Raw genomic sequence first — 57,671 nt, 5'->3', positions numbered from 1 at the left:
CTGTACCACCTAATAGTACTTTTGCACCTTTATCTATAGCATCTTGAATGTGCGAAATGATATTAGTACGTTGTTTGTCATTTATTATAGGAAATACATTAGTGTTTGGATCATCCCAGGTACCAATTTGGTATTGAGAAGCAATATTTGTAACTTGATTTTCAAATTCTTCTTTAATACTCTCGTGTACATATATACGTTCTGCAGCTGTACACATTTGCCCTGAGTTTTCCAAACTTGCACCAACTGCATACTGTGCTGCGTGACTTCATTAGCGTCTGGAAGTACTATCATTGGGTCATTACCACCTAATTCCATTACTAAGCGTTTTACTCCTGATGCAGCACGCTTCATAATATCTTTACCTGCTGCTTGTGAGCCTGTAAAGGCAATCATTTGTACGTCTGATTCAACCAAAGCTTGACCAACCTCTTTTCGTCCGTGGATGATTTGTAAAACGTTTTCTGGTAATACTTCATTTAATAATTCTATATAACGCTGCGCCACTAAAGGTGTTTCTTCAGATGGTTTTAGCAAAACAGTGTTACCAGCAATTAATGCAGGAATCATTAAGTTGTTGAACATCGCTAATGGATAGTTCCAAGGTGAGATGACGCCTACTACGCCTAATGGCATATAATGCAAGGTACTACTACCAGTTTTTTGTGGTTGAATGGCTTGTTTCACCTCTGATGCTATATAAGATGTACAATTGATAACACCATTAACTTCACCTGAAGAACGACGGTAATCTTTACCCATTTCTCTACTCAATAATTCTGCTAATTCTTGAGCGTGTGGTGAAGCTTTACGTGTTGCTTTTTCAAGATAATCTATACGTTTGTCTACAGATAATTTTTTCCATTGTTTTTGAGCATTATGTGCATTGTTTACAATCTCTTCAATTTGATTTATTGGTGTTATTGTTACTTCTCCTTCTAATGCACCATTGGCTGGATTGAATGATTTTATAGTTTCCATATTATCCAAATAATATATCTGTTCTTATTATATATTTTGTACCTCTTGTGATTTCTTCACTAGAGTGTAAGCAATGTAATGGATGTGCCCCATGTGGAAAGCATAATACCGCACCTCTTGGTGTTCTTACATTCACCACATTGATATCATCTTCTGTTCTAGCTGGTTTACTAGGGTCTGCTTTACTTACCATAAATTGTGTTGCTCCACCATCGAAATCATCACTTAATAAAATTAGAAATGTGTATTGACTGTAAAGACCAGGATAGGCATTTGTGATTAATTTTTCATCAATAACTCTACTCCCAGGCCATGCACCATCTGTATGAGGTTTGAAAAAGTCTCCTTTTTTGTATTTATAAAAACGAAAACGTGCATTAATACCTTTGGCAGTCTGTCCTTGCCATTCTTCGGTAACTAAATGTTGAGAACGTTCCCAGATGGTTTTATCAACAGCTTCACTAACTACCCAATTGAAGTTTTCGTTATGACGTACTTCGTGAGGTAATGATACAGGTGAATCTTCATCATAACCTAAATTCTCAGAAATGTCAATTAGTTTTTGAGTTTCTTCCTCTGTTAATACGTTAAGTAATTGAAACGCACCAGGAACTTCAGGTACTTCTACACGTTCTACTTTAGAGTAGTCAAAATCTGTATCGAATACATCTTCTGTTTCTATATTATCTGTCCATGTTGGTAGTGTTGGTGCATGAAACCCAGGTTCATAAGCTACTACACTGAATATATCTTTTCCCATAATATTTTATGTTTTAATTTGTTTGTACTTGATTACTATGCAAAGTTATGACTTGAAAACAAATCTTTTAAACAGATTTATTAGATTTAATAAATCGATAAAAACGATTTAAAAGTTGGATTGAAGAAAATATTATTTATAAGTAAAACAAAGCAGCGCAAAATTGATTTACACTGCTTTTCCATTTTAATCAAACTAAGTCTAAAACTCAGAGTTTTTTTAGTTCATTAACGATATCACTTGGCTCAGCTCTATTACGGTAATCTGCATCTAAAAATGCCCATTTTATAATACCATTAGTACCAATTATATATGTGGATGCCATAGGTAACTCATCACTATCATCACCATTATATGCGTGTAAATTAAATCCATTTTGATAGGCTTGAGCTACATTTTCTTCTAGTTTAAACACAACACCATATGATTTACCAACTTTATTGTGTACATCACTTAGCACCTCGAACTCTAATTCATTCTTTTCGGCAGTAGAAAGAGATTCGTCTGGTACTTCAGGTGTTAAGGTTAATAATGTTGCTCCTTGAGCTTTAATTTCTGGTAATGCTTGTTGTAAAGCACGTAGTGTTAAATTACAATAAGGACACCAACCACCTCTATACCAAGTAAGCACTACTGGGCCTTGTTTTAAAACCTCATTTAAGCTTATGGCTTTGCCTAACGCATTATTAAGGGTAAAATCTGCTGCTATTTGACCTACTTGTAAAGCACTAGCTGTAATACCAGTTTTTTCCACTACATCAATCCCATTTTCATGTAGAGCTAAGGTTTCACTCGACCAATTATCTGCATATTGGCGTTTTTTTGCATCTAACTGTACTTTTAAGTTTTCCATTTTGGGTTCTTCTTTTTGTATTGTGTTTTCTTCTTTATTGTCGTCTGTTCTTTTTTCTGATTTGCAAGAAAAGAGTAGAACAAGACAACTAAGTATTAGAATTTGTTTCATTTTATTAAATGCTTGTTACTTCTCCTCTCGCTGGATAATCACTATTTTTTAAGAAATCCATTAATGGTACGAAGCTTTGTAAAAATGGTCTACCCCAAGGATTAGAGCTTACATTTGCATAGTATACTTCGTTATTTGGTTTTACTAAGAATAGTCCAGGTTCACTAAACAAAGGTGTTTCTGATGCTGAAATAGCTTCGCTTAAATACAGTCCCCATTTTGCTGCTGTATCTGCATCCATTTCATAGCCAAGCTTCACTTTATCTATTGCCCAATCCATTTTACTTTTACGTGCTCTTACTTCTGGGTCCATACTAACAGCGATAACGTCTACACCTTTAGTGTTTAAGTCATCAACCAAATTATTTAGTTTTTCTAGATATTTTTTACATAGCGGACAATGCAGACCTCTATAAAAAACAACCATTGTAAAAAAGTTAGGGTCTTGGTCTTTAAGACTCCAATTGTCACCATTTAAAAGTTTGATATTTAACTCTGGTGCTTGAGATTGTGGTATTGCTCTTTGTGTATTCATATTTTAAAACTTATTGTTTATTCTTTTCTAATAAAATTATATACGCCTTTACCTTCTGCAACTATAGTATTTTCTTGTTGTGCTTTCATTTTTGTAACCATTATTCGATTTCCCAAACGCACTAGCTCGCCTTCAAAGATTATATCTTTTCCTTCTGCATAACGTAAATAATCTATTCTTAAGTCAATAGTAGATAGTTTATCTTCCGGTGATTGAAAATTAATAACACCTATTGCTCCACCTAAAGAATCCATAACTGCTGCTATAATACCTCCATGCCATCTATTTCTTCTGATGTCTCCAACAAATTCCTTTCTAAACGGCATTTTAACGCATATCATATTTTTTTCAAGTGATAGCACCTTCAACCCCCAATATTTATGGATAGGTATGTCTTCCTCGGCTAATTTGATTAATCGTTGTTTATCTGAATTATTCATATTATATATTCATTTAATGATTTATTTGTAGTACATGTTTTTACATTTGAATTCCGTTTTGCTCAACAATAGGTTCAGGAATTGTTGTTGGGTCATCGTCTATCATTTGTCTTATGTCAATTTCAATAGCTCTTGACATTGTTGTGATAGGAACATCATTAGCAATACCTTCAAAAGGGTTTTCTGAAACCTCACCAATACGTTCCATAGTATGAAATATCCAAGCGACAATAACACTAAATGGAATAGTAAGCCACACAAATGCATTACCTATAAGTTTTGAAACTTCAGAAGGATTCTCTTTTGAAGTAATAATGTCTTGACCTATTTCATCAAATACATTGATGATACCAAAAGGTACTAGGAAAATAAATATCCATACAAAGAATAAGTTGAGTGTTGCAAACTGTCTTGGATATGGGAAATTCTTTATACGCTCTAATTTACCTTGAAGTGTAAATAGCTCTACAATCATATTTTCCATTTCTAAAAATGAAAACTCCCATACATAACCTTTGTCTTTTAAATCTCTAATGTGCTTTGATTGTAAATTCAAACAAGCTGTTTGTCTATTAGATTTACTTAGGACATATTTCTTTTCTTCAACACTAAGGTATCCTTCTAATTCGTCATTAAGCGTATATTCTCTTTCGTTAATGAATATATCTCTCATATACTCTCTATCTGAAGCATTAACATTTGACATTTCCCAAGGTTTTTGAACTCTTAGTGCATGTCTTAAAGAAGTTAACCAAGCAATATGACGAAGAATAAGCGTTTTTCTAATTTTAAAAAATTCTTGTTCCGATAGTGCTTTTTTAGCATGTTCATTTGTAATATAGTCATTTGCCATTATCGTAAAAGAGCGTGAAGCATTTACAATACCACCCCATACTTTACGAGCTTCCCAAAGACGACCGTAAGAAGCATTATTTTTAAAACTGACTATAAATGCTAAAGCACTACCTACTAAGGCTATTGGTAACCAAGGCAAATGCAAGAATTTCCAATTAAATACTTCGTATAAAATTGTTGGGATTGCTGCAATTATTATGAACTTGTAGATATTTCTACGTGTCCATAATAGCATAATTTTTACTGAATAATTTCGTTTTGCGTACACTTAATTTTTGCTTAAGGAATTAATTAATACATCTGGGTTTGGGCGTTTGGTATAATCAATGGCATACTCTGCATATGAAATGATACCATCTGTACTAATAATAAATCTTGATGTGATAGGTAATGTCCAGGAATCATCACCATTATACTTAGGTAGATTAATTCCCCAATCGTCATTGCATAGACTTTTTAATGGGTCAATTAATGTCCAACGTAAACCAAATTGATGAGCCACATTATTACCAGCATCACTTAACAAATCAAAGTTTAAATTTTGACGTTCTATAATTTGATTATTGAACTCTGGAAGTTGAGGTGATATGCTAATCATGGTAGCATTGAACTCATCAAATTGGTTTTTATACTTTTTGAGATTCGCTAAATCTACATTACAGTAAGGACACCACACACCACGATAGTAAGTAATGATTAAAGGGTCTTTATCTAACAACTCTGTTGAAGATACTAATTCACCATCTTGATTAGGTAAAGAGAACTCAGGTGCTTTATCTCCAACTTTTAGAATTTTTTCACCAATTCCTGATACATTCAAATCTGCTGTGGCTTGATGCATTATTTTTACTACTTCTTTTGGTAATCTGCCTTCTAGTTTTGCTTTGAGTTTTGCTAGACTTTCCTGTAATGACATAGATTTACATCTTCTGAATTAACTCTTCTTTGATATGTTTATTGAAACGAATTAAATCGTTTGGTATATCTGCATTTTTCATTACATCGTATGCGAAAAATGTAGCCAAAGGCTTTAAGCCAAACCATTCCATATTTAAATGCATTGGTAACAATAAATCATCTTCACTAATACCTTTAAAGAATTTCTCATTTGGGTCATTAAATGCTTCTTTTGGTGCATTAGCAGTAAAAGAGAACATATATTTTGCATCTAATAATCCGCCTAAACCATAGTTTTCTTTAGGTGCTTCAGCATTTCTACCATCTCCAGCAGAAAGTTTACCCATCATACCAGCTGTAAGTACTTCATCTAAATATTTTTTGAAACTCCAAGAGATTCCCATCCAGTTTAAAGGTGATTGCACAAACACTACATCTGCCCATAGGAATTTCTCAATTTCTTCATCTACATTATACTCTTTTTCAGTAGCTGTATACTTTACTTCATAACCTTCACTTTTGAAGAGTTCTGTCGCTTTATCAACAAAAGTTTTGTTTAGTTTTCCTTCAGCAAAAGGGTAGTACTGATGACCATTGATAACGAATATTTTTTTCATAATAGTAACTGTTTTTTTTTAATTAGTTTTGCAAATAAACTAATATTAGTTTAGATTTGAAACCTTTATCGCAATCCCAGTAAAAATAGTGGTAACAACAAAGTAACCTATGGCAAGAAGAGTAATAGAAAACCCGAATAAGTGTTCTTTAGTTCACGCAATGAATATCATTGGTGGTAAATGGAAACCTATAATATTATATATCTTATCTAATGGAAGTTTACGCTTTGGTAAACTCCTAATTTTTCTGCCAATGATATCTAAAAAGGTATTGACAGACCAACTGAAAGAACTTGCTGAGGATGGTCTTATTATTAGAGAACGTTTTGCTGAGGCACCACCAAGAGTAGAATATTCTTTATCACCAAAAGGCGAAGCTCTATTACCAGTACTTAAATCTTTAAGTGATTGGACGTTTCATACTTTTGATGAGGTTGAATTTGAACCCTGTAGAATTGATATTGCTTTGGGTTAATTTGAATAAAAAAGAAAAACTATGAACCCAATGATTATTGAAAGTTCATAGTTGTTTCTAATTTATCAAGGGTGAAACTGATTTAAATTTCATTTAAAGCTTTCACTAAAACGTCAGGGTTTGGACGCTTTGTATAGTCTATTGAAAATTCTGCATACTTAATGATACCGTCTGTACCAATGATAAAACGCGCAGGAACTGGTAATGTCCAAGACTCATCACCATTATAATTAGGTAAGCTGATTCCAAAACTGTCTCTATACAAACTTTTTAATGGGTCAACCATTTCCCAACGTAAACCAAACTCATTGGCAACGTTGTTTTCTGAATCACTTAATAAATCAAAGTTTAAGCGTTGTTGCGTTGTAATTTGTTTGTTGTATTGAGGAATTTGAGGTGATACGCTTATCATTGTAGCATTGAATTCTTGTAATTCTGCAGTGTAACGTTTTAAATTGCCTAAATCTGTATTACAGTAAGGACACCACGCACCACGATAATAGGTTACTACTAATGGTCCATTTTTTAGTAATTCAGTTGATGATACTAAATTTCCATCTTGGTTTGGTAATTTGAATTCAGGTGCTTTATCACCAACCTTTAAAATACCTTCTCCAATACCTGATGCTTCCAAATCTGCAGTAGCTTGGTGCATTATGTTTACAATTTGAGGTGGCATTCCACCTTCAATTCTTTCTTTTAACTTATCTAAACTATCTTGTAATGTCATTTCATTATTTTCTTGCTTATAAAAGCGTTAAACTTAAAACTTAGAGTTTAAAAGACATTTAGAGCTGGTTATTTTCCAGCTCTAAAGTCTTAAAGAAATTGCTATTAAAACAATCCGTGAGTTCCTTCAGTAGTACTGATATAAATATTCTTAGTTCTAGTATAAGCTGAAATCATAGATTTGTATGCTTCACGACCTAAACCAGACTTTTTATATCCACCAAATGGTGCGTGTGATGGGATTTCGTGATATGTGTTTACCCACATTCTACCTGTTTCAACTGCTCTAGATACTCTTATAGCTCTATTGATATCTTGAGTCCAAACTGCACCTGCTAATCCATAATCATTATCATTAGCCATTGCTACTACTTCTTCTTCAGTTTTGAATGGAATAACTACTAATACAGGGCCAAAGATTTCTTCTTGAGAAATACGCATTTCGTTTTTAGCGTCAACAATGATAGTTGGCTCTACAAAGAACCCTTTATCTAAACCATTTTCAGTAATTCTGTTACCACCAGTTAAGATTGTTGCTCCTTCTTCTTTTGCTAAGTCGATATAACTTAATACACGGTCTAATTGCGCTTGACTCATTTGAGTACCCATTTGAGTTGTTACATCCATTGGGTCACCAACTTTAACAGCCTCAAAACGTTCTTTCAACTCTGCTACAAACTTGTCATAGATGTCTTCGTGAACAAATAATCTTGAACCAGACTCACAAACTTGACCTTGACTTAATAGAATACCAGCTATAGCTCCTTCAACAGCTTTATTCCAATTAGCATCTTCAAATACAATATTTGCTGATTTACCACCTAACTCTAAAGTAGCAGGTACTAATTTTTTAGCAGCAGCTTCAGCAACAGCATATCCAACACGAGTTGACCCAGTAAATGCTAATTTATCTGTTCCTTCGTGGTCTAAAATAGCTTGACCTGCTTCTGGACCATATCCAGTTACAATATTTACAACACCTTCTGGTAATACTTCATTTAAGATTTTACCAAGTTCTAAAGTTGTAATTGAAGTTAATTCTGATGGTTTTAATACAACAGCATTACCTGTTGCTATTGCTGGTGCTAATTTCCAAGCTGCCATAAAAATAGGGTAGTTCCAAGGTACAACTTGACCTACAACACCAATTGGCTCAGATAAAGCAATACTCATTGTATTATCATCAATCATTGCTACTTCATCAGTATGTGAACGTATAACACCTGCCCAATAACGGAAATGGTCAATTGCTAATGGCACATCAAATAATGCGCTTTCTCTTACTGGTTTACCTGTATCTAATGCTTCTAACTCAACAAAACGTTGTTTTTGAGCTTCCATTAAATCAGCTATTTTTAATAAAGCATTATGACGCTCTGTAGCTGAAGTTTTACCCCAAGTTTTAGACGCTACTTTTGCAGCCTTTACAGCTCTGTCTATGTCACTTGCATCTGCTAAAGGATACTCTGTTAATTTTTCACCATTTGCAGGATTAATGTTTTCAAAAGTTCTACCTGTGTTGCTTTCTACCCATTCTCCACCAATCAACATTTTATATGACGAATCTGGCGTAGCAATAGTTTTTTTTGCTTCTAATGTTTCTGTACTCATTTTGATTTAATTTATGTAATTATTTATATTTATTTGTTACAGCTTGAGCCCCAAACTGAAAAAGGTTCTACAATTGTTACATCTAAGTGCTTTTCTAACTCTTTGATGTGTTGTTCTGGTTGCGGTTCTTTTATGACATTATTGGCCGCAAAACTTTTAAGAGGTTCCATACCACAGAATTGATGTGTTTAATGGATATTAAATAAGAATTCTTCTAAATCTTTTCCTTCGAAGAAACCATCAGGGTCACCATAAGCTTCTTCAGGTGCATTTGTGGTGATAGAAAGCATGTACCTTTTACCATTCATTAGACCATTACTAAAGCCATATTTTTGAGGTTTGTCTGAATTGTTAGATTCGCTTCCCATACCAAAGAATACACCATAAGCATAAACTTCATCCATATATTTTTTAAATAATGCTGGTGCACTAAACCAGTAAATAGGAAATTGAAAAATGACTAAATCTGCATTTTTGAAATTTTCTTGTTCTTGAGCGATATCATAACCATCATTGATAATTGTCTTGGTTAATTTGAAGTGTTTACCTAATACTCTTTCGTGTACATCAAATAATGTTTGATTGTATTTTCCCTGAGCAAACTCGTAGTATTCGTGTCCGTTAACTAAATGTATATGTTTCATCTCTGCTATTGTTTTTTATTTACAATGCAAAGTAACGGCGAACATATAAATCTAGGAAACAGATTTTTTAGATGTTAATAATCGATAAATTAGATTTTATATAATTTAAAAATGAAACATATTTAAAATGAAGTAGTTATAATATTTCTAATAGACCGTAAAAGCATTTTAATGCGTTCGATTTCGTTTTGAATCATTTGCACATCTTGTAATTCTTGTTTGAACTCTGGTTCAATAATAATTTGACCAGCGTTATATTCTTTATTACGCTTTGTTTCTAGTCTTTCCCAATATTGTTGAAGTTTTAAATATGGTTGTGTGTTTTCTTGATGGTCTATTGAAGCTAAAATAGACTTAAAATTGTTGTCTAAATCTACTGAGATATCTACTAGAAGCATCTCAATTTTTGGAATACTACGTTCTTTCAAATAATTCCCCAAATTAGTAACTGTAGCAACAAGTGTATGATTTAACGTAACTAAATCATAAGGTACATTTGATTTTTTTTGTTTGTGATGTGGGTCTTGTTTATATCGTTGAAAATTAGCATTTAATATGCTACTATTAAGAAATGCTGATTTACGTTTCAACCTATATTGAGTGTCGTTTTGATTTGACACTAATATATTTTGCAAAAACAGTTGATTTGCTGTGAGTGCTTTAAAAATATTTTTCTTTAATGAGTAAACTTCCCAAAACGGAAAAATTGAATAAGCTACTAATATAGAAACCAATGAACCTATGAGTGTATCAATAAATCTAAACTGAATTACCGAGTATACATTTGGGTCTATCAAACCAAATGCAAAGACAACACAAATGGTTATTGCCAATGATGCCAACATATAGTTTCTTTCTAGTAATGAAAAAGAAAACACCATACCCAAGGCTGCCAATAAGACGAAATACGGTATTGAAGTAGAAAACTGAACTAATAATAGTGCTAAAAGTGCACCAATACTTGTTCCTAAAACTCTCATTTTAGCTCTTTTTAATGTTATACCATAGCTAAAACGTAGCACTATCAATATGGTTAGCATTATCAAGTACACTTTCTCAACATTTAATACATAACCAACTAGATATCCCATAACCAATGCCATAGACATACGAGCAGCTTGTCTGAATACTGGTGATTTTATAGTTAAATTAGCTCTTAACTGTTTTAAACTATAAACTTCATTTTTTAAAAACTGAGTCTGCTGAAAATGTGACAAGGCAAGCTCATTATGACTATTTGGTGTACCTATCATAGTTTCGATAGCTACCAAGCGGTTTATTTGTAATTTGTAGTAATCGAGTAAATTAGTCATTAGCAAGACACCTTCGCGTGCTCTAGGTAATCCTATTTCATTCAAATAATTTTGAATAGTATCTTCAGTTTTAAAGTACTCTATCGGTTTAGAATCTATAGTGTTTATTTTAAAGCTTCTTAATTCTTGAGCAATTCCTACTAGTCTTTGTGCTATTTGTTCTGCAAGCTCTAAAAATGATTCAAATGTTTGAGAGGTAACATCTGGAAGTGATTTAATTTTAGCAAGATTAGATGGATTAGCGACTGCTAATTCCATAATATCAATGAGTTCTTTAAGTAAAAACATTTGCCTATTACGAGAACTATTATGATGATTTATTTTACTATCCGATAGTATTAATGTTCCTATTTTTTCTTGTTTCTCAATAATAGCTACTTGTAAGTCGAGTAATTTTTGATTTACCTCTTCTTTAAAATTTGATTGTTTTGCAAGTAAAATTCGATGTTCTAAATAATCAGAAGTAAGTTTTGCTAATTCACCAAGTTGCTCATTTATTTGTCTTTTTCTTGTTAATAAATGATAAACAGAGGATACAATAGTATAGAGAAGTCCACCTGATAAAACTGCAATAGCATAGTATATTAAATCTACTCCTTGGTATTGCCTCACAAGACTTAAAACTACTCCCAACGAAGCTGAAAACGCAAAAACCTCACCACGTTTACCAAACACTGCTAATAGATATAAGGTGAAAGATATTACTGCTATAGATACTAAAACTAAGGGCAATGAAAACTGTAAAACATTAATAACAATAACTATAATTGCATTTAAAAATGAGTTAAAAATCATCGCCTTTAAACGATAAGTAAAACTACCTTGTATATCGTTGAAATTTAAAAGTAAAATACCAATACATGTACCTGCTATCCATTGGTTTAAGCCTATTATAGAAAGTAGATAACCAGAGCTTACCATAAGTAAAGTCATAGCTAATGAGCGCAAAAAATCGTGACTTCTAAAGTAACGAAACGATGCTTGTAACTGAGAGGATGTGATTGATTTGTACATTATACTAAAACAAAAATACTCGGTAAATTGAAGTTAACCGAGTATTTGTAATTTGACATTAGATAAAAAGGTTATTCACCTACTTCTTTTTCCCATAATAATGCTTGATAATCGTTGACATCTTTAAGCACATCATCAGGGTATACGTTTCTAAATTTGTGTTTATCTGCAGGAATTTTTTCAATCATATAATCAATCATTCCTTGTGGGGCAAACTCTATATCTCCTGTGGCAAAAAGTTCTTGCACTTTCTTTATTGCATCTGAATTAGAAAAATTAGCTTTAGGGTCAAACCATTGGTCAACAGTATCGTACATTCTATGATTAAATCCTGTACTAAATGGTCCAGGATTAATTGTAGCAACAGTTACTCCTGTGCCTTCTAATTCAATTTGCATTGTTTGCACTAAGCCTTCTAAGGCGTGTTTAGATGCTACGTAAGGTCCTAAAAATTCGAATGTAAAAAATCCAGCTATTGATGACGTAAATATAATTTTACCTTTTTCCTTTTCTACAAAGAGCTTAGCAAAACGTTGTGCTATTTCGATGGTTTTAAAGACGTTTACCTCGAACACATTTTTAATTCGTTTTACTGGAATTTCTGCTACTGGTCCAGTTTCTCCAGTCGCTGCATTTAGATTTATGATATCTACTTGGTCTCCATACTTTCTAACGATAGTGTCTATATCATCATCATTTAAATAATCTAGTTTCTCAATAATTATATCTACATTTTCTTCTTTAGCTTTATTTAAAAGATATGTTCTTTGTGGCCAGTTTTCAACTGTAGCAATTACTTTATGACCTAATTTTGCTAATCCGAAAGCGGCACCTTCACCAAGTCCTGAACCAGCTCCTGTAATTAATATTGTTTTACTCATTGTTTTCTATTTTTATATAATTTTGAATCCTTTATGTATTATAGCTCTGTTGTTTACCATAATTCTATCTGCATTTGTTAATGCTTTCTGTAAATGAGGTGTTTCCCAGTGTTTTGCCTCTTCATCAGTGTTTTCCCATTTCTCTATAGAAAGAAGTGTGTTTGGTTTAGACTGGTCTTCTATAAAAAGGTACTCTACAGCTCCTTTTTCCTTTCTTGTTTCTTCTGCTAATTCTTCAAAGATTTGTTTTAATTCTTCAAATTTTCCTTCTTGTGCAATTAGTTCTGCAACTACAAAAAATTGTTTTTTCATGTCGTTTATAATTTTGTTAGTACAAAGTAACGACGACTTTATTTATCTAAAAAACAGAATTTTTAGATGAAATAAATCGATTATTACGATTTATTAATATCTTTGCAGGAAATATTTGGATTATGAATCTTCAGTTTATTAGATATTTCGTGACTCTAGCAGAGTATAAAAATTTTACAAAGGCTGCTGAAAAGAACTTTGTCGTACAGTCGACATTCTCAGCAGGAATTAAAAAGTTAGAGCAAGAATTAGATTGTAAGCTTTTTTATAGGGACAAGCGAAATGTTAACCTGACTAAACAAGGTGAGATTTTGCTGCCAAAGGCAAAAGAATTACTAGCATTATGGAACAATGTTGAGGTTTCATTTAAAGAGAATAGTAACAAAACTTTGAAGATAGGATTGCTTAATACAATTCATCATACTGATGCTGTTGTACCAGTTTTGAAAAAATTTAAAGAACTCTATGAAGCTTATAATTTTGAGCTTATAGAGGATAATCAAAACGAATTGCTTGAGCGTCTAAAAAAACAAGAATTGGACATCATCTTTATTCAAGATGAACTAATAGATGATAGCTTGTTTTCAAAACAATTTGTTTACGAAGAAAAGCTTGATGTTATGCTGTGTAAGACACATGAGCTTAATAATAAAAGTCAACTAAAACTTGAAGAACTCAATAATCTACCTTTTATAGAACACGGAAATTGTGTGCTTAATAAACAAGTTTTAGAGGCGTTTGAGCAACAGAATTTAAATCTAAATGTAGTATTTAAAGCTAATCATAGTGATATGCTTACTTCACTGGTAGGCTCAAATTTAGGTATCTCTCTTATGGCTAAACCAAAGACACATTCTGATACTGTTGTATATGTGCCTCTGGTTGATAAAGAATTTAAACGCAATATTATTTCCGTTTGGAAAACAGATAATACTTCTAAAGAATTAAAATGTTTTTTGAGTGTTTAGTTTGCTTTTCTGTTTTTAGTATTAGCGCTAGACAATTTATTTTTTAAAACATTCATATCTTCATTAACCTTGCGTTCTATTACTCTAGCATAAATTTGAGTTGTAGCAATTTTAGTATGACCTAAAAGTTTTGAAACTGTTTCTATTGGAACACCATTACTTAATGTAATTGTAGTAACAAATGTATGTCTAGCCATATGAAAGGTTAGATTCTTTTTAATACCACATAAATTGGCTATTTCTTTTAAGTAACTATTTATTTTTTGATTTGAAAGCACAGGAAATAAACTATTAGATGAAATTACTCTTGGATGATTTTCATATTTATAGATAAGTTCTTTTGCTTTTTCTAATAGTGGAATTTTGACAGATGTTTTTGTTTTCTGTCTTTTTGTGATTATCCAATCGTTACCATCAATTCCCTTTACAATATTCTCTCTAGTTAGTTTATTCATATCTATAAACGAAATACCTGTATAACAACTGAATACAAATAGTCCTTAACAACATTTATTCTTTCTATATCGCTGTGAAATTCTTCTAAGTTTTTTAATTCTTGCTCTGATAAAAATTCTCTTTCCTTTTTCTCGAAAGATGATTTAAAACGTACAAAAGTGTCTTTATTTATCCATTCTAAATGATACGCAATTGTTACCATTTTACGAAACCTTTGAAGGTGTTTCATAGCTGTATTGTTGTTTATCTTTCTTTGGTGGTCGTTTGGTTGGTAGGCTTTTAAAAAGTGTTCGAAATCTACTATAAATGCGTAGTTTAAAGCATCTAGAAACACATCATTTGTTTTGTGCTTCTCGGACATAAACATTTTAAATATCTTTGAGTTGTACGATAGTGTTTCATAGTATCTTTATGAAGTTCTTTTTCCATTATCTCATTGTGATACTCAAACAGCTCTAACATACTTTTATGTTGACCATCTTCACCTAAAAATCTTGATTTGATTGCTTGGGCAGTGATAAGCTTCTTTTCCATTACAAGCTCTTCGTAAGCTTCGTACACTTTATTACGAACTTGCTGCAGATACTTGTTGAATAATTTGGCTTGTTGATTATTGCCTTACACTTTTCCTGAAGTAGAATCCCAATCGGAAATGTTTACTTTTCGTTTAAGGCTTATGTTAACTCGTTTTCTGTTAACGGTAACTCGTGCATAAACCATACCTTGATTGTCTTTTGTTCTTGGTGCTTCTATCCAAAACAAAAGAGCGAAAGAAGATTGTGTTCTCATAGTTGTTGTCTTTAAATTAAACAATAATTAAAACGAAAATCAAATCAAAACTATTGAAATACAGTTACTTAGCCCCTTATTCGGTTAGCATTTTTTTTGCTTTTGAAATGCTGACCGATTTGCGAACCTAAAATATGCGAAATAATAGCAAATTTTATTAGGGTGTAAAAACTACAAAACCTTGCAAATCATATAGTTTGCAAGGTTTTTTCACTATTTGTTATAGTGCTGTTGTGACCGCGAGCTTTCAAAGTTCGAACTTTTTGATTGAAGATTTAAGGAATATTACTTTGTTTATGAAAGAATACGCTATGGTAGTAAATACCTAAGTTGCTAACCCTACAATATTTTAAGAAAGTTTAAATACCGTTCCATACGTTACTTGAATACTAAAAGAATCTTTTAGTTGTATATTTCGCAAATAACTAAGTAAGGCTCTGATAACGCCCGCATGTGTAACAATAACGACAGATTTGTGTGGTTTTGCAACTAATTCCTGATAAAAAGATAAGACACGTTGTTGAAGTTCCACATACGATTCTCCATTTGGTGGAGCGACATTGACAAAATCTTCCATCCAGTCGTTGCTTTCTGCTCTTGGAATATCGTCCCATGCTTGTAATTCCCAATCACCAAAATCTAACTCTTTTAAGCGATCATCCGTATGTATTACAGGATTAATTTCTTTTGCTAAGTGTACACATCGTTGTAACGGACTGCTATATACAGTTTCTATCTTCTGTGGAAGTTGCTTTTGAATAGCGTCAAACTCTTCTTGAAATGTTGCTACCAATGGAATATCTGCTTGTCCGTAGCAAATTCCTTTTTCAATCGCTGGAGTCGTATGTCGTATTAAATAAATTTCCATAATACCAATAAACTCATATAAAAAACAACTTCACAAAATTGTTGCGTAGCACCTGCACAGTCGCCTGTTTGTTCTCCAATCCATTTTTTAAATTTTGAGGCTAAAAACCACATTCCCAACAAAGGAGGTATTAAACATAAAAACACAAAATAGCTTTCAAAAAAGAATAGAGGAGCTATTCCACAAATAATATTTACGACTAATGCTTTATTGGACATTCTAGAAGCTCGATCTTTGGATTTGCTTGTTTCACTACTAGAAACATAGGGCAATTGATATACCAACAGAGCTGCCATGAATCGACTCACAGCATGACCAGAAATCAGTACAATGGGAATAAACTCTGATTGTACTTCATATAAGCTCGCAAACTTTAATCCCAGAAGTAAACACAACCCAATAGCGCCAAACGCGCCAATTTGAGAGTCTTTCATAATCAGTAGGATTTTCTCTTTGTTCCAACCGCCACCAAAACCATCACAAACATCTGCAAAACCATCTTCATGAAAGGCCCCAGTGAGATAAATACTGCCGACCATGCTTAGCAAAATAGCAACAGATGTTGGTAAAATATAGTTTGCTCCAAAAAATACAAGTGCTGCAAAACCTCCTACTATAATTCCAACAAAAGAAAAATAAGCAATGCTTTTTTGACGGTATTCTTTAGAGAAAACGACCCATTTCGGACTAGGAATTCTCGTAAAGAATGCCAACGCATTAAAAAAAACATGAAGTTGTTTTACGATCATTTATGATTTTTCGGAAACATTGGCAATTTCAAAACTTGCCATATTATTTAAAAAGTTACTAGCCGCTTGGACTAAGGGAAATGCCAAAGCTGCACCAGTTCCTTCTCCCAAACGCAATCCTAGTCTTAGCAAAGGTTGTACCTGTAAATAATCTAGTATTTTCTGGTGTCCTTGCTCGTTTGAACTGTGAGAGAATATACAATAATCCAACACGTTTCGATCAATCTTAGTAGCAATTAATAATGCTGCATTCACGATAAAACCATCAATAAGAATGACCATCCTTAAGGAAGCTGCTTTTAACATGGCTCCACACATCATGGCAATTTCAAATCCGCCAAAACATTGTAAGGCTTCTAAAGGAGTTTGAGGCGTATGTTTTTTAAAAACTTCGTTCAATACTTGTTTCTTTTTTTCAATTCCTGCGGTATTGAGTCCTGTTCCTGCTCCCACACAATAATCAATCGAAATTCCTGTGATATAACTCATTAACAACGAAGCCGCGGAAGTATTTCCAATGCCCATTTCACCAAAACCAACACTATTACATCCTTGTTTGTGTAAGTTCTCTATGATATCGCTTCCGTGTTGCATGGCCAATTCACATTCTACTGAAGTCATCGCTGCCGAATATTTGTAGTTTTTTGTACCAAAAGCGACTTTCTTATGCAACAAATTTGGATGTGCTTCAAACCTATGATTCACGCCTGCGTCTACAATAGATAAATTGATATTGTTTGTGACACTAAACACGTTGATTGCTGCACCACCTTGCAAAAAATTATACACCATTTGTGCGGTAACTTCTTGTGGATACGGATTTACTTCACCTTCGGCAGCAATACCATGATCTGCCGCAAAAACTACAATAGAAGGTTTTTGAATCGATGGTGATACGGTGTTTTGTATTTTCCCCAATTGAAAAGCAATGGTTTCTAAATGTCCCAATGCTCCAATAGGTTTTGTTTTGGTATCTATTTTATGTCTTAGTTGTTGTTCTAATTCTCTATTTGCAGTAGATTCAATCATTCTGTTTTTTTTATTTAAGTTGTAATGGTAAACCCGAAATCATCACCGTAGCTTTATCAGCATGCTGCGCAATATATTGATTCATCCATCCTTGAAGTTCTGTAAATTTCCTTCCAATCGGAGTGGCGGCATGACCGCCCATTCCAATCTCATTAGAAATAAAAATTATCGTAGCCTTCATGTTTCGTATGTTATCAAATTCAGCTTTTGCCAAGTTTAGAGAAGCTTCTACATTACTATCCGTATCCATAAAAAAATTAGTCAACCATAAGGTCACACAATCAATCAATACAACTTCATCTTCTTGTATGACATTTGATAATACTTTTTCTTCTTCTCTATTGATCCAATTGTCATTTCTGGAAGCTTTGTGACGTTCAATACGTTCTCTAAAATTATCATCCCAAATTCGTGAAGTGGCTACATACACAGGTGTATCGCTCAATGATAACGCTAATTTTTCTCCGTAAGAAGATTTTCCTGAACGTTCTCCTCCCGAAATATAATAGATCATGAATATTGTGTTTTAAAGAGCGTAAAAATACTCATTTTTTATTCAAAATAGTAAACTACGCTAAGACAAAACCGTGAATTGTAAAATGAAAGCAATTAAAAATATTTTAGAAGAGACATTTGAGCATTCAAATCTCAATTATCCAGTAAAATAATCAAGTAACAGTTTCACAAATGTTGCTTTTCCATTATTTTTGCTACTCACAAGAAAAAGAATGGCAAAAAAATTACGTCCCATGATGTTTGTGGGCACAGGTTCTGATGTAGGTAAAAGCATTATCGTCACAGGCTTGTGTCGTATTTTAAAACAAAAAGGATATGCGCCTGCTCCATTTAAAGCGCAGAATATGTCTTTAAATAGTTTTGTGACCAAAGACGGATTGGAGCTGGGACGTGCACAAGCAGTACAGGCAGAAGCGGCAAAGATTGATTGTAATACCGAAATGAACCCTGTATTATTAAAACCTTCAGGAGCCAACAAATCGCAAGTAATTTTACACGGAAAACCTATTGGAGATCAAACAGCAAGAGCCTACTTTTTAGGCAACAACAAACAATATCTGTTTGAAGAAGTACAAAAGGCATTCAAAAAATTGAATAATTCGTATGCACCCATTGTTTTAGAAGGTGCAGGAAGTATTAGCGAACTCAATTTAAAACATCGTGACATTGTAAATATGCGTATGGCTCAACACGCAAATGCTGCTGTATATTTGGTAGCTGATATTGACCGCGGTGGTGTTTTTGCAAGTGTGTATGGAAGTATTGCGCTATTGGAAGAAGACGAACGAAAATTAATTAAAGGTATCATTGTCAATAAATTTAGAGGCGATATTTCGCTGTTTGAAGAAGGCAGAAAAATGTTGGAAGAATTGACCAATGTACCCGTTTTGGGCGTAGTTCCTTTTGCGAAAGATATTTATATTGAAGAAGAAGATTCACTAGGATTAGAAGATAAACACAAACAGTTTTCCAAAGAAAAAATCAATATTGCAGTCATCTTACTGCCTTATATTTCAAACTTTACGGATTTTAACCGATTGGAAAAAGACGAACGTGTCCATGTATTTTATACACGATCTGCTGAAGATTTGAAAAAAGCAGATATCATTATGATTCCAGGCAGTAAAAATACCATTGCTGACATGCAGTTTTTACGAGAAGCTTCGCTCGCACAAGAAATCTTAAATGCGCACGTACAAAAGAAAAGAATTATTGGAATTTGCGGTGGCTTTCAAATGTTAGGAACATCTATTTCCGATCCGCATCATGTAGAAAATGACATTCAAACCATTCCCGGATTGGGCATTATTCCTGCACATACAACCATGGCTGCCGAAAAAACCACCAAACAATGTCAATTTACCTTCAAAGCATCTGATATCGTATGTTCTGGTTATGAAATACACATGGGTGTGACTACTTTTGAAGCAAAACAGCAACCGCTCAATACGATCAATGGACACGCAGAAGGTTATCTTTCCGATCATTGTTGGGGAACCTATATTCATGGAATTTTTGACAATAGTAGTATTATTGACGAGTTGTTGAGCGATTTCGACATTCAAGAAACAGATACAACTTTTGATTATAAAGCGTACAAAGAAGAAAACTATGATAAGCTGGCAGCACATCTTACGAAACATATAGCTATAGATCAAATCATTAAAAACATGGAACTTTAAAAGCAATACTTCTATGATTGATTACGGACATGGCGATGATTTGTACAAATATGGCGATCGCGTATTTAAAGCTAATTTTAGCTCGAATGTATGGTATCAAGGTGCGCCAAAAAAATTAGTAAAGTACATTCAGCAACAATTACCACATATTGAAAATTATCCTGCACCAAGTGCAGAATATTTGGTAAAAACGATTGAGAAACACCATGGCATTTCGTCAAATTCAACGATTGTGACCAATGGTGCAACGGAAGCTTTTTATTTGGTCGCCAATGCGTTTCATTCAGCTTCTGTGACAATTTGCATGCCTTCATTTTCTGAATACGAGCAAGCGTCAAAAGCCAACAATCTACAGATTGAATTTATCCACAGAAATGAAGTCTTACAACACGAGTTTACAACAACATTAGCATTTATTTGTAATCCTAATAATCCTGATGGATTTGAAAATACGGTTGAAGAAATTGTACAACTCAGCACAAAATTTCCAAACACCATCTTTATAATTGATGAAGCCTATACGGAGTTTACAAAAAATGCGATTTCTTGTGGTTCTTTGTTAAAAAGTAGGACGAATATTATCCTAATAAAATCATTAACGAAGCTGTTTTGCATTCCTGGATTGCGTTTAGGTTATCTATTGGCAAATCCAACGCTCATTGCGAAACTTATAAAACATAAAATGCCATGGAATGTCAATACCATTGCATTGCAAGCAGGTGAATTTCTATTTCAAAACTATTCGGAATTGGCTCCTGACTTTAAAACTTGTTTTCAACATACCAAAGCACTTCAAAAAGCGATACATGCATTAGAAGGTTTTGAAGTAATTCCAACGGACACCACCTACTTTTTAGTCAAACTGTCAGAACCAAAAGCTACTGCATTAAAATCATATCTTGTTAATGAGCATCAATTATTAATTCGGGATGCTTCTAATTTTCGAACCTTAGATGCACATTACATTCGTATTGCGAGTCAAACTCCAGAAAAAAATCAATTATTAATCAACGCATTGCAACAATGGAACCCTTAATTTATATACTTCCGTTGGTCATTGCATATGTATTGGATTTAGCTTTGGGTGATCCAAGATGGTTACCGCATCCCATTCGATTGTATGGAAATATGATTGCTTTTGGCGAAAAAATCCTCAATAAAAATACAGCTCGATTTGCAAAAGGAGCTTTTCTTACCATGGTACTTTGTAGTGGTGTTTTTCTATTTTTTTATGGTGTGAATTATGTACTGAAATCCTATACAATTCCGTTTGTTGTATTCAATAGTATTTTCTTATTTTATGCTTTGGCGAATAAAAGTTTGATTGAAGAAGGAAAAGCAGTTTTTACCGAACTTAAAAAAGGGATTGTACAAGGTCGAAAACGCTTGTCATGGATTGTGGGAAGAGAAACGGAAAAATTGAATGCACAGCAAGTGAAAACGGCTGTTTTTGAAACACTTTCAGAAAATTTAAGTGATGGAGTAATTGCTCCATTATTTTATTATGCCTTTTTAGGTGTTCCTGGTGCGATGCTCTATAAAATGGTAAATACACTCGATTCAATGATTGGTTATAAAAATGAACGTTATGAACAGTTCGGGAAGTTTGCTGCCAAATTAGACGATGTACTGAATTTTATTCCTGCACGATTGACAGCAATATTAATGCTGATAATCACGGGAAAAATTCATCTCATAGGAAAAGTGTTTCATGAAGGAACCAAACATTCAAGTCCTAATGCAGGATATCCTGAAGCAGCATTGGCTTTTATTTTAGATTGTAGATTTGGCGGACCAAATTATTATCATGGTAAACTTGTAGACAAACCCTATATTGGAGACAACGACAGAATCATAGAAAATTCAGAATTTAAAAAGGTAGCTACCATCAATCATACTACAACGCTTCTATGTGTCATTTGCATTTTAGTGCTGCAATATATTAGTGTTTTATGAAGCGATATATTATTACAGGTGCCCCAGGAACGGGAAAAACAACCTTACTCAATGCGCTACAGCAACAAGGGTATTGTACTTTTAAAGAAGTATCAAGACGTGTCATTGTATCACAACAAAACATAAATGGCACAAAAACTCCTTGGCAAGACATTATCGGATTTACAGAATTAGTATCTCAACAAATCGTTCAAGAATTAGCACTTCCTTTAACATCAGATGCCTTTGTAGATCGTGGATTGGCAGATACAATTGCCTATCTAAATCTCAAAAATCATCCTATCCCCAAAAAACTACAGCAATTTGATTACAAGAACTACTATCATACTATGGTATTCTTATTGCCCATTTGGGAAGAAATCTATATTATTGATTCACAACGTTTACAATCTTTCGAAGAAGCTTCAAAGCTACAAGATTTAATCATTGAAGTATATCAAAAATTGGGTTTTTCAATCATAATGCTACCAAAAGCGAGTATTACTGAGCGCTTGAAGTTTATTACAAATTTTATTGAATGAACTCATGTAAACTATTAAGATGTAAGCGAAAATTAGAAATTTTTATGGGTTGTTGAAAGCTTTTATGAGTTCCATAGCAGCGCTACGAGGCAAAAAAATAAAAAGAGCACTGAAAAGAGCAATTTCTTAGCAAATTAAAAAAGCGTAAATGAGTTCGATAAAAAGCCATATCTTTACAAACAGATTTACGGTTTTTTATGAAGATAAAAATGAAAAGGGAATTTGGTGCAAATCCAAAACTGTTCCCGCAACTGTAAGGCTTATTCCAAACAAACTATCAACAAAGTCACTGCTTTAAAAAGTGGGAAGACGATATTTTGAAGCCAAGTCAGGAGACCTGCCCTAAATCATAGCATGATTAATAACTCTCGGGTAAAGAGTTAGAAAATTTATACTATACCTTGTACATTTTCTATAGGTTACCTGCTTAATTTATTTGTATTCTCGAATGGGAAAAAATATTTCAAAAGTAACAACAACATTTCAATTTTGTGATGGTGGTTCGTGCCGAAAAGCAAAAAGTGAAATGGCAGTTCGCGAAGCACGCGCACATTTACGAAATGAAGGATTATGGAATGATACGCACAGTATTCGCACACGTTGCAACGGTCGTTGTGAAGATGCGCCAACTTGGATTGTGCAACCAGGCAATTATTGGTACAAAAACCTAACGCCAGAAAAAGCAGTTGAAATTGTCGATGCGCACACAAAACACAATCAACCTGTAGACGAATATTTATTGTATCAAGAAGGTTGGGATGCGTTGGCAACAGAAAATGAAAAAACAGTAGCTCCTGTAGTTTTTAAAGAAAAAAATGATGCTGAGTTTGGTGAAGTTCTAGTTGCTCGTTCCTCTGCTTCAGATCAATACATCTATCCATTATTTAAAAAATTGTTTGAAGCGCCAACTAATTTACGAGTTTCATTTCCTGATGGAACTATAAGTACAATCGCTAATCCACACACCGTTACCTATACAGATACGTTTGACATGATTGTCGAAGGAACTGATATCATTCTAGCTATTGGTCCTATTCCAAGAGCTATTGAAGCAGAGGTTGATCAAGTCATAAAAGATCGAAAAGTGAGTGTTGCTGAAGTTATTTGGGATCGAAATCATTTAGAAGATGCAGCGTGTATTCGACTTAAAAATAAAAAAGGCAAGCATTTACTATCTTTACATATATCCAAAAAAGATACAGCACATTGGGAATATGTGTTACGTATTTATTTACAAATGGACATCAATAATCCAAAAATAGTAGCAGCGATTGAAAACTAAGAAAATCAGTATTTTAGGTTGTGGATGGCTCGGTTTGCCATTGGCAAAACATTTCATTGCACAGAATTATACCGTAAAAGGTTCCACGACTTCCGTAGAAAAAGTAGCTACACTGGAAGCAGCAGGAATTCAATCCTATGTTTTCAAATTGGGAACAACTCATGATGATGAAGTATATGCTAATTTTTTAGCTGAAAGTGAAATTGTTATCATCAATTTTCCTCCAAAACGGATTCCAAATATTATTGACATTTATCAAGAACAGGTGAATAGTATTTTGCCTTTTATTGGGGAAACGCAAAAGGTGATTTTTGTGAGTTCAACATCTGTATATCAAAACACCAATGATTGGGTTACGGAAGATCTTGACAATCAACCAGAAAAAGAATCTGGCAAAGCCGTATTGGCTGTCGAAAATATTTTAAAATCACATATAGGTAATCGTTTGACTATTTTACGTTTATCTGGATTGATTGGCTACGACAGAGTTCCAGGGCGATTTTTAGCCAATAAAAAAGAAGTCGCCAATGGAAAAGCGCCTATCAACGTAATTCACCAAGATGATTGCATTGGACTGATAGATGCTATTATCTCAAAAGAAGCTTGGGGAGAAATTTTCAATGGTTGTGCAGATGAGCATCCACTACGCGAAACATTTTATATCTTAGCGGCGAAAAAAGCGAAGCTAACTCCACCGCAGTTCAAAGCTGCTACAACAGTAGCTTTTAAAAAAATATCCAATAATAAAAGTAAGGTCATGCTAGACTATACATATAAGTATGCTGATCCTTTAATTTTAGTTCAATAAATGCACAAAGTAACGATCATAGGCGCGGGTCCTGGAGATCCTGAATTACTAACTGTTAAAGCACATTCGCTTGTAACAGAAGCTGACGTTATCTTGCATGATAATTTGGTAGCTACAGCTATTCTAGAATTGAATACAAAAGGAGAAAAAATATATGTAGGAAGAAAGTTTGGTGATAAAACAGATCAGGTGAGTCGACAAGATCGAATTAATCAATTGCTTCACAAATATTACGATGAAGGAAAAAATGTAGTTCGATTAAAATCTGGTGATCCTTATATTTATGGAAGAGCTGCTGAAGAAGCTCGCTATTTAACAAAGCATACGATACCTTTTGAAGTTGTCCCTGGAATTACAGCAGCGCTGGCAGCTGCCAACAGTTTAAACATTCCAATTACAGAACGAAATCATTCCAATGCGATGCTTATTTGTACGGCACATACAGCAGATTATTCGTTTGAACAACTGAATGGAATTGCACATATGTTAAAGGCAGGAAATACAATTTCTATTTATATGGGATTGAAAAGTTTACATCGTATTATTCCAAAATTATTAGAGGTTTGTAAGGACGAAACCATTCCTGTAAATGCAATTTCTAATGTTTCCCGCACCAATCAGCATATTGTTACAGGAACATTAGGTACCATTGAAGCAGATGTAGCTGAAGCAAATATTGAAATGCCAGTGGTATTTATTATTGGAGCGACACCTATTGAAAAATAGTGATATCAAATTTGTGATATGAATTGACTTTAGTGATTCAATTCACCTAAGTTCTGTTGAAAAAAGAAAAAGAAAAAAGATGAAAGAAGGGATTTTATTATGTGGACACGGCTCTCGAAGACCTGCTGCGGTAAGCTCATTTAAACGATTGGTAGCTATCTTAAAAGAACGGTATCAAGATCGCTATGATGTAGATTATGGTTTTTTAGAGTTTAATCATCCTACCTATGAAGCTGCTGTAGAACGTATGTATTTGGATGGCGTTCGTAAAATCTATGCCTTACCAGTTATTTTATTTGCAGGATCGCATGCAAAAAATGATATTCCTTTTGAATTAAATACATTACAAACCTATCACGATGATTTAACCATTTCAATGGCAAAACATATTGGCGTGAGTTCTTTTTTATTGGATTTGGCGGCAAAACGCATTCAAGAAACTGAAAAAAAATATCCAAAAGTTGATCGTAAAGATACTTGCTTAATTGTAGTAGGACGCGGAACTACCGATCCTGACGCCAATAGTGATGTTGCCAAATTGATGAACATGCTTTGGGAAGGATTAGGCTTTGGTTTTGCAACTGTTGGTTATAGCGGGACAGCGTATCCAAACATTAAAGAGAGTTTGGCAATGGTTGATAAATTAGGTTTTAAACGTACCATTGTCATTCCGTTTTTCTTTTTTACGGGTGTATTGTTAGAACGTATTTATGCTGCTGTTACTGCCATGGAAGAACAATCTGATAGTGAATATATTTATACCGATCCTTTTGGTACGGATGAATTGATTTTGAAAGCTTTTGATGAACGTTTGGAAGAAGCTAAAAATGGTGTTGCTAATATGAACTGTCAGATGTGCAAATACCGAAAACAAGTGATTGGTTTTGAAGAATATGTAGGTCAAGAGCAAGTTGGTCATCACCTCAATGTAAAAGGTATTTTGTTTGAAGAAGATGAAAAACCTGGTGAAAAACAGAGCGGTTTAGGGAATAAAATTAAAAAGATTTTGGGGATATAGTTTTTTTTAGAACCAGGAATCTGGATCGTTTTGCTGTTGGAATCTAGATTTTTCTTTTGTGTGAAGGTTTTAATGTACTGATTTGAAAGTTTGATACTAACTCACTGAAACGTCATTCTGAGCTTGACTCAGAATCCCACAAAACTTATGCTTTTCTTTTCTAAAATGCTAAATTTGAAACAACAAGCGTCTGTTCGAGTATTTTCATGAAGCGAAGCGAAATGAAAATGTATTTCGATACGCTTAATAGAACTATCGAAAACTGCTTGATACTACGAACGTTTCAAAGTACTTCTTCATACAATTTTTCTACGAAAAATCACTCGAAGTGACGGTTTTTTTAATGTAACAATGTGTTAATTTGAAAGTATACCAATGTTAATTTTGCTTCTATTACAAATATTACCATGATTTACACTTTTACACTTCCAAACTAAAAACCTAACTTTTGGAAAATCAATTGTTGTTGTTACAGAAATCAAAGTGACGCTTTTGTATTTTAAAATTGAATAACTAACTTTTAAATTCAAAATTCAGCATTCAAAATTTCATAAAAACATCACTCCACAACACCTTCACCTTCCAAATACAAATCTTCTAATTGCTTTTTTATTTCAGCAGAAGGTGCTGCCCACATACCTCGTTGAATGGCTTCCAACAAGCGTTCGCTCATATCTTTTAATGCCCAAGGATTGTTTTCTTTGATAAAAGCCTTATTTTTTTTATCTAACAAATAACTTTCTGTAATACCTTCATACATAAAATCATCAATGAGATTGGTGGTAGCATCATAAGCAAATAAATAATCTAACGTCGCTGCCATTTCAAACGCTCCTTTGTAACCATGACGTTGTACACCTGCAATCCATTTCGGATTGATCACTCTAGATCGATAGACTTTTAGCAATTCTTCCTTTAGGGTTTTGACTTTCGGTGTTTCTGGTCGCGAATGATCTCCAAAATACATATCTGCGCTGCTACCTTTTACCGTGGCTACTGCATTTGCCAATCCGCCTTGAAATTGATAGTAGTCATCACTATCTAAAATATCGTGTTCCCGATTGTCCTGATTATGCATCACAATTTGCATGGCTTGCAATCGATGCGTAAAAGATTCATGCGCTGAGACTCCTTTTTTAGAATTTCCATACGCATATCCGCTCCAATTGATATATATTTTTGCTAAATCTTCTTGGGTTTTCCAGTTTTTTTCATCAATTACAGCTTGTAATCCTGCTCCATATGCACCTGGTTTTGAACCAAAAACTCGGTACAAAGCACGTTGTTCGGCTTCTACTTTGGGTAATCCCTCGGCAGTCCAATGCTGACTTTCTGCTAGGAAACGTTTGCGAATCGGGTTGTCTTCCAGTGCTTCTTCTAACTGTGCAACTTTTGTCACTGCCGCATTGAATAAGTTAATTACATCAGGAAAAGCATCTCTAAAAAATCCAGAAATACGCAAAGTAACATCTACACGTGGGCGTTGTAATTCAATTAATGAAATCACTTCAAAATCAGTCACACGTCGGTTGGCATTTTTCCAAATAGGTCGAACGCCCATTAAGGCAAATGCTTGTGCAATATCATCACCTCCTGTTCGCATCGTAGAGGTTCCCCAAACTGAAATTCCAATAGTTTCTGGATATTCTCCGTGTTCTTGGATGTAACGATCAATAATTAATTGGGCGCTTTTTTCACCGAGTCGAAATGCAGTTTCTGTCGGAATCGTTCGCACATCCACCGAATAAAAATTACGTCCTGTAGGTAGCAAATCTACACGTCCTCTTGTTGGTGCTCCTGACGGTCCTGACGGTACATACAAACCATTCAATCCTTCCAGTAGATTCGATATTTCTTCTGTAGTATTTTGGACAGCAACTAAGGTTTTATTCTTAATGATTGCCAAGAGTTCATTGAGTTTTGGATAAGTTTCCGATACAATGTCTTCTTTCAAATACACAATCAATTGTTGTTTGGCAAGTAGTTCTAACTGTTCTACAGTTTGTCCGATGGTTTTACATTGCTTCTCTCCTATTGAAAGATTAACTTTTTCTGCATAATCCGTTCCTAAAATATCTTCTGTAATGCCTAGATCTTCTGCCAATACTTGTGTGATTCCTTTTTGCGAATATGTTGGCATTCTGTGCAATGCAATCAACAAATCAATCAATTGTTCATTTACTGGTGCTTTTCCAAAAATATGCAATCCATCACGGATTTGTGCTTCTTTCAATTCACACAAATACCCATCTAGCTTTACCAAAAGTTCATCTACATCATCTGAAGTAATTCCTAAATCAACATTCAGTTGCGTTTCTTTGACCAAATTTGCAATAGATTGCTCTAATACTCTAGAGCGTTTCGGATCTAAATTAGAAGCTTCGTAATATTCATCTACTAGATGTTCTAACTTCATAAGACTTCCATAACTTTCAGCACGTGTCATTGGCGGAATCAAATGATCGATAATGACTGCTTGATTTCTACGTTTTGCTTGTGTTCCTTCTCCAGGATCGTTGATAATAAACGGATAAAAATGTGGCAAGGCATCAAACAACAATGCAGGAAAACAAGTTTCAGGATCGAGCGATACACTTTTTCCTGGCAACCATTCTAAGTTCCCGTGTTTTCCTAAATGAATTACGGCATCTGCTTGGTAGGTATCTTGCAACCAAAAATAATATGCTAAATATTGATACGTTGGTGCTAAATCAGGTGAGTGATAAATTGCTTGTGGATCTTGATTGTATCCACGTGACGGTTGAATACTCACAAAAATATTTCCCAACAAAAATCCCGATACAATAAATCCATCTCCTGTAAAATAAGGATCGTCCGTAGGATTTCCCCATTGTGTTTGTGTTTTTTCTTGTAATTCGGAAGAAATCGTAGCAAATCGAGCTTTAAAATCTTCTAATGAATACACAATAGCATGCGGACGTGTTTGCGTGGTACTAACATCATTGGTTGTAACTTGTGTAATCCAATGCATGAGTGCTGTCCTTGATTCTGGAAGTTGTGTACCTAATGTATAGCCTGCTTTTTGTAACGCATTTAGCAACACAATACAACTTTCGGGCGTATCTAAACCAACACCATTTGCCAAACGACTGTCTTTGTTTGGATAGTTTGGCAGAATTACGGCGACCTTTTTTTCTGAATTGTTTTTTTGTTGTAATGAAATCCAATTCTTTGCCAGACGTGTCATGAATTCACAAGCTGGCACATGTGCTTCGTATTTTACAATCGTGCTATCCGTAAGTTCATCTTTGGTAATTTCTTTTTTGAATGAAACGGCTCTTCCAATAATTCGACCATCAATTTCAGGCAAGGCAATATTCATGGCGATGTCTGTTGGTGGCAAGCCAAATAAACCATCTTCCCAAACGGATTTATTGGTGGTAGAGAATATGGCTTGTAATACAGGAATTCCCAATCGATCAAAAATAAAGTCTGTAGTGTTGGATGATTTTATCGTAAAACCTGTGGTATTAATGATGGCATGAATGTTTCGTTTTCCATGATTGGTGATCAGTTTCTCTAGATTGATCAGGATATTTGGATCGCGTAAATTGTTTGCAAACACCACCATCGGATTGATTCCTTGTTGTTTCAAACCATTGCTCAATTCCTGTAAAGGTTCTAAGTTATTTGCTAAATAATGCGTTCTATATGCTAATAAAACGACATTCGGTTGTTCTTTTAAAAGCAAGCTATCAAGCATTTCCTGATGCACAATGCCTTTGTCAAATCTGTATAAAAACAATTCATCGATGACCTCTAATGCATCGAGTTGTACAGTTTCTTTGAAGAAGCTTTTTCGAATATAATTTAGAAAGCCAATTGCATTTGTTTTTCCTCCTTGTTGCAAGTATTGGCGACAATCATGCACAGTTTGAATGTCTACAGAAGATAACTTCATCAACTCATAATCAGGTTCGTGCGCTGGAATAAAGAGCAATACACAATCCGTATTTTCCTGAAGCACTACCAACGATTCTACTAGGTATTTATAATAACTCAATCCACCTAATAAACTACACACAATGACTTTTGCTTTTTCTAGCACATCTTCCAGATAGTTGTCTATTGTTAGCTCTTGTTTTAGGTATACCAAATTTGTCATACGCAAACTTGGGAGTTGTCCATTTTCTTGAGCATGCAATGCTTTATACGCCTCGTTAACGGTGTGAATTTCAGTATCACCTGCACTTAAAAAAATAATATCTCCAGGTTCTTGTTCTATATAAAAAACACCATCGTCATCGGGATTCCATCCGCCTGGTATTGTTGCTATTAAATGCATGTTTTATTGTTTTTTCAGCCGTGTTATTTCAGTATTCAACCACGAAAAATTTCCTCCGCCCCAATAGAGATGAATATAACTTGCCAGTACATTTTTATATTGGTATAATTTTGTGTCTATTTCTTTAGCTCGCGCCGTATATACGTTGGCGACAGAACTATAGTGCTCATCATTTTTGATGTTGGAATAATGAAATTCGTGACCCCAGATTTCTTCATTTTCAAAAACTACTTTTCTGTAACCTAAGTGTAGCTTTTTTTGTTCCATACTCGTGCTGAAATCAAAGATACCAACCATTGGAAATGATTTTCCAGCTTCGTTGATGATTTCTTTTCCCAAATACATCATGCCTCCACATTCTGCTAAGAGTTGCACTCCATTTTCTACAGCAAGTTGTATGGCTTTTTTCATTTTTTCATTTTGACTTAACTGTTCTAAATACAGCTCAGGATATCCGCCTGCTAAGTAGATGAAATCTGCTTCAGGCACTACGGAATCATGCATAGGACTAAAGAAAGTTACTGTTCCTAACTGACGCAAATAGTTTAGATTTTCTACATACGTAAATGTGAATGCTTCGTCTTTTGCTACTGCAATTTTTCTTTGAGAAGAGTGATTCTTTTTATTTGTTTCACTCTGAGGGACAATCGCTTTTGTAGCTGTTTTTTCTAATGCATACATCTTACGAATTCTTTCGGCAACTTCAGAAACATGAATGGCAGCTTTTTCAATAATTGTTTCAAACGATTCATCAATGTGTAAACCCAAATGTCTGGATGGAATTGCAATGTCTTCATTTGGCGAAATGTATCCTAAACTTTGCAATCCGACAGTTTCACAGGCTTCTTTTAGAAATGCATAATGTGATTCCGTTCGTACAAAATTGAAGAGTACACCTGCGATTTGAACATTTTCATCAAATTCTTTTAGTCCTTTTAGAATCGGAGCAATCGTAAATGCCATTGCTTTTGCGTTGACAACCAAAATAACTGGAATATTGAGTTTTTTGGCAATTTCAGCAGAACTTCCTGTGTCTTTTACAGCACCATCAAACAATCCCATGACACCTTCTACAATACTAATATCTACTTTGGATGCATGTTTTTCAAATACTTCTTCCAAATGTGTATCTGACATCATGATAGAGTCTAAATTTATACTTGGAATTCCAGCTGCTGTACTATGATGAATGGTATCAATATAATCAGGGCCACATTTAAACGGTTGTACTTTGTATCCTTGATTCTTAAAGTAACGCACCAATCCTAAAGTAATGGTTGTTTTACCTGAATTACTCCAAGGAGCCGCTATTAAGAAGGCTTTTGACATATTATAGAGCGTTTAATGGAAGGTAATTTACACGCAAACGATCTGCTAATAGTTTGGCTCTTTCTAATTTCACAAACCCATTTTCAGTGTCTACTATCGTGGTGTTGGAAAGTTTAGATAGATACGTTTTATAACTGTTGATGGCGAATTCGAATGGATTTTCATGTCCAGCATTAACTTTTCCATCTGTAAGTACAAATAATTGTACGGTTTTTTTATTGATCGATTTTAATAATTCAAACACTTTAAAAAAGGCACTTCCTAAGTTTGTTTTTCCACCAGCTTTTAACTGATGATTGATTTCATACAGCTTTTCATTATCCGTTGTGAACTGTTGTATGATTCTTGCGGAAGCATTTTCCAAAGCAACAATCGCATAGGCTACTTTTTTCGACGGATAGGACGTAATGGTTTTTTGTACAATTCCCTTTACATATCCTAGCTGTTTGTCAATCGCCATGGAAGCACTTGTATCGAGTAGAAATACAATTTTTGCCGTTGTTTTTTTGGTAACTTGCTTGTAGATTGCTGTAAATTTTTCAGTAGCTACATAGTTTTTGACTGTTTTCACCAAAGCAATTGAAGATTGTGGCGTAGCTATGTAAGGCGTATTTTTATATTCATTAAGTGTTTGAAGCGCTATTTCTTTTTTTTTAGAAGCTTGATGTACAGAAAATTTCAAACCATTCTTTACATTTTCTGGTAATTGAAAAGATGTATTTCCTTGTGTAGTTTCTTGTGATTCAGCAGCTTTATTGTCTTCATTCGATGATCCGCTATCATCTTCACTTTTTGGTTCTGGAGATTGAAAATCATTACTTCTGTGTGTCAATACAAATGGCGCAATTTTGTGAAGCATTTCAATAGTTACTTCTGTTTCGTTTTGCAAAGCAGCGTACGCACGTACTGTTTTTAATAGTAAAATATCTGCTCGTAACCCTTCAACTTTATTTTCAATAGTCAGCTGTGCGGCTGCATCTTTTACCGTTTCAGGAATAGTAACAGTTCCTACTTTTTGTTTTGCTGTTGTTACTTGAGATTTTAGTGTAGTTTCCGCAGTCGCAGCTTGCTCACAAAAAAAGGCTGCATTAGTATCAAAATCCAAACGTTTCGAAGCAATTTCTTTACGAATATCCATAGCTGTAGGCGTAGTAATATGTACACTCAAGCCAAAACGATCTTTTAGTTGTGGACGCAAATCACCTTCCTCTGGATTCATCGTTCCGACAAGACAAAAACGACTTTCCAGCCATTGCGAAATGCCTTCTCGTTCTAAATGGTATCCACCAGAGGCAGAAGCATCTAGCAAAACATCCATCAAATAATCATTCAATAAATTTACCTCATCAATATATAGAAAACCATGATTGGCTTTGGCTAACAATCCTTTGTCAACAATCGTCTTTTTTTGATTAATTAAGGCTTCAAGATTGACACTTCCCAACAATCTGTCTTCTGTAGCACCAATGGGTAAGTTTACAAAAGGAAAATCATTTCCCATCAACTGACTCAACGCTCTTACAGTAGTTGTTTTTCCAGTTCCTTTATCTCCTGTAGCTAAAACACCACCAATCGTAGGATCAATTAGATTTAAGAGTAAACAAAGTTTAAAATCATCTTGAGCGATGATACTTGTAAACGGAAAGCAGTAGTGAACGTTCATATCATATATTTTATTCAAAAGCGACTCCATAAATCATCCATATTCCAACTAAGATCGAAATGACACCAACAACGCCATTCATCCATTTAAAGATAGACATATTTCGTTCAATGAAACGACTCATAGCGTAAATTAATACGTAACTATAAACTGCCATCGATAGTATAACTCCTATCGATTCTATGATTAAGATTAGAATGGCTTCTGACATAGTTGTAGCACTAATAATTAAGGCAGACGTGAGCGCGCCTCCTGTTCCTGCCAACCCATGTAACATTCCAATCCAAAAGGATTTATTGATCGGATTCATTGCTATTTCTTCTCCCATTTTTCCATGCAGATGAATAGGGTTACTCGCTTCATGTTCGTGCGCTTCAATCTTTTTGTGATCTGCCATCATTTCATTGATCTTATGATTTCTTCTGATCGCAACAATCCCCAACCAAATCATGATGGGTCCAATACTTAATTCTGCCCAGTATGAAATGTCATTGACAAATGTTGACAAAGCAGACTTAAAGATAAGCGCAATTCCACCAAATAAAAGCAAGGTTACAGAATGTCCTAAAGCCCATTGTGAAGCTGTGAAAACTGTTTTGAAGGTTACCTTTTTCTTATTGATTGCATTTTCAGCAGCCAATACAGACACAGCAGAAATATGATCAGCTTCAAACGAGTGTAATATACCAGCAATCAACGGTCTGGTGAGATTCATAAAATTCATTTGATATATTTTATGTATGTGCCATCATTATTTATGAGGTACAAATTAAGTTGTACTTCCGAAGCAATTTGATGACAATGTTTATAGCAATATTTTAGTAAAATTTGATAAAATTTTTCTTGTGGTGCAAAAATAAAGATTTCACGCAAACGTCCTGCCATATTTAGCGATAAAATCATGTTTGCAATTTCTTTGTCATATCCAGCTTCAAGTGCAATTTGCGCTATGAACTTTTTATCCCAAGTTGTTTTCCCACTATGTGTATTCAAGTTTCCTGCAGCAAGTTTGGCAGCTTTTCCCAACATAATCCCCATATTGACTGTTTTGATTTGTGGGCTTTCTGCTATTTTTTCAAACGTTTCTCGAATCCAATTTCCATAATGAATACAGGCAGTTTCTGGAACTTTTGGGAAGATTTCGCGCAACATTTTCTCGCTTCTTGCTCCCGAATTTATCAATAATTCGGATGCATTATTTGCCATAGCAACATCTATACCTTGGCGAATACTGGCAATGTAAGAAGCTGCTGAAAATGGTGTGACAATTCCAGAAGTTCCTAGTATTGAGATTCCATATAAAATTCCCAAGCGGCTGTTTAGCGTTCGTTTGGCAAGTTTTTCTCCGTCTTTTACCGAAATTGTAATCGTAACACCAAAGTTTTCTAAGTTGTAATTCGAAAGTATTTTATTGCATACAATACGCATCATTTTTCGTGGAACTGGATTGATAGCGACTTCTCCTACTGCAATTTCTAATCCTGGTAACGTAACCAATCCGACACCTTCACCTCTTTGAAAGATGATTTCTTTGTGATTGTTGAGTTCAACTTCGGCTGAAATTTCAGCTAAATGTGTCACATCAGGATCGTCTCCTGCATCTTTGATGGTACTACAAAAGCTTTTCGTTTCAGTAATTACATGATTTTGTAAATAAAACGTAGCATCTTCTCCAATGGGAAGTGTGATCGTTACGTTTTCCTGTATTTTTTTTGTGAGCAGACCTATTAAAGCACCTTTGACACAGGCTGTAGCACAGGCTCCTGTAGTGTAGCCTTTACGTAAAGGTTTGTCAGGTATTTTTTGTAGTTCGCTCAATATAGGTTTAAAAAAAAGTGGTCAATTCCTGAATCGAATTCATACAAAGATACCTATTTGCGACTAAAGGTTTGGTCAAAATGATGATGGGCGTATTTGTGGCAATGGCAGCCGCTATTTTTTGCTCTAGTTTTCCGTGGATGCCACTTTCTTTGGTGAAAATTACTGCTGGATGTAGTTGGCTATATATTTCAATTTCTTCTGCTTTGTTTTGCGGATAGCCATATAGTAATTGTTCGCTGGGAAAGTTTGCTTTTTTTGCAATTTCTCTGGAACTATCGCGATCTAAGATGCGGAACCACGTTGTATGTTGTTTCCAATAGGAAGTTAACTTCTCAATAGTTTGCACACCTGATAACGCTAACAATGATTTGTAATCATTTTTTTCAAATTCTTGCAAAGCTGTTTTAAAAGAGTCTACATATGTGACTAATGCATGTGAGCTACGTTCTGTGAATTCGCGTTCAAAACGAATTATTGGAATTTCTAAAGCTATACTTGCAATAGTATCATGCAGTAGTGTAGCAAATGGATGCGAAGCATTTATAATACATTGAATTGATTTTTCTTTACAGAATATTTCTAGTTGCTCTTTTGTTAAAGCACCATGAATTGCAATTCCGCTTCCTGAGAATGGCACGTTTGTTTTGTTAGAATAGTAATACGGAGTTTGTAGCGCATCTAAGATTGCAGCTACTTGTTTTCCTTCTGTTGTTCCACCAAAAACTAATATCATAGTTTGATTATTGAAAGATTTAAAAATTTGTTGTTAAACGTGTTTGGTTTTAAATAGTATTTTACGCATTGTTTAAGCAAATTACTTTATCATGCTTCCTACTGTTGATATGTTTTGTAAGCATTTGATTTTTATGGTTTTAAATTTTTCTATCACATTTATGATTCGTCATTACGAGTTGAGCGCGGTAATCTATTTATTTCATACTAAAATTGTACTTTGATAGAAGCAGATTGCCACAATTTCTTTGAAATTTTCGCAATGACGTATCCAAATATTCCACCATATAATCTGTCATTTCAAACACTTGTTAAAATTTTAATCTGCGGTCTCATAATGACGATTCATATATTTTTTATTCAAATGCTAAAATTTTGAATGCATATACTATTTAATTGTCACTTTCCCTTTTTTTCGAAAGATATGATGCCATTTATCATCGTACAACCATGAACGATTTTTACGTGCTCCAATAGCTTCTCCAACTACGATTAAGACCGTTCGAGTGAGTTTGTTTTCTTTGATGATTTGTGCAAGTTCCGTTAGTTTTCCTGTCCATACTTGTTCGTCTTTCCAACTAACACGGTATAATACTGCCAATGGTGTATCTTCTGGATAGTGTTCTAACAGTTCGCCTTGTACTTTTTTGGCAATTCCAGCACTTAAAAAGATACACATCGTAGCACGTAGTTTTGCCATATCTGCAATTTTTTCATGCTCAGGAGTTGGCGTGTTTCCTTCGCCTCTTGTTAAAATAATGGTCTGCGCTACTTCTGGAATGGTAAATTCTGACTTTAAATAAGCAGCGGCTGCTTGAAACGAAGAGATTCCTGGGACAATGTGATAGTCGTATCCTTTGGCATCAAAAATGGTCATTTGCTCTTGTACAGCTCCATAAATAGATGGATCGCCCGAATGCAAACGCACAATTTTTTTCCCTTGTTTGTAATAATTATCTATGATTCCTATTTGCTCTTCTAAGGTCATAGAAGCAGAATTACGTACCAAAGCACCTTGTTTTGCCATGTGCGTTAATTCTTCTGGCACTAAACTTCCTGCATACAATATACAGTCAGCTTCTTCTAGTAGTATTTGTCCTTTTAATGTTAGTAAGTCTGGATCTCCAGAACCTGCACCAACAATCGCAATGCTAGGTTTACGTTCAAAATCCGCAACTAGCGCCAGTGCATAGGTAAACTTTTTTCCCGATTGCGTGATGATTTTCGTTTTTTCAACCAACCAATCTTTGGTAGCTGCAATGAGTGCCGAAGCAGCTTCTGACACACCAAAAACACCTACTTTTTCTTTTACGACTTCCGACGGATTTGCCACATCAATCGTATTCAATTCTTCTCCCGAATAGGTAACAAAAGGAATATCAAATTTTTCTGCAAAGTCCAAATAGGCTTGTTCTCCCGCTTTGATATCCGCAGAACCTAATGCGCAGATACTTTCCATAGCAATTTGCTGCTTTTCGAGTTCTTCTAGCAATCCCATTTCAAATAATGGTGATTCGATATCTTTTGCACAACCACTTCCAATAGCAATACATTTTGGATAGAATGCTAGTGAAGTAATTTTTGTGTGTAGCGTTTCATATCCAACATATAGCAACAGTTCATACTTTGCAGTGTTTACATCTTCAATATTATAGTATATGTTTACAAAATCAGGGCAGGTTTTTTCTAAATGTGCTGTTCCTTGATCTTTTACTTTGAGCACTAAAGCAGTTGGCTTTTTGTTGACAAATAATGAGATGATTTTGTTTAGTTCCGTTGTATGTACAGCTTTCCATGAGAATTTTTCTGCGAGCAAATCCAAACTCCATAAATTTTGCAAATCACTGGATGTCGAAATTACAGGAGTTGCTTGTAGTATTCGGCTAATTTGTGTTGTCAGTTCATTGGCTTTTCCCACATGACCACTCAACACCGATTGCGCATAGGTTCCTTGTTCATCCACATTGATGACGGCAGGATCTGTTTTTTTGTCTTCAATATATGCAGCAATACTTCGCACACAAATACCTAATGCACCAACAAAAATCCAAGCCTCATATTTTTGAAATGATGTTTCCATAAGTTCAGAAACTGAGGTAATTTGCTTTATATCTTTGCTTTCTTCACCATCTCTCGTGGTAAAAACTTTACTTCGATAAAATTCATTTTGCAAGGTTTTTGCAATTTTTAATCCGTTATCGGTAAAACTAAGTATTGCTACTTTTAAAACTTTTTCTGCCATTTTTTTATTGTTTGATTGCTTTTAGTAAGCATATCGGATTATGCAAATTTAGGGTTAAATTCATTTCTTCTACGATTTCCCAACCTAAGTTTTTGCAGCCTTGTTTGAAAGCATTACCACTGGTTTCCTTGACCGCATTGATCACAATTTGTGCTTTCGATTGTATGATTGTATCTAGCTTTGCTAATAATTCAGATAATTTTCCACCATGACCGCCAATAAAAATACTATCAGGTGTTGCGTACAAATTCAAATCTTGTTCAAAAAAATCGCCCATAACAGCTGTAATTCCAGGCGCTCCAAATCGTTTTTGGTTTTCGTGTAAAATCGCTTCACATTCAGGACGCTTCTCAAAAGCAATTACGTCCAATTTCGGATTTTTGAGTATTGCTTCTATCGAAATAGCTCCTGTACAAAATCCAATATCCCACAAAACAGAAGCATTCAACACTTCTAACAAATGTAAACTTGCAAGTCGAATGGGCATTTTGGTGATCATATTAGGTCTGCCTTCTAAACCTTTAAATGCGGTGTCTGGTATTCCGAAATATTGTTTTCTTTCTTCCTTTTTGTGTACTAAAACACAGTTGAGTTTTTGGTAGTTTTTTTGTGTTGCTTCTACAAGATTGATTGTTTGTACTTTTTCATATTCTCCTTCCAAATCTTCACCAATACTCATTTCATAATTGTTGAAACCATATGCAAGCATGCGTTGGGCAATTGCAGCTGGATTTTTCTGTTGATCCGTTAACACACCAATCAACGGAAGTTGTTGTATTAAGGCTTCGTCTAAGGCTTTCCAACTTCTCCCATGGACACTTACTGTAGTAAGTTCATTACTATTGGTATTGGTTCTATTCGTCAACAATTGAATCGAACTGAAATAAGGTTCTGTATATATAGTTGCTTTAGGATATTTATTTTGAAGCGTATTTGAAAAGCCATAAAAAAGTGGATTTCCTGAAGCAAAAACGACAATCATAGCGTTTGCTTTTTCATAATTTTCAAATAGCTCATCCATTGGACTTTTGATATAAATCCACTGATGATTTTCAGGTAAGAACGCTTTCACCAGCTCATAATGACGTTTTCCTCCACTAAAAATCGTTGCATTTTTAATGAGCATTTGTTGTTCTTTTGAAAAGAACGGAATGGTATTTCCGATGCCTATTACGTGAAACGTCATGTTTGTTTTTCTTGGATTACTATTTCATCTTGCGATTTTACAATTTTCTATTGTTGTAAAAACCGTCACATTGTTTCCTGCATGCTTATATCATCTCTAACTTTGATGCTTCTTCCAAAGTAAATGCAGCATTCACAATGGCTGCCGCAAAGTTGCTTCCACCTCTACGTTCCGTGATAAGTGCGTATGGTGTATGTTGCAACATTTTTAAACGCTCTTTGGATTCTATAACATTAATAAAACCTACTGGCGCACCAATAACGCCTGTTGGACTGATAGCTCCTGCATGAATTTGATCTACAATTTCGATTAATGCTGTTGGCGCATTCCCAATCACAAATAACGCATCTGGATAGTGCGCTGCAGCACGTTTTATCCCTGCTTGCGAACGTGTTAATCCTTCTGCTGCTGCTAATTGAAGCGTTTCTTCTTCATTCAATAAGCAAACTATTTGGTTGTTATATTTTTTTGTAAATGCTTTGGTTATTCCTGCTTGTACCATCGTGACATCTGTAACAATAGTCCCACCATTTTTCAGGTAGACATTCCATGTTTCAATGGCATTTTTGGAAGTTTCTAAATACTTAATGTATTCAAAATCGCCTGAGGTATGTATGCAACGAATGGCTGCCCATAAGTGATCTTTATCAAAATGAGTTGCAGGTAAATTCGTTATGATTTCTTTAAAACTTGCTTCTTGAATTTCCGAACCTGTTTCTGGTTTTCTGTTTAAATATCCGCGTGGCGTAATCAGATGATCTTTATATCTAAATGTCTGACTGTTTCCGATTAATACCACACTAAACATGTCTACATCTTCAACATTTAATTCACCTAAAGTTGTGAGTATAATATTTTCTTCTGTTCGTCCTAATTGTTTGCAAATGGCTACAGGCGTAGACGCTTCACGGTATTTTAGATAGATATTTTTTAATGCTTGTAATTGCCAATAGCGTTTTTTGCTTTTCGGATTGTACAATCCTGTAACAAAATCGCCTTGTGCCGCAGCAGTAATTCTTTTTTCAATAGTAGTCCACGGCGTCATTAAATCTGATAGAGAGATACAACAAAAATCATGTCCTAATATTGCACCGAGTTTGCTACCTGCAGTAATGAATGCTGAGATTCCAGGTACTGTTTCTACTTCAAGATTGAGTTTTTGTACCGCAATTTTTTGGTATACAATAGATGCCATCGCATAGATACTTGCGTCTCCCGAACCTATGACTACTACATTTTCTCCTTTTTGCGCATGTTCGATGGCAATTTCGGCTCTTCTTTCTTCTTGACTCAGTTCTTTTCCGATACAGACTGTATTTGGATCGATAAGATGCTGAATGAATTGAAAATAATAATGATATCCAATTATAACAGTTGCTTGTGAAACTGCTTCTGTTGCCATGGGAATCATGTATTGTGCATGCCCTGGACCAAGTCCGACTACTTTAATCATGTGTATGATTCTTTTTTATAATGAGCAAAGAGAAATACGGAATCGTTCTCTCTGAAATTTCTTTTAAATTAGTACTAATAAATTCTTCTGCCGTACCCAATCGTTCACAATAGTAAAAATTCCATTTTTTTTCTTCCAAAAGTTGCCGAATAGCTTCCCAATTAGAACGAATTTTCATGAGTACTAACGTGTCAAAGTTTTGAAAATAGGTTGCCATTTTCTCCATATCGCTTTCACGAGGAATAATTGCTACTTTGTCATTGAGTAAACATATAGGAATTTGATGCTTAGCTGCTCCTAAAGAGAACGCATTGATTCCTGGAATTAAAGATACAGGCAGTTTTTGTGTTTGCAATCGTTGAAGAATATATGAAAAAGAAGCATATAAACTTAAATCGCCTTCACAAACAATGGCTACTTTTTTACCTTCTTTGTGCGCAGACTCAATTTTAACTACCGTTTCGTCATAAGTTTTTTCTGCTGAGATTCTGTCTAAGGTCATCTCTAAAAAGAACCCTTCAAGTTGTTTTGTGGTGAGTCCATGATGTTCTAAAATTGGATAGACAAAACTTTTCTGTTTTCCTTTAAAGGATGAGCCTGGATAAAATATGACATCCGCTTCTTTTAGAATACGCAACGCCTTTAGCGTAACTAATTCTGGATCACCAGGACCTAAAGCTACTCCGTAAATAGTATGCAAAATTTTTAGCTTTTTTTCTTTTTGCGTTTGTATAGAAATAGTTGCCATTTTTCTTCTGCAACCCCTTTTTTGTCCATTTCGGCTCTGGACATTGTAAAAAATAAATCTGATAATCTGTTGATATAGGCTACCACATATTCTTCCACACTTTCAGGATCTTCTAACATTAACGTTACCAACGTACGTTCTCCTCTTCGTGCTTGAGTTCTACACACATGGCAAAGCGCTGAGATTTCATTTCCTCCTGGAAGAATAAAATAATCGGAAGGTGAGCTGATATTTGCTTCTAATTCATCCAACCAATTTTCACAAAATTCTGCACCATCAATAGGTTTTGGATTCGGATTGGTTTTTTTAGAATCTGAAGGTCTCGCTAAATGCGACATCATGTCCATCATATCTTTTTGAATACGATGTAAGTTGGTTTGCCAATCGTGATCTTCTCCAAGCTTTGCTCTGAGTAAACCTATCGTAGAATTTACCTCATCCAACGTTCCTATGCATTCAATTCTTGCGGAGTTTTTATAGGTTCTTTTTCCGCCGAAAACACCCGTTTTTCCAGCATCACCTTTTCGTGTGTATATTTTCATGAGCTTATACTGTTACCGTTAATTTATTTTCAATGGCATTCATCAATGTAGTTTCTTCTAGTTTTTCACCGATGATCACTAAGCGTGTTGCTTTCAATTCTCCTTCTTTCCATTTTCTGTCAAAATAGTTTTCAAATCTGTTGGCTACGCCTTGTACAATCATACGCATTGGTTTGTTGGGAACGTGTATGATTCCTTTGATACGATAAATTTCAAATTCAGCTACCAATTCCCCAAGTGCTTTTACGAGTTGTTTCGGTGTATGTGGTGCTTTTATTTCTAGTACTAATGAATTGATGGTTTCGTCATGATCATGTTCATGATGATGGTGATGGTGATGGTCATGATCGTGATCGTGATGGTGATGATGTGCTTCGTGATGTGAATGTTTTTCTTCAATGAAGTCTTCCGATTTCATATTTAACCCTAACAATACATCTACAGGAATATCACCTTTTACACCTGAAATAATTTTTATGTTATCGTCTACTTTCTTTTGAATAATAGTACGTACTTCATTGAACTGAGTTTCTTCTATTAAATCTGATTTTGTCATGATTATCAAATCGGCACATGATAATTGATCTTCAAATAATTCTTCTATTGAAGATTCATGATCTAAGCTATCATCCGCTAAACGTTGTTCTTGCACTTTCGCTCTATCACAGATTTCACCTGTAGCTTGTCCTACACTGTCTACTACAGTTACTACAGCATCTACTGTTATTTGTGGCTTCAAATCTGGCCAATTAAATGCTCTTACTAAAGGTTTTGGTAATGCCAATCCAGAAGTTTCAATGATGATATGATCTATTTGATCTTTACGTTCCATGAGTTGTAACATAGTTGGCAGAAACTCTTCTTGCACTGTACAACAGAGGCATCCGTTACTCAGTTCTAATATATTTTCTTCTTCACAACCACAGTCATTCCCTTTGAGTATTTCTCCATCCATTCCTAACTCGCCAAACTCATTGACAATGATAGCTAAACGTCGTCCATCGGCGTTCCTTGCTATTTGATGAATAAGTGTTGTTTTTCCTGAACCTAGGAAACCTGTAATGATTGTTACAGGTATTTTTTTAAAAGTGCTGGTTGTCATAGTATCTTTTTTCACAAAGGTATTAAAATTGTTTGTAAAAATCTTTCCTTTTCGCTAGTGAAAAGATATATACTGTAGGTTAGTATATATGATTTTATTATGTTGAATTTACACTAGAATTACAGATAATTCTTTTTACGAATTCATATGTAGACTTAAGGTTATGATTTTTAGAGTTTGTTAATATCATTTTTGTTCAGATTTCGCACAAATTGAAAACAAAAAAGGCTTACGATTTCTGGAAAGTCTTGTTATGCTTGTGACCACGGCAGAATTACTCTGTGATCCTTTGCAACTCACTGCTGCAAATAAGAAGCCACGAGCTGTCGCTCTCGTTCTTTGTTTTCCTCCCAAATCTCAAACGATGTTTGGATTTGTTCAAAAAACAAAGAACCATGTCAGATTGACGTGGTTTTTTGCTTGGTGTGATCGTGACAGGATTCGAACCTGTGACTGTCTGCTTAGAAGATAGATGACTATATATTTTTCAGTAAATTAAATAGAAAAAGATAAGTTGTCTACTTAGCATGTAAATGTTGCAAATATGTTGTACAGAAACAAAAAAAGCCAAGTCATACAACTTGGCTTTTCTAGTGTTTATAAAGGGTGAAAGACCGGGTTCGAACCGGCGACCTCTGGAACCACAATCCAGCGCTCTAACCAGCTGAGCTACAATCACCATTTGTTTTGCGGATGCAAATATAAGCTATTTAAATCCCTATACAAAGTATTTTTTCAAATTATTTAAATTCCTTTTTTATGTATGTGATTTTGAAAAGATTAGAGGTATTAAAAATTTCAAAATAATAAGTAAAGGCATTTATCCAAAGCAACCACATGACATAAAAGGCGAACATGGTACCCACTCGAATATAGTATTTAATTTAAAAGTTTCTGGACTTATCTGAAATAAAGGAATTGAAACAAAAATCAAAACTAATAATACAGCTATTAATTTTGTTCGTAATGAAAATTTTCGCGAATTAGATTCATATTGAAATCGTAACGGATCATGTAAGTGTTCTTGTTCCATAAACTTTATTTTTTAAATTCTATTTTCCCTTGTCTAAATTCGGTTGGTTTGTAAGGATGCATCTCTAAATAAGAGAGTACACACATATAACTAGGCTCAGGTTTATATACATAATTTGCTTTAAAAGCATCTGAACTTATAGTATACAAAGGAATCATCATAAAAATAATGACCAATATGATTGTCATTACTTTTTATTGTAATGAAAATTTCTGCTTTGTTGGTGCGTTTTGTAATTGAAATGGATCGTATGTGTAGCCTTGTTCTTCCATGTTATATTAAATTATCTAAAGAATCTACCGCCACAAAACGTTCAACCGTAAATCCTTCTGCATGGTCTACGCCTATTAAACGTCCTAAATCTCTAGCTCTGTAATGTATGCTATCAATAAAGTTTTTACTTGTGATAGGCGTTTCTGCTTCATTACTATTTGGATCATAAAATTGTGAACTGTATGCCATAACAGCATCGTGTTTTTTATCAATAAACCCAGATACATCAACTACAAAATCTGGTTCTATATTTTTCCATTGAATGTAATGATACACTTGTTTTGGTCGCCATTTTTCTTGATTCTTTCCATCCAACTGTGTTTCAATCTTCAATAAACCACTCAAAAAACAAGCATCGCTTACAAGTTGACTTCCTTTTCCGTGATCAATATGACGGTCATCTACAGCATTACACAGCACAATATCAGGTTGATATTTACGGAGTATTTTTATGATTTCTAATTGATGTTCATTGTCATTTTTAAAAAATCCATCTGCAAAAGCTAAGTTTTCACGAACTGAAACTCCTAGTATTTTTGCAGCACTGGCAGCTTCTATATCTCGTAAATCTGCTGAGCCACGTGTTCCCAATTCTCCTCTTGTTAAATCGAGAATGCCAACCGTTTTTCCTTTGGAAATTTCTTTAGCGATGGTAGCTCCACAACCCAATTCTACATCGTCAGGATGCGCACCAATAGCTAATATGTCTAATTTCATATATTGTTTTTATTTTCTTTTACTAAAGTTACGTTGTTTTTTTATCAATTCTTGTATGCATTAAAAACATGTCTCTTCAAAAGAATTTGATAGTTTTTATTTATTACAGTGCTTTAGAATTAATTTCACAGGATCTTCAATATTGTATTCTTCTTTCCATTCAGATTTATATACATATCCATTATCAATAGCTTCATTCCAATAAAAACACGCATGATCCAATTTTCCATGCCCAAAGTATGAGTTTGCCATGTTATTATAAGCATAAGCATCTGTATCATAGTTTTCATTAAAGGAATCACCTAAATCGATACGTAAAGTTTTTTTAAAGTCAACAATAGCTTCCTCATAACGTTTTAAGTAAAATAATGCTAATCCTCTATTATTCAAAGAAACCTTATCTTTTGGAGCTAAACTAATAGCCTTATTAAAATCCATTAAAGCTTCTTCGTATTTTTTTAAACTTAACTTTACCTTACCTCTGTTTAGGTAAGCACTCTTATAATTTGGTAAAGAAACAAGTACTTTGGTATACTGTTCTATAGATCTATCATGCTTTCCCCACTTTCCATATAATAATCCAAGATTGAAATTAACCGATACAGCTAATTCTTTGTCTTCTAACGCTTTAAAATAATTTTCTTCTGCTAATTTGAATTTCCCTGTATTTTCATAAGCTATCCCTTTTCCCATGTGCGCTAGTGAATTTTCAGGATTTAATTGCAATGCTTTTTTAAAATTAACTAATGCTTTTTTATATTCTCTTCGATGTGAATAAATACTTCCTCTTACTCTGTGATATTTTGATTGTGTATCATCAATAGAAATAGCTTTATCGATATCGTCCAATGCCTGTGTAGTCAATGCGTTTGAAAGTGCATTATTTGTTGTACTTTTTAACACCGCGTATGCTTTAAAATAATGATATTCAGCTTGTTCTAAATCTGCTTTTGTTTTATTCTTTTTAGAAATAGCACATCCTATTAGTAAGAAAGAAATGAAGAATGTAATTAAAAACTGGTTTTTCATCTAATTTTAATTAAATCTATTTGCCTTTCTTCGCCTTTTTTATAGCTTGCTTCAAATCTGCAATGATATCTTTTCGATCTTCAATTCCAACCGAAAAACGAATGAGTCCATCTGCAATTCCTTGTTTTTGGCGCTCTTCAGGTGTTAGCAATGCGTGAGAGGCTTTTGCTGGACTCAAAATAGTACTTTCTACACCTGCCAAACTCATAGAAGGTTTGATCAATTTGAGCGATTTAAAAAATATTTCCACATCATAATCAGATTTTAATTCAAAAGATAGCATTCCGCCAAATCCAGACATTTGTGACTTTGCTAATTCGTAATCTTCATGCGATTTTAAACCAGGATAATAGACTCTTGCAACTGCTTTATCTTTTTCCAAAAAATTAGCTAGTTTCATTGCATTTTTATTTTGAGCAACTACACGAATTCCCAAGGTTTTCATACTTCGTTCTAACATCCAAACAGTAAAGTCACTTAAGCTTCCACCTAAGTTTTTTCCCAATTGAAAAATACGATCAATGTGATCTGCGGAAGCAGCAACAGCTCCTGCCAAAATATCACTATGCCCACCAAAATACTTTGTAGCACTGTGAATTACAATATCAATTCCCATAGTCGCTGGCAACTGATTTACAGAACTTGCAAAAGTATTGTCAATCATACTCACCAAATTATGCTTCTTAGCCAATTTGACAATTTTTCGAATATCCGTTATTTTCAACAAAGGATTGGAAGGTGTTTCAATGTAAATTACTTTAGTATTGTTTCTAATTTCTTTTTTGAAATCCTTACTATCAAGACTTTTTGTGAATGAATATTCTATTCCATACTTATCAAATTCTTCTAGCACAAAATTCATCGTACCACCATACAAAGCATTTTGTAATACAATATGATCTCCTTTCTTTAAAAAAGCTAATAAACTTGTACTAATAGCTGCCATACCACTACCAAAAATCATCGCAGCTTCTGTGTGCTCTAAAGCCGCTATTTTTTTACTCAACGCTTGCTGATTTGGTGTATTGAAGTATCTCGGATAACGTTTTACATCCACATCGTCAAACGCATACGAACTGCTTAAATAGATTGGTGAAATGGCTCCTTTAAATTGTGTGTCTTTTATTTCTCCTGTATGAGTGCAGACAGTATTAAGTCCTAATTTTTTATTCTTCATGCAACTAATTTTCGTTGCATCTAAATTACAAAACTGCTTCGTATAAACCTAAACTTCCACAGCTTTCCATTTTCCTTGTTTAAATACAAATATTCCGACAATAGCAATTAAAACTTGTGCAAAAGTAATTGCCCAAAATACACCTTGAGGTCCTAGATCAAAATAGATTGCCATTAGATATGCAAACGGCAATTGAAATGCCCAAAAACAAAAGAAATTGATAACCGTTGGTGTTTTGGTATCTCCTGCCCCATTGAAAGACTGAATAACAACCATTCCATATCCATAGAATATATAGCCCGCTGCAATAATTTGCAAGCACGAAGCTCCATTAGCAATCACAATACTTTCATCTGTAAATAAGCCAATAATCTCTTTTGCAAATACCAAATAAGCAATAGAAACTATTCCCATAAACAAAGCATTGTATTTCCCTGTTTTCCATACGGAAGTCTCTGCTCTATCTGGCTGTTTTGCTCCTAAGTTTTGCCCAACCAATGTTGCTGCTGCATTGCTCATTCCCCAACAAGGTAATAATGTAAACATAACAACACGAATGGCAATGGTATAACCTGCTAAAACATCACTTCCAAATTCAGACATGATACGCATTAATACTATCCAACTGGAAGTTCCAATGATAAATTGCCCAATTCCGCCAAGGGAAATTTTCAATAGATTGATCATAATTCCAGCACGTAATACCAAGTCTTTAAAATTAATTTTAATCACACTCCAACCATAAAATAGTATAGCCAATTGAAATACAACCGCGCTTCCACGGCCAATTGGAGTTGCTATGGCAGCACCTTCTAGGCCAAATGCAGGAATAGGGCCTAATCCAAAAATAAATAACGGGTCGAGTAATATATTGAGACAATTGGATAAAATTAACGCTTTCATGGCTACAGAAGCATTTCCTGCACCTCTGAAAATGGAATTAATTAAAAAGAGTAACATAATGGTAACGTTTCCTCCCAAGAGAATTTGTGTGTAACCATATCCTTCTTCAATAAGATCTGGTTCACCTCCCATAAGTCCTAAGATTTCTTTTGGATATATAATTCCAATAACGCTGACAATACTTGCTATGAATACACCCAAAAAGATCGCTTGTGCAGCTATTTTGGAAGCGCCATCAGGATCTTTTTCGCCAATTCTTCTTGCAACCATTGCGGTAGCTGCCATACTTACGCCAATAGCGACAGCATATACTAGCGTAACTACAGATTCTGTGAGTCCAATAGTGGCTACAGCATTGGTACTAACTTGTGAAACAAAAGCAATATCTACTATAGCGAATATCGATTCCATCAGCATTTCAAGAATCATGGGAATTGAAAGCATAAAAATTGCTTTGCGAATGCTTCCAGTAGTAAAATCGTTTTGAATCCCTTTTAAAGCGTCTTTAAAGTGAGAATATAATTGTTTGATTGATAATTTATGGTCGTGTGACATGTTGTAATTTTATATATTAGAAAAGTGTAACCCATAGAAGATTAGGTTACAAAAAAAGGTCGAACTCCATCGACAGGTTCCGAATATATACTACTTACAATTCCATAATGGTACAAATATCACTATTTTTTTGAATTATCCAAATCTAAAAAAAGCGAGCGTAGAAGTTTTTGTCTTCCAAAAAATCAGCATTTGTCACTTCGAGCGCAGCAGATAAATAAATGAAAACTATTATTTTATTAAATCTCAACTGCGCTCAAACTGATATAATTACATGTATTATGACTTACTTTCTATCCAAGTCAATACAGTTTCGTCGTTTGGTAATGTTTGTGGTGCAATTACTTTTTCTAATTCACCATTTGCGTTGATCAAATACTTTTGAAAATTCCAAGCAACTTCCGAATCTTCCAATCCATTTTGTGATTTTTGCGTGAGGAATTGATACAAATCATGCATGTCATTTCCTTTTACTGAAATCTTCTCCATCATCGGAAAAGTTACGCCGTAATTGGCTTTACAAAAAGTCGCGATTTGTTGATTAGTTCCAGGTTCTTGCGCACCAAAATTATTAGCTGGAAAACCTACAATCGTAAAGTTTTTGTCTTTGAAAGTTTCGTATACATCCTGTAATTGCTCATATTGTGGTGTTAATCCACATTCAGAAGCTGTGTTTACAATCATTACTTTCTTTCCTTTTAAATCGGCTAATTTAAAATCGTTTCCAGAAATATCTTTTACTGTGAATTGATGAATTGAACCTTTTTCCATAGTCTTTTTGGATGTTTTTTGGGTTGATGTTTCTTTCGTAGTTTCTACTTTTTTAGCAGTTTCTGAAGTTTTTTCTTTAGGTTTGGATGTACAACTGATAGCACAAGCAACCAATACTAGCATGAATATTCTCATCGAGTTTTTTAGTTTTTTGTAAAAATACGAAAGTATTTAGTTAGATATTGAATGTTGTTATCACTTTATCAATGAATCTTGTGATATTTTATTTTTTATAATCATATTGATTTTTTAATTTTCTCTCCATGAAACGAAAATTGATAATTTTTGGTTTACTAATACTATCAAGTGTTGTTTTTTTGATAGTATCACAATATGTAAATACAAATCCTTTTAGAAGCGTTGGCAATACGTTAGATTCCTTCAATAACGTTACGGTATATTATAATGGAGCTGTTAATAATGTTGAAAAACGAAATGTAACTAAAGACGGATACAATTTAGGATTACAATACCAATGTGTAGAGTTTGTAAAGCGGTACTATTATGAATATTTACAACATAAAATGCCTGATAGTTACGGGCATGCCAAAGATTTCTTTAATCCAAATGTGAAAGATGGAAACCGCAATACACAACGAAATTTAATTCAATATACAAATGGAAGTCTTTCCAAACCCAAAGTGAATGATATTTTGGTATTTCAGGCTTCTTGGTACAATTCGTTTGGACATGTAGCCATTGTCATGGAAGTCACAGAAGACGAAGTCATTATTATTCAACAAAATGCTGGTCCATTTAGCAATACACGTGCTACATACGAATTAGTTCAAGAGAATAATCGTTGGAAAATTTTAGATAATCAGGTTCTTGGTTGGTTGCGAAAAGAATAATATACAAATGATAGAAAACTCAAAGAAGCTATCTAAAACTCCTAAATATAATCATTCGTAGATAGCTCCTTTTTGCTCCATTTAGACTGGCGTAATGTCTACACACATTAAAATATACGTACATGGTCTGATACGTCTGTAATAACATCCTTCAGGTGGTGGAGCCAATACTGGTTCTTCACATGGTAAATCCCCAATTGGACTTGGCACTAATGCGCCACCATTAATTGTTAGCTGTTCAGCTTTACTTAAAGCCTTACCGATACTTAAAATTTGTTTTTTCATGATTAAATAATTTAAGTTATTAATTATTAAAAATTTTTGGTTTGCATATTACACCATAGAAAATGATTTTACAATTTAAAACCTAGTATTCATAATACAATTGCAATCATTTAATAAAACATGGGTCCATTAAGTAGTACATTCACTATGTATTATACACTTTAAGAAAATAAGCGTAGAGAAATTTCAGAGAATAAAATTCTTGGCTAGTTTTGGAAAGGATGGTGATTTCATATCATCATCTTACTTTTCCTTTCCAAAAAATATCTCGGCTGGTATTCCAAATATTTTAATTCCTTTTGGAAAAAAATAAGCAAATACAAAAACGCCTATTATAGATAGTATGATAAAAATTGTTTTCATGTAATGTTAGTATATGTTTATCCTAAAAAGTAACAGAAATACTATTTGATAAAAAACTACATGATTTTTGTTTCTTTTTGTTTTTTAAAACAAGTCAATACGATGTTTCAACCTGAAAAATCAAACATTCGTTTTTAGGGAATTTTATATGTCATTTTTATCTCAATCATCTAGAAACACCTACAAATACTACATATAAGTGTTCTTTTATAGTATTTTTTTAACGGTAAAAAATCCCCGTTTCACCTTTTTTTAATCCCAATTCGGCAGAATCTGCTTTCCTACATAAGGTTTCTAAAACATATTTGTGCATCAATTAAAACGAACAGCAAAAAACGACAGTTATGTTAAAAACTTTACTCAACATTATTTTATATTTCGCAAGTTTTTCAATGCTTGCACAAAGCACAATCTCTGGAAAAGTCACAGATGAAGCTAATCAAATATTATCTTTTTCAAATGTTGTATTATATAACAGCAATAACGATACACCACTAAAAGCCGTAATTGTAGAAGAAAACGGAATGTATACATTTAGCAATGTAAAAAACGGAACTTTTATTGTGGAAGCTTCCTTATTTGGTTATAAAACAAAACGTTCCATTGTATTAAATATTGATACTACTAAAAATGTAACGTTCGATTTTGTACTAAAAGAAGATGTCCCTGAAAATTTAGATGAAGTTGTGGTAGTAGCCAAAAAACCTGTAATTACACAAAATGCAGAAAAACTTGTGGTGAATCTGGAGAATTCTGAAATGGTGAATTCCAATGTCCGAGATGTCATGAAAAAGATTCCTGGCGTATTGGTTACAGGTAGTAATTTGAGTTATGCCGGACAAAACAATCTCCGCATTTTGATCAATGGAAAACAAACCAATTATATGGACATGCAAACGCTATTGCGTGAAATGCCAGCCGATAATATTGCCAAAATTGAACTAATACAACAACCTGGTGCAGAATATGATGCAGACGGTTCGGGCGCATTGATCAATATTATTTTAAAGAAAAATGTAAAATTAGGAACTTACGGAACTTTAAAAAGCATGGTAGGATATGCAGATGATTTTACCTTTAGAAAAAGTGCTTCTATTGCAAGCTTTAAAGGAAAAATTAACTGGCAAGCAGGCGCGAGTTACTCTCGTGGTTCTTGGCGAGAAGATCTACAAATCATTCGTCGTGTTGGAGATGATGTGTATGATCAGTTTTCACGTTCTCCTTTTGATCCAAATACTTTGCGTATAAATGCTGGATTGGATTATTACATCAACAAAAAACACTCGGCAGGAATAAGTGTGCAGCGTGTCGGAAGTTCTTCAAATCGTGTTACGGATAATGTAACTAATATTACTAGCAATGGAATATTGGATGTCTTAGAAACGGATAACAGATTTGAACGCGATTGGACTTTATACGTAATTGATCCGTATTATGAATATGACGATGACAAAAATAAAATTACACTCGATTTCACATATGTAGATTACAATTCTATGAATGAAAACAACTTATTTCAAGTAGGACAAAGTATGGTAGATTATGACAACCAACGTTATTTTCAAGATGCTGATTATAATATTTACACGTATCAGGTAGATTACAAACGTATATTGAATGATAACATTTCGGTACGTGCAGGATTGAAACTATCCAGTGTCGATTCTGACAGCGATTTGCAATCATTGGTGCAAACCACTACGGGCGATTTTATAAATAATCCAAATCAAACCAATCGTTTTTTAATTGACGAAGATATCATGGCCGCGTATGCAAAAGTGAATGTAAAATTAGATAAATGGTCATTTTCTGGAGGATTGCGTTGGGAACAAAGTGAAACTACAGGAACTTCTCAAAACCTAAATACTTCTTTAGATAGAACTATTGCAAAGTTTTTCCCTAGTTTGAGCATTTCAAGAAATATTACGGATGAAATTGCTGCCAATGTTGCCTATAGTTACCGCATTCAACGTCCATCTTATGAAACTTTAAATCCGTTTGTTTACTACTATGATCCATTTACCTTTGAGCAAGGAAATCCAACATTGCGTCCTGCATTGACTAATAGTTTTCGTTTTAACTTAACCTATGAAAATCAACCGTTTTTTGGTGTAAGCTATAGCAGAACTGACGATACTTTATTTGAATTGATCTCACAAAACGATGCTACTTCAGAAACATCTCGTTCTGTCATCAACTTAGCAAAAAATGAAAATTGGAGTTTCAATCTTTTTGCGCCATTGAGTTTTATAAAAGGTTTGGAAGGTTATACGGGAGTTATTGTGAATTACAACAGATTTATGTCGGAAAACCTAAATCCAGTGTTAGACAACAAAAAATGGAATATGACTTGGTTTACGAGTGCTGAGTACAAATTACCATGGGGAATTCAATCAGAAGTTTCTGGATATTATACTTCAGGAGGATTTGAAGGACAAATTGAATTTGATTGGATCGCAGGTTTAGACATCGCATTTAGTAAAAAATTCATGAATGATCAGTTGAAAGTCAGTGTAGAATTGGAAGAAATTTTAGATCGAAAATTTAACGGGGCTATCAATTATGACAATGTAAATGCAAATATCATCAGCGATTTTCCTCGTAGAAATATATTTTTACAGTTAAGTTACAGTTTTGGAAATAAATACAACAAAAAGAAAAGTAGAAAAAATAGTGCTGGAGACGAAGTTAATCGTATAAACACCAAACAATAATATTATTTGAATTATTTTTAAGGAGTAATTATGGATACAAGACTCAATAAATCGGATTTTATACTTTTCCTTATATACTACGGTGTATCTGTATTTATGAATGCTTATGAATATAGCAATAGAGGAAATGACCTGATAGAATACTTTTTAGACATACCAACATTTGTCATTTTAGATGTTGGTATGATATTCATCTTCATGTATTGGTTATTGCCAAGTTTTATTATTAGAGAGAAAAAGTATTTTCACTTTATTTTTTGGGCAATTTTATTAATGACTATTTCTGGTTTTGTTAAAGATGTAGTTGGTCATTACAGTGGAGGAAAAGATTGGAACTTATTTAAATTTGACTTTCAATATTGTCTAGAATATATCTCTAGTACTTCAGAAAGTATTGGGTTACCGTTTGGATTATTGATCGCAAAAAAATACTATGAAAACCAAGTACTTTTTAGCAATATTACTGCAAAACAAAAAGAAAATGAATTAAAATTATTACGTTCACAAATCAGTCCGCACTTTTTATTTAACAATTTGAATACGCTAGATGCTTTGATTGATAGCGATACTGAAAAAGCTAAAGAATACATTAACCGTTTGTCCTTAATTTACCGTTATTTGATTCAAACCAAAGATGCTGAAGTCATGGAATTGACCGATGAATTGAATTTGGCAGAAAATTATATTTTTTTAATTAAAACACGTTTTGGAAACGACTACGATTTTACAATTACAAAAAACGTATTAATTGAAGATAAATTTGTCCCAACAGGAGCTATTCAGACATTATTGGAAAATATTGCAAAACACAATCGTGCTCAACATGGAAAAGCCATAAAAGCTACATTAAAAATTGATGAAGACTGGCTCACAATTTCAAACACAAAAAGTACTATAAAAACAAATAAAGATTCACTAGGAACAGGTTTAAAAAACTTAGAGTACAGATATAAATTACTTTCTGATCAAAAACCAGAAATCACAGATACGTTACATGATTTTACGGTTAAAATCCCAATTATAAAACTTAGTGAAGAATCATAAATTATACCTTGATGCACATATTAATTTTAGAAGACGAAATTCCTGCTTACGAGAAACTTTTAGCCAATTTAGAAGCTTATTTTAATGATCCTTTTGCTCATGATTGGGCACGTTCTACAGAGAAAGCGCGTGCGTTTTTAGCACAACAAACCTATGATTTTATTTTGTCTGACATTCAGTTGTTGGATGGGATTTCTTTTGATGTTTTTAATACCGTAAAAATAGATTGCCCAATTATTTTTTGCTCGGCGCACGACGAGTATTTGTTTGAAGCATTTCGTACCAACGGCATTGCGTATATTTTAAAACCGTATACGAAAGATGATATCAGTCATGCATTGAACAAGTTTCAATCCTTTTTTAGGGCTGAAAGTTATCAACCTATACATAATGATACTATTGATTTATTAAAATCTGCTTTAAAACAAGAAGAGACCAACTATAAAAAACGCTTCGTCATTAAAAAGTCGAAAGGTATTCAATTGTTGAATGTGAGTGATATTAGTTTGATAGAAGCTTCTGGTGATTTTTGTATGGCCATAGATGCTTCTGGCAAAAAACATCCAATTTCTCAGAATTTAGGAAGTATTCAACAAGTACTCAATCCTTTGAAGTTTTTCCGTATCAATCGCAGTCAAATAGCACATATTGAATACATTGAAAACATTGAAAGTCATTTTAAAAACCGCTTACTTATTCAGCTTACAGGCATCAAAGAAAAAGCAATGACAAGTTCTTCTACAACTTCTGATTTTAGAAAATGGCTGGAACAGTAAGGAATTATATATTGTAAGTTTTAAATGTTGAATGTTGAATTACTTTGCTATTAAAACTTAGTACTTCTAATTTGAAACCTAAAATTCATCAAATAATATTTATTTCATTTCCGTTTCTTCCTCAAGGATTTCTACGTGGTCATTTAGCTCAAGAACTTCGACAGAATAATACATTTCTACATCTTTTGGATATAATGTTTTCATGGTCAAACTATAGTCCACTATGAATTTTTGTAAATCTAACAATCCATTGGTAAAAAAGTGAATCTTATTTTCGTTATGTGAAATTTGCAGCGTACCATATTTCTTTTCTTCAGATTTTTGTCGCTGTCTTTGTTTCTTTAAGAATTCTTCTATTTTCCAGACTGTATCATTGGTAGATATTTGCTTCTGAAAAATAGTTTTCCATTTGCTTTCTTTACCAAAAGTATCTCCTTTGTATAGAGCTTTTATGTGTATTGAATCAGTCTTTTTTGTGATTTCAATTCGTTCATATCCTTTATATGTACAAACAGAGTGATTAAACCTCATTTTAATAGTATCTGATTCTTTGATCTTTTTCTTAAAATGGAATATATCTGTTTTGAGGTCAAATTTAGATGTGACCAATTCGGTTTTCACTTTGGGTTCTTTTTTGCAAGAAACCAAAACTAAAGTCAAAACGAATATTGAAAGTACGTTCTTCAAATTACTTAAAATGAAACATAAACGTATAAAGGTAAAAAAATGCTTCTAAAAGAAACACTTAATTATAAAGTAAAAAATAAAACTCATGATACCGTTTTTTTGATGGTTGATTGATGTAACTTAGAAGTAATACGAATGACATACAATCTTGTTACAACAAAAACTGTTTTTTTATTTCAACCTTTCAAGAATAAAAAAAATCAAAGCAAATTATGCATCAAAATTCGCCTTGATTTATATATCGAGAAGTACTAAAAAGTTAAAATATGCTAAGTACTAAGCTTTTACTTTCTTTTTGTTTTTGTAATGAATTTGGTAACGCCAATAACTCAATGCGCCATACGCTAACCAAATTGCAGTAGCTGTATATACAAATGGCAATCCTAAAACTGCGTCTCCTGTCGCATACGAGTGCAACCCGCTAAGGACAAAATTCACCCCAAAATATGTAAATAAAATAGAAGCAAAAGCCGAAATAGACATCCAGTTAAAGAACCAACGACCACGTAATCCTGGTACTAATCGCATGTGAATTATAAATGCATATACCATGATACTAATTAACGCCCATGTTTCTTTTGGATCCCATCCCCAGTAACGTCCCCAACTTTCATTAGCCCACATTCCACCAAGGAAGTTTCCAATAGTCAGCATCACCAAGCCAATTGTAATTGCCATTTCATTAATCGTTGTAATTTCTTTTAAGTTGAGTTCCATCCGCTCTTTGTTCTTCTTATTCGTCAAAATAATTAGCAATAATGATACAACTCCAAGAATCATAGCCAAGGCAAATGGTCCGTAACTTGCTACGATAACTGCCACGTGAATGAGCAACCAATAACTATCCAGTACAGGTTGTAGGTTTGCAATATCTGGATCGAGCCAGTTCATGTGCGCTCCCCATAAAATCATGGCTACAACAAAAGTAGTTGCAGAAATCGTTAAATCGGATTTTCGACCAAAAAGCAGTCCG

The 57,671-nt window shown here is 34.0% G+C and carries 57 protein-coding genes, 1 tRNA gene, 1 pseudogene and 1 riboswitch (2 of these 60 cut by a window edge); of the genes and pseudogenes, 14 read left to right on the top strand and 45 right to left on the bottom strand.

Translation table 11 applies throughout. From position 1 onward, the window contains the following. The 9 genes and pseudogenes from MK119_RS12155 to MK119_RS12115 all read right to left on the bottom strand — a co-directional run. On the bottom strand, positions 1 to 217 hold the beginning of the coding sequence (locus MK119_RS12155; protein WP_290679023.1) for an aldehyde dehydrogenase family protein. 341 nt of this gene lie to the left of the window's left edge; the window shows 217 of its 558 coding nt (coding positions 1–217); its start codon is at positions 215 to 217; its stop codon lies off the left edge, out of view. A gap of 62 nt (positions 218 to 279) precedes the next feature. After that, positions 280 to 981, bottom strand: a pseudogene (locus MK119_RS12150) (aldehyde dehydrogenase); the annotation flags it as partial. A gap of 1 nt (position 982) precedes the next feature. After that, entirely contained in the window at positions 983 to 1,741 is a 759-nt protein-coding gene (locus tag MK119_RS12145) for a hypothetical protein (RefSeq protein ID WP_290679020.1), read from the bottom strand. A 208-nt stretch (positions 1,742 to 1,949) separates the two neighbouring features. Continuing rightward, positions 1,950 to 2,705: a peroxiredoxin-like family protein gene (locus MK119_RS12140; protein WP_290679017.1), complete on the bottom strand. Its 756-nt coding sequence runs from the start codon at positions 2,703 to 2,705 to the stop codon at positions 1,950 to 1,952. A gap of 4 nt (positions 2,706 to 2,709) precedes the next feature. After that, positions 2,710 to 3,240, bottom strand: coding sequence for a peroxiredoxin-like family protein (locus tag MK119_RS12135; protein ID WP_290679015.1), 531 nt, complete (start codon positions 3,238 to 3,240; stop codon positions 2,710 to 2,712). A gap of 17 nt (positions 3,241 to 3,257) precedes the next feature. Beyond that, positions 3,258 to 3,680, bottom strand: a complete 423-nt coding sequence (locus MK119_RS12130) for a hotdog fold thioesterase (RefSeq protein WP_290679012.1) — start codon at positions 3,678 to 3,680, stop codon at positions 3,258 to 3,260. A 40-nt stretch (positions 3,681 to 3,720) separates the two neighbouring features. Further along, complete coding sequence (locus MK119_RS12125) at positions 3,721 to 4,770, bottom strand: bestrophin family ion channel (protein ID WP_290679009.1); 1,050 nt, start codon at positions 4,768 to 4,770, stop codon at positions 3,721 to 3,723. 33 nt (positions 4,771 to 4,803) lie between these two features. Further along, complete coding sequence (locus MK119_RS12120; protein ID WP_290679007.1) at positions 4,804 to 5,451, bottom strand: peroxiredoxin-like family protein; 648 nt, start codon at positions 5,449 to 5,451, stop codon at positions 4,804 to 4,806. A 4-nt stretch (positions 5,452 to 5,455) separates the two neighbouring features. Then, positions 5,456 to 6,049 carry an NAD(P)H-dependent oxidoreductase gene (locus tag MK119_RS12115; RefSeq protein WP_290679004.1) on the bottom strand — a complete coding sequence of 198 codons (594 nt, stop codon included), beginning with the start codon at positions 6,047 to 6,049 and terminating at the stop codon, positions 5,456 to 5,458. Between the two features lie 109 nt (positions 6,050 to 6,158). On the opposite strand from MK119_RS12115, the gene MK119_RS12110 reads away from it, so the two are divergent. Further along, positions 6,159 to 6,524, top strand: coding sequence for a helix-turn-helix domain-containing protein (locus MK119_RS12110; protein WP_290679001.1), 366 nt, complete (start codon positions 6,159 to 6,161; stop codon positions 6,522 to 6,524). Positions 6,525 to 6,606: 82 nt separating this feature from the next. Here the strand turns inward: MK119_RS12110 and MK119_RS12105 are convergent, their stop codons facing one another. From MK119_RS12105 to MK119_RS12075, 7 genes are all read right to left on the bottom strand, one after another. Further along, on the bottom strand, positions 6,607 to 7,254 hold the full coding sequence (locus tag MK119_RS12105) for a peroxiredoxin-like family protein (protein ID WP_290678982.1): 648 nt from the start codon (positions 7,252 to 7,254) through the stop codon (positions 6,607 to 6,609). Between the two features lie 104 nt (positions 7,255 to 7,358). Continuing rightward, a complete protein-coding gene (locus MK119_RS12100) occupies positions 7,359 to 8,864 on the bottom strand; it encodes an aldehyde dehydrogenase family protein (RefSeq protein ID WP_290678979.1) in 1,506 nt (501 codons plus the stop codon). A 29-nt stretch (positions 8,865 to 8,893) separates the two neighbouring features. Next, on the bottom strand, positions 8,894 to 9,034 hold the full coding sequence (locus MK119_RS12095) for a hypothetical protein (protein ID WP_290678976.1): 141 nt from the start codon (positions 9,032 to 9,034) through the stop codon (positions 8,894 to 8,896). An 18-nt stretch (positions 9,035 to 9,052) separates the two neighbouring features. Further along, positions 9,053 to 9,508, bottom strand: coding sequence for an NAD(P)H-dependent oxidoreductase (locus MK119_RS12090; RefSeq protein ID WP_290678973.1), 456 nt, complete (start codon positions 9,506 to 9,508; stop codon positions 9,053 to 9,055). 122 nt (positions 9,509 to 9,630) lie between these two features. Continuing rightward, positions 9,631 to 11,769, bottom strand: coding sequence for an FUSC family protein (locus MK119_RS12085; protein WP_290678969.1), 2,139 nt, complete (start codon positions 11,767 to 11,769; stop codon positions 9,631 to 9,633). Between the two features lie 137 nt (positions 11,770 to 11,906). Then, positions 11,907 to 12,716, bottom strand: coding sequence for an SDR family oxidoreductase (locus tag MK119_RS12080; RefSeq protein WP_290678966.1), 810 nt, complete (start codon positions 12,714 to 12,716; stop codon positions 11,907 to 11,909). Positions 12,717 to 12,728: 12 nt separating this feature from the next. Further along, positions 12,729 to 13,028, bottom strand: coding sequence for an antibiotic biosynthesis monooxygenase (locus MK119_RS12075; protein WP_290678964.1), 300 nt, complete (start codon positions 13,026 to 13,028; stop codon positions 12,729 to 12,731). A gap of 122 nt (positions 13,029 to 13,150) precedes the next feature. On the opposite strand from MK119_RS12075, the gene MK119_RS12070 reads away from it, so the two are divergent. Continuing rightward, on the top strand, positions 13,151 to 13,996 hold the full coding sequence (locus MK119_RS12070) for a LysR family transcriptional regulator (RefSeq protein WP_290678961.1): 846 nt from the start codon (positions 13,151 to 13,153) through the stop codon (positions 13,994 to 13,996). Here MK119_RS12070 and MK119_RS24300 read toward each other — a convergent pair. The 7 genes from MK119_RS24300 to MK119_RS12045 form a co-directional block, all read right to left on the bottom strand. After that, a complete protein-coding gene (locus tag MK119_RS24300; RefSeq protein WP_366512805.1) occupies positions 13,993 to 14,451 on the bottom strand; it encodes a site-specific integrase in 459 nt (152 codons plus the stop codon). The two genes, MK119_RS12070 and MK119_RS24300, sit on opposite strands and share 4 nt — an antisense overlap. Before the next feature lie 2 nt (positions 14,452 to 14,453). After that, on the bottom strand, positions 14,454 to 14,813 hold the full coding sequence (locus MK119_RS24295) for a phage integrase SAM-like domain-containing protein (RefSeq protein WP_366512804.1): 360 nt from the start codon (positions 14,811 to 14,813) through the stop codon (positions 14,454 to 14,456). Between the two features lie 257 nt (positions 14,814 to 15,070). Then, on the bottom strand, positions 15,071 to 15,241 hold the full coding sequence (locus MK119_RS24290; RefSeq protein WP_366512802.1) for an Arm DNA-binding domain-containing protein: 171 nt from the start codon (positions 15,239 to 15,241) through the stop codon (positions 15,071 to 15,073). A 349-nt stretch (positions 15,242 to 15,590) separates the two neighbouring features. Beyond that, positions 15,591 to 16,109, bottom strand: a complete 519-nt coding sequence (cobC, locus tag MK119_RS12060) for an alpha-ribazole phosphatase (RefSeq protein WP_290678958.1) — start codon at positions 16,107 to 16,109, stop codon at positions 15,591 to 15,593. After that, positions 16,094 to 16,858: an adenosylcobinamide-GDP ribazoletransferase gene (locus MK119_RS12055; RefSeq protein WP_290678955.1), complete on the bottom strand. Its 765-nt coding sequence runs from the start codon at positions 16,856 to 16,858 to the stop codon at positions 16,094 to 16,096. Before MK119_RS12055 ends, cobC begins: the two co-directional genes overlap by 16 nt. Next, positions 16,859 to 17,887, bottom strand: coding sequence for a nicotinate-nucleotide--dimethylbenzimidazole phosphoribosyltransferase (gene cobT, locus MK119_RS12050; RefSeq protein WP_290678952.1), 1,029 nt, complete (start codon positions 17,885 to 17,887; stop codon positions 16,859 to 16,861). A 10-nt stretch (positions 17,888 to 17,897) separates the two neighbouring features. Further along, complete coding sequence (locus MK119_RS12045; protein ID WP_290678949.1) at positions 17,898 to 18,401, bottom strand: bifunctional adenosylcobinamide kinase/adenosylcobinamide-phosphate guanylyltransferase; 504 nt, start codon at positions 18,399 to 18,401, stop codon at positions 17,898 to 17,900. 214 nt (positions 18,402 to 18,615) lie between these two features. Here MK119_RS12045 and MK119_RS12040 point away from each other — a divergent pair, with 214 nt between their 5' ends. The 8 genes from MK119_RS12040 to MK119_RS12005 all read left to right on the top strand — a co-directional run bounded on the left by MK119_RS12040 (position 18,616) and on the right by MK119_RS12005 (position 26,396). Continuing rightward, entirely contained in the window at positions 18,616 to 20,085 is a 1,470-nt protein-coding gene (locus MK119_RS12040; RefSeq protein WP_290678946.1) for a cobyric acid synthase, read from the top strand. A 13-nt stretch (positions 20,086 to 20,098) separates the two neighbouring features. Beyond that, positions 20,099 to 21,121, top strand: a complete 1,023-nt coding sequence (locus tag MK119_RS12035; protein WP_290678943.1) for an aminotransferase class I/II-fold pyridoxal phosphate-dependent enzyme — start codon at positions 20,099 to 20,101, stop codon at positions 21,119 to 21,121. Next, positions 21,109 to 22,041, top strand: coding sequence for an adenosylcobinamide-phosphate synthase CbiB (gene cbiB, locus MK119_RS12030; protein ID WP_290678940.1), 933 nt, complete (start codon positions 21,109 to 21,111; stop codon positions 22,039 to 22,041). The genes MK119_RS12035 and cbiB overlap by 13 nt, the downstream gene beginning before the upstream one ends. Further along, positions 22,038 to 22,562, top strand: coding sequence for an AAA family ATPase (locus tag MK119_RS12025; protein ID WP_290678937.1), 525 nt, complete (start codon positions 22,038 to 22,040; stop codon positions 22,560 to 22,562). Before cbiB ends, MK119_RS12025 begins: the two co-directional genes overlap by 4 nt. Before the next feature lie 171 nt (positions 22,563 to 22,733). Then, positions 22,734 to 22,922, top strand: a riboswitch (cobalamin riboswitch). 88 nt (positions 22,923 to 23,010) lie between these two features. Then, positions 23,011 to 23,844 carry a (2Fe-2S) ferredoxin domain-containing protein gene (locus MK119_RS12020; protein ID WP_290678934.1) on the top strand — a complete coding sequence of 278 codons (834 nt, stop codon included), beginning with the start codon at positions 23,011 to 23,013 and terminating at the stop codon, positions 23,842 to 23,844. Then, entirely contained in the window at positions 23,834 to 24,652 is an 819-nt protein-coding gene (locus tag MK119_RS12015; protein ID WP_290678931.1) for an SDR family oxidoreductase, read from the top strand. The genes MK119_RS12020 and MK119_RS12015 overlap by 11 nt, the downstream gene beginning before the upstream one ends. Then, the gene (cobA, locus tag MK119_RS12010) at positions 24,653 to 25,378 is read left to right on the top strand and encodes a uroporphyrinogen-III C-methyltransferase (protein ID WP_290678928.1); all 726 of its coding nucleotides are present in this window, start codon (positions 24,653 to 24,655) and stop codon (positions 25,376 to 25,378) included. Positions 25,379 to 25,457: 79 nt separating this feature from the next. Then, a complete protein-coding gene (locus tag MK119_RS12005) occupies positions 25,458 to 26,396 on the top strand; it encodes a sirohydrochlorin chelatase (protein WP_290678925.1) in 939 nt (312 codons plus the stop codon). Positions 26,397 to 26,955: 559 nt separating this feature from the next. On the opposite strand, the gene cobN is transcribed toward MK119_RS12005, so the two are convergent. The 19 genes from cobN to MK119_RS11910 all read right to left on the bottom strand — a co-directional run bounded on the left by cobN (position 26,956) and on the right by MK119_RS11910 (position 50,113). After that, entirely contained in the window at positions 26,956 to 30,702 is a 3,747-nt protein-coding gene (cobN, locus tag MK119_RS12000; protein WP_290678922.1) for a cobaltochelatase subunit CobN, read from the bottom strand. Positions 30,703 to 30,705: 3 nt separating this feature from the next. Further along, on the bottom strand, positions 30,706 to 32,031 hold the full coding sequence (locus tag MK119_RS11995) for a cobyrinate a,c-diamide synthase (protein ID WP_290678919.1): 1,326 nt from the start codon (positions 32,029 to 32,031) through the stop codon (positions 30,706 to 30,708). A 1-nt stretch (position 32,032) separates the two neighbouring features. Further along, a complete protein-coding gene (locus tag MK119_RS11990; RefSeq protein ID WP_290678916.1) occupies positions 32,033 to 33,694 on the bottom strand; it encodes a VWA domain-containing protein in 1,662 nt (553 codons plus the stop codon). Positions 33,695 to 33,704: 10 nt separating this feature from the next. Next, on the bottom strand, positions 33,705 to 34,409 hold the full coding sequence (locus MK119_RS11985) for a cytochrome c biogenesis protein CcdA (RefSeq protein ID WP_290678913.1): 705 nt from the start codon (positions 34,407 to 34,409) through the stop codon (positions 33,705 to 33,707). A 5-nt stretch (positions 34,410 to 34,414) separates the two neighbouring features. Next, on the bottom strand, positions 34,415 to 35,512 hold the full coding sequence (locus tag MK119_RS11980; protein WP_290678910.1) for a cobalt-precorrin-5B (C(1))-methyltransferase: 1,098 nt from the start codon (positions 35,510 to 35,512) through the stop codon (positions 34,415 to 34,417). Between the two features lie 7 nt (positions 35,513 to 35,519). Continuing rightward, positions 35,520 to 36,248 (bottom strand): precorrin-6A/cobalt-precorrin-6A reductase, encoded by a 729-nt coding sequence (locus MK119_RS11975; RefSeq protein ID WP_290678907.1) that lies wholly within the window; start codon positions 36,246 to 36,248, stop codon positions 35,520 to 35,522. Between the two features lie 387 nt (positions 36,249 to 36,635). Further along, the gene (cobM, locus tag MK119_RS11970; protein WP_290678904.1) at positions 36,636 to 38,489 is read right to left on the bottom strand and encodes a precorrin-4 C(11)-methyltransferase; all 1,854 of its coding nucleotides are present in this window, start codon (positions 38,487 to 38,489) and stop codon (positions 36,636 to 36,638) included. 4 nt (positions 38,490 to 38,493) lie between these two features. Continuing rightward, positions 38,494 to 39,675 (bottom strand): precorrin-6y C5,15-methyltransferase (decarboxylating) subunit CbiE, encoded by a 1,182-nt coding sequence (gene cbiE, locus MK119_RS11965; RefSeq protein WP_290678901.1) that lies wholly within the window; start codon positions 39,673 to 39,675, stop codon positions 38,494 to 38,496. Positions 39,676 to 39,760: 85 nt separating this feature from the next. Beyond that, the gene (cobJ, locus tag MK119_RS11960) at positions 39,761 to 41,128 is read right to left on the bottom strand and encodes a precorrin-3B C(17)-methyltransferase (protein ID WP_290678898.1); all 1,368 of its coding nucleotides are present in this window, start codon (positions 41,126 to 41,128) and stop codon (positions 39,761 to 39,763) included. Next, complete coding sequence (cobI, locus tag MK119_RS11955) at positions 41,121 to 41,828, bottom strand: precorrin-2 C(20)-methyltransferase (protein WP_290678895.1); 708 nt, start codon at positions 41,826 to 41,828, stop codon at positions 41,121 to 41,123. The genes cobJ and cobI overlap by 8 nt, the downstream gene beginning before the upstream one ends. A 5-nt stretch (positions 41,829 to 41,833) precedes the next feature. Next, positions 41,834 to 42,418, bottom strand: a complete 585-nt coding sequence (locus tag MK119_RS11950) for a cob(I)yrinic acid a,c-diamide adenosyltransferase (RefSeq protein WP_290678892.1) — start codon at positions 42,416 to 42,418, stop codon at positions 41,834 to 41,836. Positions 42,419 to 42,422: 4 nt separating this feature from the next. After that, on the bottom strand, positions 42,423 to 43,535 hold the full coding sequence (cobW, locus tag MK119_RS11945; RefSeq protein WP_290678889.1) for a cobalamin biosynthesis protein CobW: 1,113 nt from the start codon (positions 43,533 to 43,535) through the stop codon (positions 42,423 to 42,425). Positions 43,536 to 44,124: 589 nt separating this feature from the next. After that, positions 44,125 to 44,200 (bottom strand) — tRNA-His (locus MK119_RS11940). A 358-nt stretch (positions 44,201 to 44,558) separates the two neighbouring features. Beyond that, positions 44,559 to 44,741 carry a hypothetical protein gene (locus MK119_RS11935; protein ID WP_290678886.1) on the bottom strand — a complete coding sequence of 61 codons (183 nt, stop codon included), beginning with the start codon at positions 44,739 to 44,741 and terminating at the stop codon, positions 44,559 to 44,561. Between the two features lie 85 nt (positions 44,742 to 44,826). Further along, positions 44,827 to 45,543, bottom strand: coding sequence for a bacillithiol biosynthesis deacetylase BshB1 (bshB1, locus tag MK119_RS11930; protein ID WP_290678883.1), 717 nt, complete (start codon positions 45,541 to 45,543; stop codon positions 44,827 to 44,829). A gap of 96 nt (positions 45,544 to 45,639) precedes the next feature. Further along, positions 45,640 to 46,572: a tetratricopeptide repeat protein gene (locus MK119_RS11925; protein ID WP_290678880.1), complete on the bottom strand. Its 933-nt coding sequence runs from the start codon at positions 46,570 to 46,572 to the stop codon at positions 45,640 to 45,642. Between the two features lie 16 nt (positions 46,573 to 46,588). After that, the gene (locus tag MK119_RS11920) at positions 46,589 to 47,749 is read right to left on the bottom strand and encodes a PLP-dependent aspartate aminotransferase family protein (protein ID WP_290678877.1); all 1,161 of its coding nucleotides are present in this window, start codon (positions 47,747 to 47,749) and stop codon (positions 46,589 to 46,591) included. Positions 47,750 to 47,797: 48 nt separating this feature from the next. Next, positions 47,798 to 49,207 carry an MATE family efflux transporter gene (locus tag MK119_RS11915; protein WP_290678874.1) on the bottom strand — a complete coding sequence of 470 codons (1,410 nt, stop codon included), beginning with the start codon at positions 49,205 to 49,207 and terminating at the stop codon, positions 47,798 to 47,800. Between the two features lie 279 nt (positions 49,208 to 49,486). Beyond that, a complete protein-coding gene (locus MK119_RS11910; protein WP_290678871.1) occupies positions 49,487 to 50,113 on the bottom strand; it encodes a glutathione peroxidase in 627 nt (208 codons plus the stop codon). 128 nt (positions 50,114 to 50,241) lie between these two features. Here MK119_RS11910 and MK119_RS11905 point away from each other — a divergent pair, with 128 nt between their 5' ends. Next, positions 50,242 to 50,829, top strand: coding sequence for a CHAP domain-containing protein (locus MK119_RS11905; RefSeq protein WP_290678868.1), 588 nt, complete (start codon positions 50,242 to 50,244; stop codon positions 50,827 to 50,829). Between the two features lie 81 nt (positions 50,830 to 50,910). On the opposite strand, the gene MK119_RS11900 is transcribed toward MK119_RS11905, so the two are convergent. Further along, positions 50,911 to 51,114 carry a hypothetical protein gene (locus MK119_RS11900; RefSeq protein WP_290678865.1) on the bottom strand — a complete coding sequence of 68 codons (204 nt, stop codon included), beginning with the start codon at positions 51,112 to 51,114 and terminating at the stop codon, positions 50,911 to 50,913. 707 nt (positions 51,115 to 51,821) lie between these two features. Between MK119_RS11900 and MK119_RS11895 the strand changes: the two genes are divergently transcribed. The 3 genes from MK119_RS11895 to MK119_RS11885 are packed head-to-tail and all read left to right on the top strand — an operon-like array spanning position 51,822 to position 56,011. Further along, entirely contained in the window at positions 51,822 to 54,191 is a 2,370-nt protein-coding gene (locus MK119_RS11895; protein ID WP_290678862.1) for an outer membrane beta-barrel protein, read from the top strand. A gap of 30 nt (positions 54,192 to 54,221) precedes the next feature. Continuing rightward, positions 54,222 to 55,235 (top strand): histidine kinase, encoded by a 1,014-nt coding sequence (locus MK119_RS11890; protein ID WP_290678859.1) that lies wholly within the window; start codon positions 54,222 to 54,224, stop codon positions 55,233 to 55,235. Between the two features lie 11 nt (positions 55,236 to 55,246). Next, on the top strand, positions 55,247 to 56,011 hold the full coding sequence (locus tag MK119_RS11885) for a LytTR family DNA-binding domain-containing protein (protein WP_290678856.1): 765 nt from the start codon (positions 55,247 to 55,249) through the stop codon (positions 56,009 to 56,011). Positions 56,012 to 56,110: 99 nt separating this feature from the next. On the opposite strand, the gene MK119_RS11880 is transcribed toward MK119_RS11885, so the two are convergent. Next, on the bottom strand, positions 56,111 to 56,632 hold the full coding sequence (locus MK119_RS11880; RefSeq protein WP_290678853.1) for a hypothetical protein: 522 nt from the start codon (positions 56,630 to 56,632) through the stop codon (positions 56,111 to 56,113). A gap of 342 nt (positions 56,633 to 56,974) precedes the next feature. Beyond that, a protein-coding gene (gene ccsA / locus MK119_RS11875; RefSeq protein WP_290678850.1) for a cytochrome c biogenesis protein CcsA crosses the window boundary here: on the bottom strand, positions 56,975 to 57,671 show its 3' end. It continues 2,612 nt past the right edge of the window; 697 of the gene's 3,309 nt are visible here — the last part of the coding sequence; the start codon falls outside the window, past its right edge; it ends in the stop codon at positions 56,975 to 56,977.

It is taken from the genome of Kordia sp., assembly GCF_022447245.1.
Lineage (GTDB): Bacteria > Bacteroidota > Bacteroidia > Flavobacteriales > Flavobacteriaceae > Kordia.
This window is presented reverse-complemented; position numbering and strand designations above follow the sequence as displayed.

Excerpts from the sequence above, each read along its gene's own strand:
- MK119_RS12045 (WP_290678949.1), bottom strand. The coding sequence starts at position 18,401 with ATGATCTATTATATTTCGGGAGGAGAACGTTCAGGAAAATCTTCTTAC.
- MK119_RS12120 (WP_290679007.1), bottom strand. The coding sequence starts at position 5,451 with ATGTCATTACAGGAAAGTCTAGCAAAACTCAAAGCAAAACTAGAAGGC.
- MK119_RS11890 (WP_290678859.1), top strand. The coding sequence starts at position 54,222 with ATGGATACAAGACTCAATAAATCGGATTTTATACTTTTCCTTATATAC.
- MK119_RS12025 (WP_290678937.1), top strand. The coding sequence starts at position 22,038 with ATGAAGCGATATATTATTACAGGTGCCCCAGGAACGGGAAAAACAACC.
- cobC (WP_290678958.1), bottom strand. The coding sequence starts at position 16,109 with ATGGAAATTTATTTAATACGACATACGACTCCAGCGATTGAAAAAGGA.
- MK119_RS12040 (WP_290678946.1), top strand. The coding sequence starts at position 18,616 with ATGGCAAAAAAATTACGTCCCATGATGTTTGTGGGCACAGGTTCTGAT.
- MK119_RS11975 (WP_290678907.1), bottom strand. The coding sequence starts at position 36,248 with ATGATATTAGTTTTTGGTGGAACAACAGAAGGAAAACAAGTAGCTGCA.
- MK119_RS12020 (WP_290678934.1), top strand. The coding sequence starts at position 23,011 with ATGGGAAAAAATATTTCAAAAGTAACAACAACATTTCAATTTTGTGAT.
- MK119_RS12090 (WP_290678973.1), bottom strand. The coding sequence starts at position 9,508 with ATGAAACATATACATTTAGTTAACGGACACGAATACTACGAGTTTGCT.
- MK119_RS11995 (WP_290678919.1), bottom strand. The coding sequence starts at position 32,031 with ATGTCAAAAGCCTTCTTAATAGCGGCTCCTTGGAGTAATTCAGGTAAA.
- MK119_RS11935 (WP_290678886.1), bottom strand. The coding sequence starts at position 44,741 with ATGACAATCATATTGGTCATTATTTTTATGATGATTCCTTTGTATACT.
- MK119_RS12100 (WP_290678979.1), bottom strand. The coding sequence starts at position 8,864 with ATGAGTACAGAAACATTAGAAGCAAAAAAAACTATTGCTACGCCAGAT.
- cobJ (WP_290678898.1), bottom strand. The coding sequence starts at position 41,128 with ATGATTAAAGTAGTCGGACTTGGTCCAGGGCATGCACAATACATGATT.
- MK119_RS11920 (WP_290678877.1), bottom strand. The coding sequence starts at position 47,749 with ATGAAGAATAAAAAATTAGGACTTAATACTGTCTGCACTCATACAGGA.
- MK119_RS11885 (WP_290678856.1), top strand. The coding sequence starts at position 55,247 with ATGCACATATTAATTTTAGAAGACGAAATTCCTGCTTACGAGAAACTT.
- MK119_RS12070 (WP_290678961.1), top strand. The coding sequence starts at position 13,151 with ATGAATCTTCAGTTTATTAGATATTTCGTGACTCTAGCAGAGTATAAA.
- MK119_RS12005 (WP_290678925.1), top strand. The coding sequence starts at position 25,458 with ATGAAAGAAGGGATTTTATTATGTGGACACGGCTCTCGAAGACCTGCT.
- MK119_RS12075 (WP_290678964.1), bottom strand. The coding sequence starts at position 13,028 with ATGAAAAAACAATTTTTTGTAGTTGCAGAACTAATTGCACAAGAAGGA.
- MK119_RS11900 (WP_290678865.1), bottom strand. The coding sequence starts at position 51,114 with ATGAAAAAACAAATTTTAAGTATCGGTAAGGCTTTAAGTAAAGCTGAA.
- MK119_RS11985 (WP_290678913.1), bottom strand. The coding sequence starts at position 34,409 with ATGAATCTCACCAGACCGTTGATTGCTGGTATATTACACTCGTTTGAA.
- MK119_RS12035 (WP_290678943.1), top strand. The coding sequence starts at position 20,099 with ATGATTGATTACGGACATGGCGATGATTTGTACAAATATGGCGATCGC.
- cobM (WP_290678904.1), bottom strand. The coding sequence starts at position 38,489 with ATGGCAGAAAAAGTTTTAAAAGTAGCAATACTTAGTTTTACCGATAAC.
- MK119_RS11895 (WP_290678862.1), top strand. The coding sequence starts at position 51,822 with ATGTTAAAAACTTTACTCAACATTATTTTATATTTCGCAAGTTTTTCA.
- MK119_RS24300 (WP_366512805.1), bottom strand. The coding sequence starts at position 14,451 with ATGAATAAACTAACTAGAGAGAATATTGTAAAGGGAATTGATGGTAAC.
- MK119_RS12110 (WP_290679001.1), top strand. The coding sequence starts at position 6,159 with ATGGCAAGAAGAGTAATAGAAAACCCGAATAAGTGTTCTTTAGTTCAC.
- bshB1 (WP_290678883.1), bottom strand. The coding sequence starts at position 45,543 with ATGAAATTAGACATATTAGCTATTGGTGCGCATCCTGACGATGTAGAA.
- cbiB (WP_290678940.1), top strand. The coding sequence starts at position 21,109 with ATGGAACCCTTAATTTATATACTTCCGTTGGTCATTGCATATGTATTG.
- MK119_RS12145 (WP_290679020.1), bottom strand. The coding sequence starts at position 1,741 with ATGGGAAAAGATATATTCAGTGTAGTAGCTTATGAACCTGGGTTTCAT.
- MK119_RS12125 (WP_290679009.1), bottom strand. The coding sequence starts at position 4,770 with ATGCTATTATGGACACGTAGAAATATCTACAAGTTCATAATAATTGCA.
- cbiE (WP_290678901.1), bottom strand. The coding sequence starts at position 39,675 with ATGACGTTTCACGTAATAGGCATCGGAAATACCATTCCGTTCTTTTCA.
- cobA (WP_290678928.1), top strand. The coding sequence starts at position 24,653 with ATGCACAAAGTAACGATCATAGGCGCGGGTCCTGGAGATCCTGAATTA.
- MK119_RS12130 (WP_290679012.1), bottom strand. The coding sequence starts at position 3,680 with ATGAATAATTCAGATAAACAACGATTAATCAAATTAGCCGAGGAAGAC.
- MK119_RS11910 (WP_290678871.1), bottom strand. The coding sequence starts at position 50,113 with ATGAGAATATTCATGCTAGTATTGGTTGCTTGTGCTATCAGTTGTACA.
- cobT (WP_290678952.1), bottom strand. The coding sequence starts at position 17,887 with ATGATTGAATCTACTGCAAATAGAGAATTAGAACAACAACTAAGACAT.
- MK119_RS11990 (WP_290678916.1), bottom strand. The coding sequence starts at position 33,694 with ATGAACGTTCACTACTGCTTTCCGTTTACAAGTATCATCGCTCAAGAT.
- MK119_RS12105 (WP_290678982.1), bottom strand. The coding sequence starts at position 7,254 with ATGACATTACAAGATAGTTTAGATAAGTTAAAAGAAAGAATTGAAGGT.
- MK119_RS12115 (WP_290679004.1), bottom strand. The coding sequence starts at position 6,049 with ATGAAAAAAATATTCGTTATCAATGGTCATCAGTACTACCCTTTTGCT.
- MK119_RS12055 (WP_290678955.1), bottom strand. The coding sequence starts at position 16,858 with ATGATCGTAAAACAACTTCATGTTTTTTTTAATGCGTTGGCATTCTTT.
- MK119_RS12095 (WP_290678976.1), bottom strand. The coding sequence starts at position 9,034 with ATGGAACCTCTTAAAAGTTTTGCGGCCAATAATGTCATAAAAGAACCG.
- MK119_RS12080 (WP_290678966.1), bottom strand. The coding sequence starts at position 12,716 with ATGAGTAAAACAATATTAATTACAGGAGCTGGTTCAGGACTTGGTGAA.
- MK119_RS11925 (WP_290678880.1), bottom strand. The coding sequence starts at position 46,572 with ATGAAAAACCAGTTTTTAATTACATTCTTCATTTCTTTCTTACTAATA.
- cobN (WP_290678922.1), bottom strand. The coding sequence starts at position 30,702 with ATGCATTTAATAGCAACAATACCAGGCGGATGGAATCCCGATGACGAT.
- MK119_RS12140 (WP_290679017.1), bottom strand. The coding sequence starts at position 2,705 with ATGAAACAAATTCTAATACTTAGTTGTCTTGTTCTACTCTTTTCTTGC.
- MK119_RS11905 (WP_290678868.1), top strand. The coding sequence starts at position 50,242 with ATGAAACGAAAATTGATAATTTTTGGTTTACTAATACTATCAAGTGTT.
- MK119_RS12135 (WP_290679015.1), bottom strand. The coding sequence starts at position 3,240 with ATGAATACACAAAGAGCAATACCACAATCTCAAGCACCAGAGTTAAAT.
- MK119_RS11950 (WP_290678892.1), bottom strand. The coding sequence starts at position 42,418 with ATGAAAATATACACACGAAAAGGTGATGCTGGAAAAACGGGTGTTTTC.
- MK119_RS11915 (WP_290678874.1), bottom strand. The coding sequence starts at position 49,207 with ATGTCACACGACCATAAATTATCAATCAAACAATTATATTCTCACTTT.
- MK119_RS24290 (WP_366512802.1), bottom strand. The coding sequence starts at position 15,241 with ATGAGAACACAATCTTCTTTCGCTCTTTTGTTTTGGATAGAAGCACCA.
- MK119_RS24295 (WP_366512804.1), bottom strand. The coding sequence starts at position 14,813 with ATGTCCGAGAAGCACAAAACAAATGATGTGTTTCTAGATGCTTTAAAC.